The following is a 40,625-nucleotide window of genomic DNA, read 5'->3' on the forward strand; positions in this document are numbered from 1 at the left end:
GGCCCCGCCCGTCGCCACGGCTCCTGATCGATGGCGGCCCCGCCCGTCGCCACGGCTCCTGATCGATGGCGGCCCCGCCCGTCGCCACGGCTCCTGATCGATGGCGGCCCCGGCCCTTCGTTCCGGCGAGGTGAGACCGGCGCGACAGATTCGGGACCGACGAGACCGCACCCCGGCCGGCTTTGAAATACTTCGGCCCGTGACCCGGGTGCTGCTGCGAACACTGGCCGCCCTGGTGCTGCTGGTGGCCTCCGGCCTGATCGCCTGGCGGGTGCTGGCGCCGGCCGAGGTGCACGCGGTCGCCACCACGCCGTACCCCGCGGTGCCGCTGCGATCCGCCGGCGTCACCGGGCGGATCAACCTGGCCCCGCTCACCGTCGATGGCCGGCTTCGGGTCTATGCCGCAAAACACCAGGTCAAGGCCGACATGCCGGTGGACGGGCGGATGCTTTACACGGCACGCTGGTCGTTCCGGCGCTGGCCCGAACAGCTCAGCGGCGTGACCTCGAGCGGCCCGACGGTGGTCACCCGCTGGTCCGACGGCGAGCTGGTCGCGATCGACGCCCGCACCGGTGACATCGCCTGGCGTGCCGAGGGCCCTTCAGGACCCGGCTATGCCGGACATCGCACCGGCGCGGCCACCGTCTGGACACCGCCGGGCCTGCGGCTCGCCGCCGGCTCCGTCGTTGTCAGTTCCGGACAGAACCTGCTGGGGTACGACCTGAGCACCGGCGCCGTCCGCTGGCGCGTGACCACCCCGCCCACCTGCGCCGAAGGCTTCACCACAACCGGCGGTGCCTATGCCTGCGCCACCGCCGCCTATGACGCGGCCACCGGAGCGGCCCTGTCCGGCTGGCCCGCCGGACCGCTCGTGCCCGTCGGCTGCGACGCCGGCAGCACCTCGGGGTGCGCCGGTTTCCGCGACGGCGCCGGTCAGGGGTGGCTGGCCTCCTCGGCTGTTCCTCGACGGGCACCGGTCCTGGACGATGCCACTGCCACGGTCGCTGCGGGTGTGGTCGTCTCTGCCGCGGCCGGACGGGTGAGCGCCCACTCCGCCGAGGGCGCCCGGCTCTGGCAGTGGACGGGTGAGGCCCGCGTGCTGGGCGGGACCGGCGAGTCGGTGATCCTGCTGACCCCGGACAACACGCTGTTCGGGCTGGACGCCCGGACCGGGGCGGTGCGGACGACGTTCCGGCTCGTGCTGGACGGCAAGGACACCACCGAGTGGAAGCCGGGCGCCTACCGGATCGCCGACGGTTTCCTGGCGATGGAGCGGCTCCGCGAGAACGCGCCGGACGACCCGGAGTCCCCGGTCTATTACCTGACCCTCGACGCCGTGGTCATCGCCGCCCTGAACTAGGCCCTGGTGCCGCGGCGTCAGGCGAGGTGGGGGAGCACCGGACCCGACCACGTCCCCCCTGGTGCCGCGGCGTCAGGCGAGGTGGGGGAGCAGAGCCGACCACGCCTCCTCGGCGGCGCCCGCGATCGGGCCGTCGTCGTCGCTCAGAGTGGCCGGCAGGACCGGGGGCGGGGACTCCCGGTGGATCAGCATGAGGCCGTCGCGGTAGGCGGCCTCGATCGTCTCGGGCACGACGGCGAGCAGGTCGGCGGCGACGCCGCCGAGCGTGACCAGGTCGGCGTCGAGGGCGTTGACCAGGCCGGCGATGCCCCGCCCGAGTTGCGCGCCGACCACCCGGACAGCTTCCAGCGCCGCGTCCCGATCGACAGAGCCGGACCCGGCGGCGCTCGCCACCGTCGAATCCTCGCCCGGCCGTGGGCCGGAGCTGGGAGGGGTGGTGCCTGGGGCAGTGGAATCGACGGGGATGCGGTCAGGGAGGGCCGGGGCGTGCTGCGCGGCGGCCGTGATGATGCGGCGGGCGTAGGTGATCGGGTCGCGCGGGGGCGGGTCGCCGAGGAGCCGGGCCAGGGCGCCGCCGTCGACAGCCGAGCCCCAGCAGCCCCGGGCGCCGCAGGGGCAGCGGACCGCGGGGTCGCCGAACGGCATGTGGCCGAACTCGCCGGCCGCGCCGCGGGCGCCGATCACCGGGCGGCCGTGCTCGACGACCGCGCCGCCGAGGCCGGCTTCGATGCGCAGGTGCAGCGCGACTGCGGCACCGACCGCGGCGCCCCGGCTGGACTCGGCGGCCGCGGCCAGGGTGGCGTCGTTGCCGGCCACGAAGACCTCGGCGTCCGGCCAGAGTTCGGTGAGGTCGACGTCGTGCCAGTGGAGGCCGGACGCGTCGAGGCGCCGGGACCGGGAGACCGTGCCGGGCACGGAGACGCCGATGGCGCGCGGCCTCCGCCCGTACCCCGGGAGCATCTCTTGAACGGTGCCGGCGACCGCCGCTCGGACCTCGGCCCATCCGGTGGCCGCGTGGCGTCCCGACCGGGAGGCCGCGGTCTTCCCGCCCAGCTCGACCACGTCGATCCGCCAACTCTCGTGGGTGATCGCGACGGCCACCACGAGCGGGCCGTCGGGGTGCGGGAGCAGCACAGTGGTCGGGCGGCCGCGGGTGCCGCTGGGCGCGGCCGGCGCCTGGACGAGCAGCTCCGCCCGGCTGAGCTTGGTGACGAGCTCGGTGGCCGCACCGGTGCCCACCCCGAGCAGGCGTGCCGCATCGGCCCGGGTCACGCCGGGGTGGTGGTGCACCACCCGGAGCAGTTCGGTGGAGCGCGTCGTCACAGTCCTTCGTTCTCCCTTTTTAAGCTCTAGCCAGGAGCTTATTCTGCCGGGGTGAGACTCAATCGCCCGGCGATGCTCGTCCTGAGTGCCTCCACCTTCTGTTACGTCACCGCAGAAACCCTTCCCGTCGGCCTTCTCCCGGAGATCTCCGCCGACCTCGGCGTCACCGAGGCACAGGTCGGCTTCCTGCTGACCAGTTATGCCGTCGTCGCCGCGCTCAGCACCATCCCGCTCACGGCGCTCACCATGCGGGTGCCGCGGCACACTCTGATCGCCGTCACCGTAGCGGTCTTCGCGGTCTCACAGGGGGCTGCGGCGCTCGCGCCGAACTTTCTGACACTCACGCTGACGCGGCTCGTCTGCGCGCTGGCGCACGGCGTCTTCTGGTCGGTGATCGGGCCGATCATCGTGCGGCTGGCGCCGCCGGGGCAGGCGGGCCGCGCCACCGCACAGGTCTTCATCGGCAACTCGCTCGCCATCGTGCTCGGCGTTCCGCTGGGTACGGCCCTCGGTCAGGCCCTGGGCTGGCGGGCAGCGGTCGGGGTCTTTGCGGTGGGCGGGGCGATCTGTGTGGTGCTGCTGATGGCGATCATGCCCAAACTGCCGGCGCTGCCACGGGACCTGCAGGCGCGCACCGGGACACAGCTGCGGGACGCGGTGCGGATCCTGCGCCACGGGCCGGTGGCGCGGCTCAGCCTGATCACGATGGTGCTGGTAGTGGGGCATTTCGCGGCATACACGTACATCGCGCCGCTGGTGCGCCGGGACGCCGGCCTGGACGGGGCCGGGCTGAGCGCGTTGCTGCTGGGGTACGGCGCGGTGGGTCTGCTCGCCAACTTCGCGGTCGGGCGGTTCGTGGACCGCCGGCCCGGCCCGCTGGTCATCGGGCTGATGGTGACCGTCGCGGTGTCGGTCGGACTGCTGGCGCCGGTGCTCGGCCTGGTGCCGACCGTGGTGGCGGCGCTGCTGTGGGGCGGGGCGTTCACCGCGATCCCGGTGTTCCTGGCGGCGGCGGTGCTGCGGGTGGCGCCGCGGGCCCGGGACGCGGCGTCGGCGGTCAACGTGGTGGCGTTCCAGATCGGCATCGGCGGCGGGGCGTTCGTCGGGGAGCGGCTGGTCAGCGCCGGTCACCTGGGGGCGCTGCCGCTGCTCGCGGTCGGGATGGCGCTGGTCGCGACGGTCCTCGTGGTGCTGTCGCCGGTGGTCTTCCCGGCCCGCATCAGCAAGGAGGACCACGACCGCACGGAAGCCGCCGCCCAGCACTAGCAGCCGCGCCACGTGCGTAGTGAGAACGTGTGTGGGGACTTCGAGTGCGCTTCGCACCCGAAGTCCCCACACAACGAAAGGTCAGGAGAGGGCGGCCTCGGCGGCTGCGAGGAACAGGTCGTTCTCCTCGGGGGTGCCGATCGTCACGCGCACGCCCTCCGGCTGGAACCCGCGGACGATCACGCCCCGGCTCTCGCAGGCGGCGGCGAACGCGGCCGTCCGCTCGCCGAGCGGCAGCCAGACGAAGTTGGCCTGGCTCTCCGGCACCTCGATCGAGAGCTTGCGCAGCGCCTCGGTGAGCCGGGACCGCTCGGCCACCACCAGGGCGCACCGGCGGCGCACCTCTTCCTCCTGGGACAGGGCGGCGAGCGCGGCGGCCTGGGCCACCGTGCTGGTGGAGAACGGCGTGACCACCTTGCGGATGGTGGCCGCCACCGCAGGCTGCGCGACCAGGTAGCCCATCCGCAGGCCGGCCAGGCCCCACGCCTTGCTCATGGTCCGCAGCACGACGACGTTGGGCCGGTCGCCGTACGTCTCCAGCGCGTCCGGCACGTGCGGGTCGGTGACGAACTCCCGGTACGCCTCGTCGAGCACGACCAGAACGTCGGACGGCACCCGGGCGAGGAACCGGTCCAGCTCGGCCTTGCGCACGCTGGTGCCGGTCGGGTTGTTCGGGTTGCAGACGAAGATCAGCCGGGTCCGGTCCGTGATCGCCTCGGCCATCGCCGTGAGGTCGTGCCCGTGCGCGGCGGTGTTCGGCACCCGGACGCTGGTCGCGCCCCCGCCGGCGGCGATGATCGGGTACGCCTCGAAGGACCGCCACGAGTAGACGATCTCGTCGCCCGGCAGGCAGGTGGCCTTCACCAGGATCTCGGCGAGCGCGACCGAACCGCAGCCGGTGACGACCCGCTCCGGGTTCACGCCGAACCGCTCGCTGATCGCGTCGCGCAGCGCGAGCACGCCCATGTCCGGGTAGCGGTGCACGGTGCGGGCGGCCTCGGTGACCGCCTCGACGACGCCGGGGAGCGGGCCGTACGGCACCTCGTTGCTGGCCAGCTTGACCGCCTCGGCGATGCCCAGCTCGCGGACGAGGTCGGCGACGTTGCGGCCGGGCACGTAGTTGGGCAGGGCGTCCAGGTCGGCGCGGGTCAGCCTGGTCATTGCGGTCCTCCGGGTTTCTCGCCGCTCGGCGCGGCCTCGACGGTGGGGTGGGCGCCGGGCGGCACCGCGACGACCACGGTGGCCGCCGCCTTGTCGTGCCAGGCCTGCCGCAGGCGGGGGTCGAAGAGCGGGGACAGGGACGCGACGAACTGGATCACCAGGCCGACGCCGCACCACCAGAACAGCGTCCACATGCCGAGGCGGGCCCAGCGGGCGAAGGCGCGGCCGAAGCCGAGCGGCGCGTCCTTCTCGATCGGTACGACCTTGATGCCCATCAGCCGCTTGCCGAACGTCTGGCCCCGGCTGCCGATCGACGGCGCCTCGTAGAGCAGCCAGAGCAGGGTGGCGACGAGCGCGATGGCGATCGAGAGGGTCTGCATCCGCGGGGTCGGCTCGACGGTCAGGTTCTGGCTGCCGGCGGCGACCTGGCGCATGTAGTCGTCGAGGATCGGCGAGAAGTCCTGCCAGTACTGATAGAGGAACCAGCCGTTGACCACGATGTTGAGCAGCAGCACGGCGGCGATGTCGATCAGCCGGGCGGTGAGTCGCCGCCCCATGCCGGCGAGCGGCATGCCGTGCGGCATGGCCTTCGGCATCGGATAGAGGTACGGGTGCATCGGCTGTCCGGGCATCGGCTGCTGCCCGGCCTGTCCCCAGCCGGGCGGTGGCTGCTGCCCTGGTTGTCCCCATCCGGGCGGCGGCTGCTGCCCTGGTTGTCCCCATCCGGGCGGCGGCTGCTGTCCCCAGCCGGGTTGCTGACCCCACCCGGGCTGCTGCTGGCCCCAACCGGGCGGTGGTCCGTAGGGCGGCGGCGTGCCCTGCTGACCCGGTGCGCCCGGTGCGCCCGGTGCGCCCGGTGCGCCCGGTGCGCCCGGCGGGGGCGGCGGATAGGCCGGCGTGACCGGCTGCGCCGGCGCCGGTGGCGCGGACTGGACCGGGGGCTCCGCCTCGACCGCGGGCGGCCCGTCCGGCGGCACCGCGTCAGCCGGGATGGCCTCGCCCAGCCAGCCTTCACCGTCCCAGTAGCGCTGGGTGGTGGTGTCGGCCGGGTCCTTGTACCAACCCGCGGGAAGGGAACTCATGCGCACACCTTTATCACGGCAGGCTGACGGTTTTCTGCGCGCCGATAGTCGTCACAGGTAGCAGTGTCACAGATCGCCCGCCGGCCTCATGGTGGGACCGTGGCGCATGCCGCCCGGATGAGCAACTGCTTCCATCGAGGCTGGCCATCGTGCGCAATTCGTCCGGTAGTTTCGGCTCGTGGATGAGCAGACTGTCCAACTGGACGGCCTCGACGCGCGACTGATCGCGTTGCTGGCCGCCGAACCGCGGATCGGCGTGCTGGAGTTGTCGCGGCGACTCGCGGTTGCCCGCGGGACCGTGCAGGCCCGGCTGGACAAGCTGATCGCGCGGGGCGCGATCAAGGGCTTCGGACCGGAGGTGGTCCCGGCCGCGATCGGCTTCGGCGTGATGAGCTTCGTGACCTTGGAGATCAGCCAGCGGTACGGCCATGACGCGGTCACCGAGCACCTGGCGGAGATCCCGGAGGTGCTGGAGGCGCACACGATCACCGGCAGCGGCGACATCCTGTGCCGGATCGTGGCCCGGTCGAACGCCGACCTGCAACGCGTGATCGATCTCATCGTCGGTTACGAGGGCATCCTCCGCGCACACACGATCATCGCGTTGGCCGAGCTGATCCCGTACCGGACGGTGCCGCTGGTGCAATCGACAAATAGGTAGCAAGCCGACGACACGGACTATCCGTGCTCGCCGGTTATTCGGATCTAGGTCATTACCCTGCCGGAATGGCCTCCGGAGGCGGTTCCTGGAAGGGATACACGCTGGTCGCCGCCACGGTCGTCGTCACCGTGCTGGCCACGACCGGCGTGTGGAACCCGTTTCCCCAGGTCTGGTCGTGGATCACCACGAGCGGGCCGGTGGCGCCCGGGTCCCGCTGGCAGCAGGAGCTCGGCGGCACCCCGCAGAGCGTGGCCATCGTCGGTGACGCGGTGGTCGTCGAGTACCGCACGTCGGTCGAGGCGTACGGGCTGAGCGCCGCGGTGCCGCTCTGGTCGTCGGACGCGGACTGGGCCTCGATCGCCGGCCGGGGCGCGGACGCGGTGGTGGTCACCGGGCGTCTGCTCACCAAGGGATATCAGGTGCTCGACCCGCGCACCGGGGTGGTGCGGCGGGCGGACACCACGGCCGGGGCGGTCTGGACGTACCAGGACGCGATCGTGGATCTGACCTGCGCCGGCGGCAACGACTGCAAGCTCACCGCCTGGGACCCGAAGACCAGCGCCCAGCTGTGGAGCGTCGGCACCGGCAGCATCGGTTTCGTCCTGGACGCCGCCAACCCGGACCTGCCGGACACCCGGCGGCTGGTCACCGGCGACGTGGACGACGACGTGGCCGGCCCGCAGCCGATGCCGGGCCTGCTCGGCTTCCCCGACGACGGCCGGGTCCGCGTGATCGACACCGCCTCCGGCAAGCTGGTGCAGACCCTGCGCCCGGCCCGCGACCAGCGGGTCGCGGTGGTCGGTGGCCGGGTGCTCACGGTGACCGGCACGGCCCGCGACGGCACCTGCTACTACGCGGTCGCCGCCACCAGCCCGCCCCGCAACGACGTGGTGTGGCGCCGGGACGGGCTCAACCTGCGCACCGCGGACGACGGCTCGGGCTGCCAGCAGGGACGGGACCCGGCCGGCGGGTACAACGTCGTTCTCGGCGTCGACCCGTACGGGCGGGAGGTTCTGATCAACGGGTACGACGGGCGCAACCTCTGGTACGGCGACAAGGAGTCGGACGTGGTGGCAGTGAACGACTCCTACGCGGTGATCCGTAAGGGCGACGACCTGCGCGGGTACTCCTTCGCCAAGGGCCGGGCGGTGTGGCGGCACGCCGGTCGGGACGGCGCCACGGCCGCGCTCAGCCCGTACGCGGTGATCGTGGTCTCGAAGAACCGGGTCACGGCTCTGCGGCCGGCGAGTGGTGCGGTGCGCGCCGATGTGCGTACCGATGCCAAGATTTTCGCCGTCGGCCCGGCCGGCATGATCGCTGTCGCCGGCCGGGACATGGCCTACCTGCCGTTCTCCTGATCGACCCGGCGGGGGGAAGCACGGGGGACGGGTTCGCGTCCGTCCGACCGGCTGGCTTAGGCTTGCCGTTCATGAGCAGAGGCGCCGCTTTCACCTATTCGCCGCTCCTCCCGGCCGGGCCGGACATGACCGAGTACCGGCTGGTCACCGACGAGGGCGTGGACGTCGTCGAGGGCCCCGGCGGGCGGCGGTTCCTGACCGTGGAGCCGGCGGCGCTGACCCAGCTCACCGCCGAGGCGATGCACGACATCGCGCACTTCCTGCGCCCCGCGCACCTGGCTCAGCTGCGCTCGATCATCGACGACCCGAAGGCGTCGCCGAACGATCGCTTCGTCGCGCTGGACCTGCTGCGCAACGCCAACATCGCGGCGGGCGGTGTGCTGCCGATGTGTCAGGACACCGGCACCGCGATCGTGATGGGCAAGCGCGGCCGGCACGTGCTGACCGACGGGACCGACGAGTCGGCCATCGCGCTCGGCGTCTACCAGGCGTACACCCAGCTGAACCTGCGGTACTCGCAGCTGGCCCCGCTGACCATGTGGGACGAGCGGAACACCGGCACCAACCTGCCTGCGCAGATCGAGCTGTACGCCGAGGACCCGGGTGGCCAGCCGGACGCGTACAAGTTCCTGTTCATGGCCAAGGGTGGCGGCTCGGCCAACAAGTCGTACCTGTACCAGGAGACGAAGGCGCTGCTGAACCCGCAGCGGATGATGCAGTTCCTGGACGAGAAGCTGCGCCTGATCGGCACGTCGGCGTGCCCGCCGTACCACCTGGCGGTGGTGGTCGGCGGCACCAGCGCCGAGCACGCGCTGAAGACCGCGAAACTGGCCAGCGCGAAGTACCTGGACAACCTCCCCACCGCGGGCACGATGCTGGCGCACGGCTTCCGCGACGTGGAGCTGGAGGCCGCGGTGCTCGAGCTGACCCGGGACTTCGGGATCGGGGCGCAGTTCGGCGGCCGGTACTTCTGCCACGACGTCCGGGTGATCCGGCTGCCCCGGCACGGCGCCTCGTGCCCGGTCGCCATCGCGGTGTCCTGCTCGGCGGACCGCCAGGCGGTCGCCAAGATCACTCCGTCCGGCGTGTGGCTGGAGCGCCTGGAGACGGACCCGGCCCGGTACCTGCCCGACGTGACCGACGACAGCCTGGAGTCCGAGCAGGTCGTCAAGGTCGACCTGAACCGGCCGATGGCGGAGATCCGTGCCGAGCTCTCGAGGTACCCGGTGAAGACCCGGCTGTCGCTCAGCGGCCCGCTGGTGGTGGCGCGCGACATCGCGCACGCGAAGATCGCCGAGCGGCTGGACGCGGGCGAGCCGATGCCGGCGTACATGCGTGACCACGCGGTCTACTACGCCGGTCCGGCGAAGACCCCGGAGGGTTACGCGTCCGGTTCGTTCGGCCCGACCACGGCCGGCCGGATGGACTCGTACGTGGAGAAGTTCCAGGCGGCCGGCGGTTCGATGGTGATGCTGGCCAAGGGCAACCGGTCCAGCCAGGTCACCCGGGCCTGCCGGCAGTACGGCGGCTTCTACCTCGGCTCGATCGGCGGTCCGGCCGCGCGGCTCGCGCAGGACTGCATCCGGCACGTCGAGGTGCTCGAGTTCCCGGAGCTCGGCATGGAGGCGGTCTGGAAGATCGAGGTCGAGGACTTCCCGGCCTTCATCGTCGTGGACGACAAGGGCAACGACTTCTTCGCCGAGGTCACCAAGCCCGTCCTCGGCATCGGCCGCCGCTGACTCCCGCGCCCGCAACCCTGCGTGTGAAGTTCGGGTCGGGATCGCGCCCGAAGTTCACACGCAGGGTGGGGGTCAGCTGTCCGGGCGGCAGAAGCCGGCGACCGGGGTGAGCCACTCCTGGATCTGGTCCTCCAGGGTGCGGTCCAGGTCCTTGCTGGTCCTGACCTTCTCGATGTAGTCGCGGTTCTTGGCGCTCTTCTCCAGCTTCGCCGCGGAGACCGCGCCGGCCGCCTTGAACTCGGGGTTCTCCGCCTCGGCGGTCTCCTTGCGGATCTGGGAGCCGACCGACTTGAGCTCGGCGGCGGCGGCCTTCTCGGCCTTCTTCGCCTCGTCGGCCTGCTTCGCCTCCTTCTGGGCGATCATCTTGCCCATCGCGGCGCCGAAATCCTTGGCCAGCGAGCCGCTGAAGATCGTCTCCAGGCGGCCGCACACCTGCTCGGTGTTCGCCGAGTAGTCGGGCGCGGGTGAAGTGGTGGTTGGGGCCGGAGCGGCCGTGGTGACTTCCGGCGCTGCGATCTCGCTGGTGTCCGCATCGCTGTCGCAGGCGGCGCCGGACAGCAGCACGCCGCCGGCGAGCGCGGCCAGGAGGGCGCGTCGCATCAGGGGGATCCTCTTCGTCGGGGGCTCGAACTCCGCCGACGGTACGTTCCGTTGTCGAATCCGTCCAACCGTGCGTGATCACCTGACATACGAACAGCCCGCCCGCGCTTTCGGCGCGAGCGGGCTGTTCATCCCCCGTGAGGCCTGGCCGTCCCACCACACCCTGGGGGCACTTCTGAGGCATCGGTGGCGGAACGGCACTGGGAGAAGTCTGCGACAGGGCGCTCTCGATCGGCTGTCGATCCACTGTCGACGATTTCCGCTAGGGTCTGATTCGCGAGTCGGACCCACGGGGGCGGGTGACTACCTTGCGTTATCGGATTCTAGGGCCACTCTCCGTCACTGTAGGTGAGCGGAGCGTGGCTGTGACGGCCGGGCGCGACCGCATCGTGCTGGCCATGCTGCTGCTGAACCCCGGCCGGATCGTCGGGCTCGGAGAGCTGACCGAGGCGGTCTGGGGTACCGAGCCGCCCGCCACCGCCCGCGGACAGCTCCAGACGTGCGTCTCCCGGCTGCGCCGGGCCCTGCCGGACGAGATCCGCACCGATCGCGCCGGGTACGGCATCACGGTGGCGCCCACCGACCTGGACTCGCTCGCCTTCGCCGCCCTGGTGGAGCAGGCACGGTCCGCCGGAGATCCGGAGAGCGCGCGGTACGCGTACCGCCAAGCGCTGGATCTTTGGCGTGGTCCCGCCTGTGCCGAGATCAGTGCCCCGGCCGTGCGGCAGACGGCTGCCGCCCTCGACGAACGCCGCGCCGCCGTCATCGAGGACTGGGCCGACCTGGAGCTCGACGCCGGCCAGGCCCGGGACCTGCTCGGTGAGCTGGCCGTCCTGGTGGAACGGTTCCCGCTGCGCGAACGGCTCCGCGGGCAGCTGATGATCGCGCTCTGCCGGTCCGGGCGGCAGGCGGACGCGCTGGCCGAGTTCCGCCGCCTGCGGCACACCCTGGCCGAGGAGCTCGGCATCGAGCCCGGCCCCGAGCTCCAGGGGCTGCACCGCGAGATCCTGGCCGGCAAGATCACGCCGGCGGCCCGCCCCGCGTCGGCGAACAATCCCGCGCAGGTCCGTTGCCTGCCCCGGACGGTCCGCGACTTCACCGGCCGCCGGAGCCTGATCGACCGGCTGCTCAAGGAGGTCACCCCGGAGCATCGGCCGGACGCGGCGGTCCTGGTGGTCGACGGGATGGCCGGCAGCGGCAAGACCACTCTCGCGCTGCACCTGGCCGCGCGGATCGCGGACGACTACCCGGACGCGCACCTCTTCGTGGATCTGCACGGGCACAGCGAGCAGGAGCCGGTCCGGCCCACTGACGCGCTGCTGGTGCTGTTGCGCCAGCTCGGCGTGAGCGCGGAATCGATCCCGGCCGACCTGGTGGGCCGGGTCGGGCTGTGGCGCACCGAGCTGGCCCGCCGCCGGGCGCTGGTGGTCTTCGACAACGCGGGGTCCAGCGCCCAGGTCACCGAACTGCTTCCGACCGCGGCGGGCAGTCTGGCGCTGGTCACCAGCCGCCGCCGGTTGGCCGGGCTGGACGGGGCGCACGCCGAGTCGCTCCCACTGCTGGAGGTGGACGAGGCGATCACCCTGCTGGCCCGGATCGCGGGCGAGCGGGTGCACGCGGAGCCGGCGGCCGCCGCGGAGCTGGTCCGGCGCTGCGGGCTGCTGCCGCTGGCGATCCGGCTGGCCGGCGCCCGTCTCGCGCACCGGCCCAGCTGGCAGGTGGCCGACCTCGTCCGTCGTCTCGGCGGCGCCGCACTACCCGAACTGGAGATCGAGAACCGCAGCGTGGGCAGCGCCTTCGCCCTCTCGTACGAGCAGCTCGGCGAGCGGGCGCAGCGGGTCTTCCGGTTGCTCGGCCTCTATCCGGGCGATCTCCTCGACGCGGTGGCGGTCGCGGCGCTCGCCGGTCTGTCCCTGGTGGACGCGCAGGACGTCCTGGAGGAGCTGCTCGACGCGCACCTGACCGAGGAGCCGGAACCGGAGGTGTTCCGGCTGCACGACCTGCTGCGCGAGTTCGCGGTCACGCTGGCCGGTGGGCTGCCGGCCGGCGAGCGGCACCGTGCCGTGCACGACGTCCTCGACCTGGAGCTGCACGCCGCGGCGGCCAGCAACACCGAGACCTACCGGCGGAGCCTCGACCGGGCGCTGCGGGGCCGTCCGCCACGCCGCACCGACCTGCTGCCGGCGATCACCGATCCGGCCGCCCGGCTGGAGCGGCAGCGCCCGGCTCTGGTCGCGTTCCAGCAGTCGGCGGTGGACGCCGGCCTGCCGGACTACGGGTGGTTCCTGCCGCGGGCCGCCTGGTACCTGCTCTTCTACCGCGGGTACACCGGCGACGTCGCCACATTGAACGAACGTGCCCTCGCGATCGCCGAGCAGGCCGGCGACCCGGCCGGGGTGGCGATGGCCGCCAACTACGTGGCCTCGGTGTACTTCCGGGCCGCCGACCACGGCCGCGCCCTGGAATACATGCAGATCGCGATCCGCAACTGGACCGAGCTCAACGAACTGGACGCCCTCGCCGTCGCGCTGGGCAACGTGGCGGCGCTGCACGAGGGCAGCGGACGGTTCAGCGAGGCGGTGCGGGCCGCCCGCGAGGCGCTGCGGATGTCGATCTTGTCCCGGAAGGAGACCACGTCGGCGGTCGCGTTCATCTGCCTCGCGCTGAGCCTGGGCCGGATGGGCCGGTACGCCGAGGCGCTGGCCGTGCACCGGCGGCGGCTGATGTCCGCGGTCCAGCACCGCGACAACCATCAGCTCGCGAGCTGCTTCTTCCTGATCGGACAGCTGCGGCGCCGGAACGGGGCGATCACACCGGAGACGGCGTGGCGCTATGCGGCGACCGCGCTGCGGCTGGCCGTCGCGGGCGGGTTCGCCATCCTGGAGGCCGACATCCGCAACGAGCTGGCCAATCTGCACGCCGAGGCCGGGCGCACCGCCGAGGCGGTGGCGGAGCACGAGCGGGCCCTGGAGATCGCCGCGAGGTTCGGCGACCGGCGTTACGAGGCGGAGTTCCTGGGTGACTTCGCGAGGACCCGGCGCCGGGCCGGTGACGTGGCCGGGGCACGGGCGCTCTACGTGCGGTCCCTCGACGTGGCCCGGCGGCACGGGGTGCGGTACAGCACGGCCCGGGCGCTGGCCGGGCTGGCCGACTGCGCCGCGGACACCGACCCGGAGCAGGCCCAGCGACTGCGGGCCGAAGCCGTCGAGCTGTTCGAGCGGATGGGTGTGCCGGTCATCGGGATCGACGCGATCGACTGCGGCTGACCGAAGGTCGAGAGAGGATGGTTCGGTGACGACTGACGAGAGCGGATTCCGGATCGAACGCGACACGATGGGCGAGGTGCGGGTGCCCGCCGACGCCCTGTGGCGGGCCCAGACGCAGCGCGCGGTGGAGAACTTCCCGATCTCCGGCCGCGGGCTGGAGCCGGCCCACATCCGGGCGCTGGCCCGGATCAAGGGGGCGGCGGCCCAGGTCAACGGCAAGCTCGGCGTGCTGGACGGCGAGATCGCCACGGCCGTCGCGACCGCCGCGGCGCACGTCGCCGCCGGCGGCTACGACGACCAGTTCCCGATCGACGTCTTCCAGACCGGCTCAGGCACCTCGTCGAACATGAACGCCAACGAGGTCATCGCCACGCTGGCGTCGCGCGGGCTGGGCCGGCCGGTGCACCCTAACGACCACGTCAACGCCTCCCAGTCCAGCAACGACGTGTTCCCGTCGTCCATCCACCTGGCGGCCACCGAGGCGATCAGCCAGGACCTGCTCCCGGCACTGGCGCACCTGGCCGCCGCGCTGAACGCCAAGGCGACCTCCTGGGCGGAGGTCGTCAAGAGCGGCCGGACGCACCTCATGGACGCGACGCCGGTCACCCTGGGTCAGGAGTTCTCGGGGTACGCGCGACAGGTCACGAACGGTGTCGAGCGCCTCAACGACTCCCTGCCCCGGCTCGGCGAGCTGCCCCTGGGCGGCACCGCGGTCGGCACCGGGGTGAACACGCCGCCCGGTTTCGCCCCCGCGGTGATCGACCTGCTCCGGGAACAGACCGGCCTGCCGCTGACCGAGGCCCGCGACCACTTCGAGGCGCAGGGCGCCCGGGACGCCCTGGTCGAGACGTCCGGCCAGCTCCGGGTCGTCGCGGCCGGCCTCTACAAGATCGCCAATGACATCCGCTGGATGGGCTCCGGGCCCCGGGCCGGCCTCCGTGAGCTGCGCCTGCCGGACCTCCAGCCGGGTTCGTCGATCATGCCGGGAAAGGTGAACCCGGTGGTGCCCGAGATGGTGCGCCAGGTCTGCGCCCAGGTGATCGGCAACGACGCAACGGTCGCCTTCGCCGGCACCCAGGGTGACTTCGAGCTCAACGTGATGCTCCCGGTGATGGCCCGCAACCTGCTCGAGTCGATCCGGCTGCTGGCCGCGGCGTCCCGGCAGCTTGCCGACCGGTGCGTCGACGGGCTGGAGGCCAACGTGGAGGTGGCCCGGGCGTACGCGGAGGGCTCGCCGTCGATCGTCACCCCGCTCAACCGGTACCTCGGCTACGACGAGGCCGCGGCGATCGCCAAGCAGGCTCTCGCCACCGACCGGACCATCCGCGAAGTAGTGATCGAGCGAGGTCATGTCACCAACGGGACACTTTCCGAGGACCAATTGGACGAAGCACTCGATGTACTTCGAATGACGCGGCCGTGACTGTAAAGAATCGGGAACTAATCTTGCGGTGAGCGAACTTTCTCGATGTGATGCCTCCTAGCCAGTTCCCAGGAAAGGCGCATTCCATGAGAAGACGCGTTGCCACCGGGGCCGTCATCACCGCGACGGGTCTCGCGTTCCTGGCAGTGATCCCAGGCTCCGCCACGGCGGAGCCGGGTAACACTGTCGATTACACGGTCGTGGCCGCCGACGGCGCCTCCGCCGCGGAGGCCGCCGCTGCCATCAAGGCCGCCGGTGGCACGATCGTGACCAGCAATGACGCTGTCGGCGTCTATCGGGTCACCTCCACCGACACCAAGTTCGAGACCAAGGCCGTCGCGTCCGAGGCCCTGATCGGGGCGAGCGAGCGCAAGGCCGTCGGCCGCGCTCCCAACGGGCTCGAGAAGCTCGACCTGGCCGCGAAGCGGGGCAAGGGCGGCAAGGGCGGCCCGGCGAAGCTCGACCCTCTCGACGCCAAGCTCTGGGGTCTCGCGATGGTCCGCGCGGACAAGGCTCGCAAGATCGAGTCGGGTGACCGCGGCGTGACCGTCGGCATCCTGGACACCGGTCTGGACGCCTCGAACCCGGACCTGGCCCCGCACTTCAGCAGGGCGCTGTCCCGCAACTTCGCGCCGGACCTCACCGACGTCGACGGCCCGTGCGAGGTGGCCGGCTGCCTCGACCCGATCGGCACCGACGACAACGGCCACGGCACGCACGTCGCCGGCACGATCGGCGCGGCGGCCAACGGCGTCGGCGTCTCCGGCATCGCGCCGGACGTCACGCTGGTCGAGCTCAAGGGCGGCCAGGACTCCGGTTACTTCTTCCTCGACCCGGTCGTCAACGCGCTGACCCACGCCGCCGACGCCGGCCTCGACGTGGTCAACATGTCGTTCTACGTCGACCCGTGGCTCTACAACTGCACGGCCAACCCGGCCGACAGCGCGGAGGACCAGGCCGAGCAGCGGGCGATCATCGCCGCCATGAAGCGGGCCCTGAACTACGCGCACCGCAAGGGCGTCACCCTGGTCGGCGCGCTCGGCAACAACCACGAGGACCTCGGCAAGCCGCGGACCGACATCTCCAGCCCGGACTACGGCGCCGACCCGTACCCGCGGCCGATCGACAACGACTCCTGCTGGGATCTGCCCGCCGAGGGCCCGCACGTCATCGGCGTCTCCTCGGTCGGCCCGTCGAAGCGCAAGTCGGACTTCTCCAACTACGGCCTCGAGCAGATCTCGGTAGCCGCGCCGGGCGGGTGGTACCGCGACGGCTTCGGCACGGACACGTTCCAGACCGCGGGCAACCAGATCCTCTCCACGTACCCGCTCAAGGTGCTGCAGGAGGAGGAGCTGGTCGACGCGGCCGGCAACATCACCCCGGCCGGTGAGGGCCTGGTCTTCAAGGAGTGCACCGCCGGCGGCGAGTGCGGCTACTACACGTACCTGCAGGGCACCTCGATGGCCGCCCCGCACGCCGCGGGTGTCGCCGCGCTGATCGTCAGCAAGTACGGCCACCGCGACTGGCGCCGTGGGGGCAAGACCCTCTCCCCGGACTTCGTCGAGAAGCAGCTCTACCGCACCGCGGCCGAGCAGGCCTGCCCGACGCCGCGCCTGGTGAGCTACGCGCAGGAGGGCCGGTCGGCCGAGTTCGACGCTCTCTGTGAGGGTGGCAAGCAGTTCAACGGGTTCTACGGTTACGGCATCGTCGACGCCTACGCGGCGGTCGGCGGGCGCTGACCCGATAGTTTTCCAGCGGCCGGTCGCCCTTCACGGGCGGCCGGCCGTTTTCATCGGATCTGGGGACGCTTGCCGCGAACCAGGACCAATGACCCCACCCCGGCCCTAGCATCCGGGAAGTGAAGCTCCTACGCGCAGCCGTATCCGGTCTGACCCTGCTGGCGCTGGTGCCGTTCGGCGCCCGCCCGGCACCCGCCGACTACACCGTGGTCGCGGCCGACGGGGTGGCCGGCCGCGAGGCGGTGGCCGCCATCCGGTCCGCCGGCGGCACGATCGTCAGCGTCAACGACGCGGTCGGCGTCTATCGGGTGACGTCGGCCGACGGCCGGTTCGCGGCCCGGGCGGCCGCCTCGCCGGCGCTGATCGGAGCGAGCGCGCGCCGGGCGATCGGCCGGGTCGCGGTCACCCGCCCGTCCGCTCCCGCGGCGCCGGGCGCGCCGGCCGGCCCGACCGGCCTCGACCCCCTCGACAACCGGCTGTGGGGTCTCCGGATGATCCGCGCCGACCAGGCCCGCAAGGTGCGCCGCGGCGACCCCGGCGTGACCGTCGGCGTGCTGGACACCGGCCTGGACGCCGGCCACCCCGACCTGGCGCCGCACTTCAACCGCAAGCTCTCCCGCAACTTCGCCCCGGACATGCCGGCCATCGACGGGCCCTGCGAGGTGAAGAGCTGCCTCGATCCGGTCGGCACCGATGACGGCGGACACGGTACGCACGTGGCCGGCACGATCGGGGCGGCCGCCGACGGGTTCGGCGTCTCCGGGGTGGCGCCCGGCGTCAGCCTGGTCGAGCTGAAAGGCGGGCAGGACTCCGGCTTCTTCTTCCTGGAGCCGGTGGTGAACGCGCTCACGTACGCCGGGGACGCCGGGATCGACGTGCTGAACATGTCGTTCTTCGTCGACCCGTGGCGCTACCTCTGCCGCGCCAACCCGGCGGACAGCGCGGCGGACCAGGCGGAGCAGCGTGCCATCGTCACCGGGGTCAACCGGGCGCTGGCGTACGCCCACCGCCGTGGCGTGACGTTGATCAGCTCGCTCGGCAACTCCCACGAGGACCTCGGGAAACCGCGGGCCGACACGAGCAGCCCCAACTACGGCGGCGACCCGTACCGGCGCGAGATCGACAACCGGACCTGCGTGCACCTGCCGCAGGAGGGCCCGCACGTGCTCAACGTGTCCGCGCTGGGCCCGACCGGTCGCAAGGCCGACTACTCCAACTACGGCGTCGAGCAGATCTCGGTCGCCGCGCCCGGTGGCGACCTCAGCGACTGGTACGGCACCGCCAAATACCGGTCCGCGGCCAACCAGATCCTGTCCAGCTTCCCCGAGCACGTGCTGCGTGAGCAGGGCCTGGTCGGCAAGGACGGCGAGGTGACCGAGGCCGGCCGGGCCGACGTGATCCGGCACTGCGACGCGGACGGTGACTGTGCGTACTACATGTATGCGCAGGGCACCTCGATGGCCGCCCCACACGCGAGTGGGGTGGCGGCTCTGATCGTCAGCCGGCACGGCACCACCGACCCGGCGCGGCCGGGCCGGACCATGCGTCCCGACGCGGTGGAGCAGAAGTTGTTCTCGACCGCCGCCCGGCGGCCCTGCCCGAAGGGGCGGGTGCAGAGTTACCAGCGGGAGGGACAGCCCGCCGAGTTCGACGCCCGATGTGCCGGCGGCGAGCGGTTCAACGGGTTCTACGGCCACGGGATCGTGGACGCGTACGCGGCTGTCCACGGATAGGGGGGAGCTGTGCGGTCGCGGCTGTCGGTACCCTTGTGCGGTGACGCTACGCCTGTACGACACCGCGGCCCGATCGGTCCGGGACTTCGTCCCGTCGACTCCCGGTCAGGTGGGGATCTACCTGTGTGGTCTCACCGTGCAGTCCCCGCCGCACATCGGGCATCTCCGGTCCGCGGTCAACTACGACGTGTTGCGCCGCTGGCTGCTGCACGTCGGCATGGAGGTCACGTTCGTCCGCAACATCACCGACGTGGACGACAAGATCCTGGAGAAGTCGGTCGAGCAGAACCGGCCGTTCTGGGCCATCGCCTATGCGAACCGGCTCCTGCTCGACCGTGACTACCGGTCGCTCAACGTGCTGCCGCCCACCTACGAGCCGCTGGCCACCGGTCACGTCACCGAGATGCACGACCTGATCGCCTCGCTGATCGAGCGCGGCCACGCGTACCCGGCCGACTGCGGCAACGGCGACGTCTACTTCGACGTGCTGTCCTACCCGGAGTACGGGTCGCTCTCCGGCCAGAAGCCGGAGGACATGCGTGGCGCCGGTGACGCGCCGGCCCGGGACAAGCGCGACCACCGCGACTTCGCCCTGTGGAAAGGCGTGAAGGACACCGAGCCGCAGGACTCGTACTGGTCGTCGCCGTGGGGCAAGGGCCGCCCGGGCTGGCACATCGAGTGCTCCGCGATGGCCCGCCGGTACCTCGGGGACGAGTTCGACATCCACGGCGGCGGCCTGGACCTGACGTTCCCGCACCACGAGAACGAGATCGCCCAGTCCCGGGCGGCCGGCCTCGGCTTCGCCCGTTACTGGGTGCACCACGCGCTGCTCAACCTGGGCGAATCCAAGATGAGCAAGTCGCTGGGCAACGTGATCGACCTGGAGTCGGTGAGCGAGTCCGGGATCCGCCCGGTGGAGCTGCGCTACTACCTGGGCAGCCCGCACTACCGTTCGCGGATCGACTACACCGACGAGGCGCTGCGCGAGGCCGCCGTGGCGTACCGGCGGATCGAGGGCTTCGTCCACCGCGCGGCCGAGGTGGTCGGCCCCGGCCGGCCGAAAGCCGTGCCGCCTGCCTTCGCCGAGGCGATGAACGACGATCTGAACACCTCGGCGGCGCTCGCGATCGTGCACGACACGATCCGGGAGGGCAACACCGCCCTGACCGCCGGTGACGAGCCGGCCATCCGGGGCGCGCTGACCGCGGTCCGGGCCATGCTGGGCGTGCTCGGGCTGGACCCGCTCGACGAGGCGTGGGGTGGCGGCGAGGGCGGCAACGACCTGAAGCCGGTCGTCGACTCGCTGGTCGCGCTGGCACTGGAACAACGGGCGCAGGCCCGTGCACGGAAGGACTGGGCTGCCGCCGATTCGGTGCGCGACCAGCTCAAGAACGCGGGTATTCAGGTGGAGGACACTCCGGCCGGTCCGCGCTGGACGGTAGGAGAGCAGCACTGATGCCGGGTAATTCTCAGAACGCGAGCAAGCGGGCGACCTCGAAGAAGGGCGCCCCGATCGGCTCCGGTGGCAAGAACCGCAGCGGCCTGAAGGGCCGTGGCAAGACCCTGCCCGCCGACGAGCGGCCGTGGCACAAGGCGTACTCGGGCACCGAGAAACTGCCCGAGAAGACCGCGCGCAAGCAGGACAAGGAGCGCCGGGCCGCGGCGGCCGAGGGCCGGGCGCCCAAGGTCGGCGTCCCCGGCACCAAGGACACCACCTGGGGCCGGGGCGGTGGCCGCGCCGCCGCCTTCGGCCGGGGCGGTGCCACCGCCGGCCGTGGCCGCGCGGCCGGTCCGCGGGGCCCGCGGGTCGCGCCCGGACGCCGGTCCAACCCCACCAAGGAAGGCCCCGAGCTGCTGCTCGGCCGCAACCCGGTGGTGGAGGCGCTGCGGGCGCTGGTGCCGTCGACCGCGCTCTACGTGGCGCAGGGCATCGACATCGACGAGCGCGTCGCCGAGATCGTCCGCACCGCCGGCGACCGGGGCATCCCGATCCTGGAGATCAGCCGCAACGAGCTGGACCGGATGACCGGTGGGGTGCTGCACCAGGGCATCGGCCTGCAGGTCCCGCCGTTCGCGTACGAGGACTTCGACGACCTGGTCAACGCCTCGCTGGAGCAGACCGCGCCGCTGCTGGTCGCCCTCGACGGGATCACCGACCCGCGCAACGTGGGCGCGGTGATCCGGTCCGTGGCCGCCTTCGGCGGGCACGGCGTCTTCATGACCGAGCGGCGGGCCGCCGGGATCACCGCGACCGCCTGGCGCACCAGCGCCGGCGCGGCCGCCCGCGTCCCGGTCTCCCAGGTCGTCAACCTGACCCGGGCGATCAAGGCGGCGCAGAAGGCCGGCTTCACCGCGATCGGCCTGGACGCCGACGGCGAGACCAGCCTCTACGAGCTGGAGGCCGCGATCGGCCCGCTGCTGGTGGTGGTCGGCTCCGAGGGCCGGGGCCTGTCCCGGCTGGTCGGCGAGACCTGCGACCTGCGGGTCAGCATCCCGATGGCCACCGACGTGGAGTCGCTGAACGCCAGCGTGGCGGCAGCGGTGACCCTCGCCGAGGTCAGCCGCCGCCGCACCCAGGGCTGAGCTCGAGAAAGCTGAACCCTTAGAAATACGCGCGCAGACGGCCGCCGTCCGTGAGGAACAGGCGGCCGTACGCGATCGCCGGCGGATAACTCTGGTCGCTCGCCATGCCGCCACCCACCGTCCGGCCGGTGGCGGCGTCGGCGATCGACAGCGGCGAGCCCATCCCGGACGGGCTGTACAACAGCCCCCCGGCACGGACCGGCTGGCCGGCGGCGTCGGGCAGGTGCACCGACCACAGTTTGCGGCCGGTCCGCGCGTCCAGGGCCAGCGTGCTGCGGTACCGCGGCAGATAGACGCGCTGGTCGTCGGCGGTGACCGACGGCGACGGCCAGGTGGACCGCCAGAGCACCGCACCGGTAGCGGCGTTCACCGCGGTGAGCCCCCCGCCCTGCCCACCGACGTAGAACCTGCTGCCGGCCGGGTCGCTGCCCACGGCGTACCAGTCCTCCCGGGTCTGCCAGAGCGTCGCGCCGGTGCCGATGGCCACCGCTCGCGAGCCCTGCCCTTCGGTGCGTAACAGCAGCCGCCCGCCCGCCGACAGCAGCCCTTCACCGCGCGTCCCGGTCAACTGCCACGCCCGCGACCCGTCAACCAGCCGGTACGCGGTAGTGGTGAGCGAGAAGTCCGGCCGGATGTCGACCACCGCGACGCCCCGGTCCACCACCATGTCCTGCGCGAGCACCCCGAGCGGCACATCCCACAGCTGCGCCCCGGTGCCCCCGTGGAAGGCAGTCAGGAAGCTGCGCTGCCCGTCGCAGGCATAGGTCAGGGTGATCAGCTTGCCGTCCGCGACCGCCATTCGCGTCACGCCGCGACGGTTCAGGACGGCGTGCCACCGCCGCGCCCCCGTAGCCGGGTCGTACGCCCCCACACCCCCCGGATCGCTGGTGTAGACGCTGCCCGCCGCCACCAGCGGCTCCCGCCCCACTTCACAGTCCGGCGAACCATGAGTAGGAATCTCCCACCGAAGCCGCAGCGAGCCGACCACCGCAGCCCCGATCCGACTCTCATGCGGGTTGTAATACGTAGCCCCCGGGCCATACCCCGGTTGGGCCCACTCCGAAGCCGGCGCGGCCGGAGACACTATTAAGGCCGCTGCAAGCACGGCCACCGATACAAGGCTCATGCAAGATCAACGACCAACCCCCCACCCCGGCATCGACCACAACCAAGCCCGGTCCCCGCCGCGCCACAACTACAGGCCCACAACCACCGCCCGACGCGACCACCGCAACATAGGGGTTCGGGACGCTGGGCCCCGGCAGACGCCGCCCCGAGCCTCTTCCGGCCCGACATGCCGCTTTCTCAGCTGCTCTTGCGGGTCGGGCGACGTAGCAGCTGACCTGGCGAACGCGCACGCGCAACCACCGCACCGAGCGCAACCGCCGCACCGAGCGCAAGCGCCGTATCGAGCGCAAGCGCCGTATCGAGCGCAACCACCGCACCGAGCGCAACCACCGCACCGAGCGCAAGCGCCGTATCGAGCGCAACCACCGCACCGTGGGGGGTTCGGGGGGCTCGGCCCCCCGGCAAGCAACGCGAGACGCACCGGCCCGCGCTTTCCGCGGGCAGGAGGCGCCGCAACGAGCCCCCGGTCGGGATCGAACCGACGACCTCCCGTTTACAAGACGGGTGCTCTGGCCATCTGAGCTACAGGGGCGGGCGGACCTCAGCATAACGTCCTGTGATGCGGTCGCCATCTTGGCAGGTCACCTAAAAACAAATACGGTTGCGGGGCTGTTCCTTCTACTCGGATCGTCCGGCACGTTCCTGCCGGTGGAAAGGAAGTCGATTCACCATGGCTACCGTCACGTACGACAAGGCCTCCCGGATCTACCCGGGTTCTGAGCGTCCCGCGGTCAACGAGTTGAACCTCGAGATCGGCGACGGGGAGTTCCTCGTTCTGGTCGGCCCTTCCGGTTGTGGTAAGTCCACCAGCCTGCGCATGCTCGCCGGCCTGGAGGATGTGGACCGCGGCCGCATCCTGATCAACGAGAAGGACGTCACCCACCTTCCGCCGAAGTCCCGTGACATCGCGATGGTGTTCCAGAACTACGCGCTGTACCCGCACATGACGGTGTACGAGAACATGGCGTTCGCGCTGAAGCTGCGTAAGACCCCGAAGGCGGAGATCGACAAGGCGGTCAAGCAGGCCGCCGCGCTGCTCCAGCTGGAGGAGTACCTGTCGCGGAAGCCGAAGGCGCTGTCCGGTGGTCAGCGTCAGCGTGTCGCGATGGGCCGCGCGATCGTGCGTCAGCCGCAGGTGTTCCTCATGGACGAGCCGCTGTCGAACCTTGACGCGAAGCTCCGTGTTCAGACCCGTTCGCAGATCGCCAGCCTGCAGGCGAAGCTCGGCGTCACCACGGTGTACGTGACGCACGACCAGGTCGAGGCCATGACGATGGGCCACCGGGTGGCGGTCATGCTGGACGGCGTGCTGCAGCAGGTGGACACGCCGCGGGCGCTGTACGACACTCCCGGCAACGTCTTCGTCGCCGGTTTCATGGGTTCGCCGGCCATGAACCTGAAGACTGTTCCGCTGAACGAGTCGGGCGCCCACTTCGGGTCGTTGAACGTTCCGCTCACCCGTGAGCAGGTCGCCGCGGCGCAGCAGGGTGGCGACGGCAAGGTTGTGATCGGTTTCCGTCCGGAGGCGGCGGAGGTTGTCACGGAGTCGGTGGACGCGCTGCCGATCGTGGTGGACCTGGTCGAGGATCTCGGTTCGGACGCCAATGTGTACGGCCACTCCGAGGTCGGCGGTGGCTCCGAGCGGTTCGTGGTCCGGACCGAGCGTCGTTACATGCCGCACATGGGCGAGACGATCTACATCCGGCCGCAGACCAGCGCGCTGCACGTGTTCAACGCCGGCTCCGGTTCCCGGATCTGAGCAACGCCGTAAGTGATTGAGGGCGGCCTCCCGGTCGGGGGGCCGCCTTCGTCATGAGAAGCGGTACAGCAGGTGCTGTTTCTCGCCGACGCAGGCCAGCACCTTGGTGTTCCACGAGCAGGACCCGGTGTAGACGTCGCGCACTTCGCCCATCGGCACTGATTCGTCGCCGAGGTGGACGCCGGTGAGGGTCCGGTTGCCTTTGGAGGCGGTGAGCGGGTCGGCGAAGCGCAGCAGGTTGCCGCCGTCCAGCCGGGCGGCCCGGCCGGGTTCGGTCCAGACTGCGGCGCCTTCCGCGTCGATCAGGGTGACGTCGTCGGTGCCGGCGCTGGTGCTGGCCAGCACCGAGTCGCCGACCGGGGTGAGCGCTTCGACCTCGGCGAGCGGCAGGTTCCACAGTTTGCCGCCGTTTTCCGCGTCCACGGCAATGACCTGGTCTTTCGTCCGGTCATATCCGTCGGTCTGGACGAAGCAGAGCCGCTTCTCGCCGCAGGGCGTGAACGTGCTGAGGGTGGCGTCGGCCGGTGCGGTGTACAGCGTGGCGGGCTCACCGGAGTCGTCCAGCGAGTAGCCGAAGACCCGGTCGGCGTTGCCTGTGGTGTCCTCGGCGAACAGCCGCCCGTCGTGCGCCAGGACGTCGTTGCTGGTGGACATGACCGCGGGCCAGGACCGCAGTTCTTTCCCGGAGTCGAGGTCGAGCAGGCGTACCACGTTGTCGCCGTTGATCTGAATGATTCGTGGGTCGCTGACCCGCGCGTTCAGCAGGCGTCCGAGGGTGGCCGACGGCCCGTGCAGGTCTTCGGGCGTGGTGGCCGCGACGATGGCGGAGGAGCCCGGGTCGTCTTCCTCGTGGGTGACGTTGCCGGTCTTGCGGTCCAGCCAGAGCAGCCGGTCTTCGCCGCGGTCCGCGACCAGCACGGTCCCGGCGCCGAGGTGCACGACGTCGGAGCTGCCGAGCGGCCGGTCCCACAGTTTCTTCCCGCCGTCCCCGGCGTCCAGGACCAGCATCGTGATTTTGCCGGAGGCGTTCAGCGTGGAGCGCAGCACCAGTTCCGCCGGCGTCGCCAGCAGCGTGTCCCAGCCGGTCACGCCGGGCTCTGTCAGCCGGGTGCGCCACAGCTCCTTGCGGGACTCGGTGTCGACGGCGACCACGCCGAGCGCTCCGGTCGAGTCGGTGTTCGCGAAATAGGCGCGGTCGCCGACCACCTCGGCGTCGGACCAGAACGAGCTGATCTCGACGGCCGGCTGATAGCCGCTCGGCTCGTCGAGCTGATGGAAGTCGAGGGCCGGGAATTCCGGCCGGAGCAGCACCGCGGTGGTCACCCCGAGCGCGACGACGCCGGCCACGATCGCTGCCAGAACCCGTTTGCGGTACGACCGGAGCACACTCCCGCCTCGGGGAAGCGCGGTGGTCTCCGGTTCGGCGCCCGGCATCGTCCAGGTGGAGTGCGGGTGGGCCGGTGACTGCGGATCGGACAGGTGGAAGGGCACGTGCCCGTCCTTGGCGATGGCGTCCGCCTCGGCGGTGGCCCACGGGTCGACCGGCTCCGCGTACTCCGCCTTGCCGGGCCGCTCCGCGTCGGCGCCCTCCGGCTTGCCGGGAACCGACATCTCGCCGCCCTTCTCCACCTCGCTGTCGGTCCGCCATGCTACCGACCAGGTCCGCGACGGCCAGTTCTTCGTGCGGTGGCGGCCCGGTGCGGCCGAACTGGGTGCTGATTCGAGATATTTCGGCTGGCTATCGTGGGCGCCATGCGTATCGAGCGAGTCACCGCCGCCGCCGACGTGCACCGCGCTGCCGACCTCTTCGACGCGCCGCCGCTCGAGGCCGCGACCGATCGCTTCCTGGCCGACTCCACCCATCACCTGCTGCTCGCCTACGACGAGGCGGACCGCCCGATCGGGATGATCAGCGGTGTGGAGACCACGCATCCGGACAAGGGCACCGAGATGTTCGTGTACGAGCTGGGTGTGGCGCCGGTGGCCCGGCTGCAGGGCGTCGGCGCCGCCCTGGTCGACGCGCTCGCCGCGGTGGCCCGGGAGAACGGCTGTTACGGCATGTGGGTGGCGACGGAGAACGACAACGAGGCCGCGCTCGCCACCTATCGCCGGGCCGGCGCGTGCGAGGAGATGACCTTCACCCTGCTCAGCTGGGATCTGAACGGGAAGTGACAAGCAGCCGGGCCGGGCGGTCCGAGGGCGGCCAGACGTACGGCAGGTCGTCGGGGATGTCGGCGCCGAACTTCGGCCGGTAGAAGTCCGGGTCCTTGCGCAGCAGCGCCGACCGGTGGCTGCGGTGCAGGTCCTCGTCGCCGAGCCAGGGCGGGAGCTCACCGGCCTCGGCGAGTTCCGTCGCGGTGCGGATCACCTCGATGCCGGTGGCGGCCCGCAGATCGGTCAGCAGGGTCGCCGCGCAGGTGTCGGCCCGTCCCGTCGCGGTCCAGACGTCACACATGTCCAGGCCGTACCGGACCAGGCCCTCCTCGTACCCCTGCCACATCTTGACCGCGGGGTGGTGCCGCCATCCGTAGCCGGGCTGGATCAGCCCGCGCAGCACCTGGATGGTCTCCACCCGCTGCTTGCCGAGCCGTTTGGTGTCGAGCGCCTCGGCGCTGGCGGTGAAGCCCGGATAGGGCAGGAACGTCTGCACGTTTCCGATTGTCCGTCGCCGGCCAGGCGCGGGCGTCATTCCCCCGCCATCCGCGAGCCGACGTAGATCACGTCCCCCAGGTCGTCACGGCCGAAGGCTTGTTCGTTGGTGAGGTGGCTGTCGTACGGGCTGACCCGGCTGATCTCCCGGCCCTCGCGGAAGACGAGTTGCAGACCGTGCTCCTCCTCCCAGGAGCACTCGCACTCCACGGAGAGGTAGACCGGCCCGTCCCGTTCGATCGACACCGCAGAGCCGAACGTGACGTGGTCCCAGACCTGCTCCGGCCCAGCGATCCGGACGTGTTCCCAACCTTCCTGGTCGAAGGCGTCGGCGACGTCCTGGTAGTAGTCCCAGACCGCTGACGTCGCGGCCGTCAGCACCGAGTCGTCGAGTCGCAGGAAGGCGGCGACCGCGCGGTGGAACGGCTCGGGGTCCTCGTCGTACGCCTCGGCGTCGGCCAGCACGAAACGGCACTCCCGGCCGCCGAAGACGGGCACCGGGACGGGGCTGCTCCGGTGGTGTTCCTCGGTCTCGTCGTAGGTGAGCGGGCCGAGGCCGGGGATTTCCATGCCGTGCACCTTAAGGGGCCGTGCACCCGGAAGAACGCGAGAGCGCGCGCCGCTGGACGTTGGCGGCGCGCGCTCTCGCTCGGGTAATGACTACTTGGCGACGAAGCCGTCGACCGGCTCCTCATAGAGGCGGGGGTCCTCGGCCTCGGTCGCGGGCAGGCCGGTCGCGGCGCGCTTGGCGGGGCTCGGGGTGGCCGAGGCGGCGGGCGCGACCGGGTCCACCGGGGCGACCGGATCGGCGTCGCCGGTGGTGGCCGGGGACTCGCCGGTTGCCGGGGCCTGCGTGGCGGGCGTGGTGACGGCCGGTGCGGACGGGGCCGGCTTGGCGGCCCTGCCGGTGGCGGGCCGGCCGGTCGCGCCGGTGCCGGTGATGTCGGACGCGGACGCGGCGGTGCCGGGGCCGGTGATGTCGGTGCCGGTCGAGCGCCGGACCGGGGAGCCGCCGATCGGGAGGCCGGCGAAGTCCGGCCGCACGTCGACGAACCGGCGCTGCAGCTCGTCCATCGCGGTGGTGGTGCCGTCCAGGCCGCCGAGCAGCGGGAAGTCCACGCTCTGCCGCTCCGCGCGGCCGGCCACCGGGCGCCCGCCCGCGGTGGGCGTGCCGGGCAGCGCGGACATGCCGGCCGGGGTGAGGCCACTGACCACCGGGAGCGTGCTGACGAGCCCGTCGACCGGCGCGTCCGCGACGGTGAAGTCCTGGCCGGCGAGCGGCATCGGGACGCCGGTGACCGGCACGCCGCCGAGGGCGCCGGCGGGCTCCGTCGAGTTCGGACGGGTGCCGCTGATCACGTCGGCGGCGGGCGCCAGCGGGCGGCGCCGGTCGGCCGGCTTCTCGATCCGGCGGGCCGGGCGCTGCGCGGGCAGCGCACCGGTCACGTCGGAGTCGGCGCCCGGCTCCAGCTGCAGGAGCTTGCGGTCGCCGCCGGGCTGCAGGGTGACCAGCGGCTGGCCGCTGAGCGGATCGGAGGCGAGCGGGCTGCCCACCCGCCAGTCGTTGGTCGGCTCCAGCGCATATCCGAGAGCGTCGAGGGGCGCTCCCGCACCGCCGGGGTTCGGCAGCGGCTCTGCCTGGGCGGGCGCTGCTCCGAGGAGGAGGAATCCGCAGGCGATCGCTCCGGCACACCACAACTTGCGCACTGATCTTCTCCTGGCCACATCGGACGATGATTCGGCGGGATGTCCGCCAAGTCGGACGAATGGTTCGGATGGGGCAACGAGCGGCCACGCGAGCGGGTTCCGGCTGACTACGATCTCGAACGTGAGTGTCGTTCCTGCTGAAGATCGATCCGGCCCGACGCAGTCCGATCCGGACAGACGCCCTCACCTGGTGCTCTGCGGCGCGGACGCACTCGTCTACACGCTCGCCGAGGAGCTGGCGAACTCGCGCCGGCGGATCCGGATCACCGTGATCACTCCGCATCGTCTCCGGCCGGACGTGCCCGACCTGGCGGGCCTCGCGGACCGCGGGGTGGAGTGGCACAAGGCCGACCGGCTGGACGAGCGCACCTTCCGGGAGGCGGGCCTGGCCGGCGCCACCGCGCTCGCCCTGGTGATGCCGGACGACATGGTCAACCTGCACGCCGCGCTCTGCGCCCGGGAGGTCGAGGCCCGGCTGCGGGTGGTGGTGCGGATGTTCAACACCGGGCTGGGCCAGAGCGTGGTGCGGCTCTTCCCGGACTGCGCCGTGCTCTCCGACGCGGAGATGGCGGCGCCGGCTTTCGTCGCGGCGGCGCTGGGCGAGGTCGCACCGACCCATTTCCAGCGCGCCGACCGTACTCTCTATGTCGCCCGCCGGCAGGATGTCGCCAGCCGGCGCGTGGTGCTCACCCTGGCCACCTCCGACGACCGCGGCGAGGTGCGTTACCTGCCCGCGGAACCGGGGTCAGCGGCGGCGCGGCCGACCGACCTGGTGCTGGCCGAGGCAGTCGGCCGACCGGCCGGTGAGGACGTCACCCGCCGCCTGCTCACCCGGGCCGGGCGCCGCAGACGGCCGTTGCTCGTCGTCGGCCGGGCGATCCGCGCGGCGCTGAGCCGCAAGCTCGGCATCGCCGTTCTGATCACCCTGGCCACCACCGTGGTGGCCGGGCTGGTGCTGAACAAGTTCGACAGCAGCGCCGACGGGCGCGGGCTCTGGACGTCGATCTACATGACGCTGCTTACCGCTGTCGGATCCTCCGATGTAGAGGTCGACCGGAACCCGGTCGCGCAGGCCGCGCAACTCGTGCTCACCATCGCCGGTCTCGCGCTGATCCCACTGATCACCGCCGCGGTGGTGGACGGCGTGGTCAACGCGCGGCTGGCGCTGAACCAGGGCCGGATCGCCGGGGAGATGAGCGACCACATCGTGCTGGTCGGCCTCGGCAACGTCGGCACCCAGGTCCTGCGGCAGCTCACCGACCTGGGGATGCGGGTGGTGGCGATCGACCGGGTGCCGGAGGCGCGAGGCGTGAAGAGCGCCCAGCGCCGCCGCGTCCCGGTGATCGTCGGCGACGCCTCGGCGGAGGCGACACTGCAGGCCGCCTCGATCGACACCTGCCGGGCGCTGGTCGTGCTCTCCACCGACGACTCGGTGAACCTGCAGGCGGCGCTGCAGTCCCGGGTGACCCGACCGGACCTGCGCGTGGTCCTGCGGCTCTTCGACGACGACTTCGCGCAGCGCGTCGAGTCGGCGTTCCAGATCACCGTCTCGCGCAGCGTGTCCCGGCTCTGCGCGCCGGTCTTCGCGGCCGCCCTGCTGGAACGCGACGTGCACGCCAACCTGCCGGTCGACCGGCAGGCGGTGATGGTCGCCACGGTGACGGTGTACGCCGGGTCCACCCTGGACGGGGCGCCGCTCGAGCACGCCGACCACCCGGGTGAGGCCCGGGTGATCGGCATGTCCGCCGCCGGTCAGGAGTGGGTCGACTGGGGGCCGGACCGCCGCCGGGTGCTCGCGGAGGGCGACCGCATCCTGGTGGCCGCCCGCCGGGACGGCCTGCGCGGCCTGGTCGAGCTGGCCGGTCCGAGCCTAGAGCAGGCCGGCCTCGACGCCGCTGAGTGACTCCGCCTCCACGCCGCTGAGCGACTCCGCCTCGATGCCGAGGACGGCCTGCTCGTCCGGCTTGTTGACCAGCACCTCGGACAGGTACGACTGAACCGTCGGGCCCATGCCGACGTCCCGGCCGGCCCGCTCGGAGAGCAGCCACTTGTGCTGGATGATCTGGGAGAAGATCTCCTGGGGCTCCAGCTTGCGGCGCAGATTGGCCGGCACCGCCCGGACCACCGGCTCGAAGACCTCGGTCAGCCAGCGGTGCGCGGCCTGCTGCTCGTCGGTGAGGTGGCTCTCCGCGCGGTATGTGTCCAGGTCGTTGAGCAGCTGCCGGGCCTGGTTCTCCTCGGCGTCCAGGCCGGTCAGCCGCATCAGGCGGCGGGTGTGGTAACCCGCGTCCACGACCTTCGGGCGGACCTTGTAACCGTTGTCCACCGTGGACATCGACACCTCGGCGACGTCGAAGCCCATCTCGTTGAGGCGGCGGATCCGGCGCTCGATGTGGTGCCGGGCGTCCTTGGCGACCTCCTGCTCGTACGTGACCTCGTGCCACAGCCGCTCGTACCGGGCCACGATGTCGTCGACCACCTTCTCCGGGTCGATCGACTCGTGCAGCAGCTCGGCGGCCTGCAGGTCGAGACACTCGCCGAAGATGTTCAGCCGCAGGATCTCGATGTCCTCGCTGCGCTGCCCCTCGGACAGCTTCGGATAGAGGTTGCCGGTCTCCGCGTCCACCAGGTACGCCGCGAAGGCGCCCGCGTCCCGCCGGAACAACGTGTTCGACAGCGAGCAGTCACCCCACGAAAAACCGGTGAGATGCATGCGTACGACCAGCGCGGCCAGCGCGTCGAGCAGCCGGTTCATCGTCTCCGGCCGCAGCACGCGGGAGAACAGGGCACGGTATGGCAGGGAGAACTGCAGATGCCGGGTGACCAGCACGGTCTCCAGCGGCTCGCCGTCCGGGGTCTGCCGGTCGGTGGCGATGGCGACCGCCTGCACCGCCGGGAAGTCGATCCGCTCCAGCGCGCGGAGCAGGTCGTACTCCTTCTCGGCGATCCGCTCCCGGGTCTCCTTCATCGCGTAGACGACGTTGTTCAGCTTGACGAACCGGACGATGTGCCGGGAGATGCCCTGCGGCAGCGCGACCAGGTGATCGGCCGGCCAGTTCTCCAGCGGAATGTGCCACGGCAGGTCCAGCAACGCCGGGTCGATGAGGGCGGACGTGATGCGCACTGCCCAAGTGTGCCGTGTCCGGCGGCGCGTCGCGTCCGTACGTGGCTCGTTACACAGGTGCGAAACGGCCGACCAATGCAGCGGGAGTGGCATGCGACGCAGGACAGCCATCGTCATCGGAACGTGCGCCGCGATGGCGCTGGTCACCACGGCCGGCGCGGTGGCATTCACGCAGCCCGGCGAACGTTCGCGGGTGGTCTGGCACGAACCGCCGGCTGTCGCGCGTACCCCGGTGGCGGTGCACGGCCAAGCGCCCGGCGTCACTTCTGCGCCGTCGCGGGCTGCGAGCGCGGAACGCCCCGGTTCGTCGGATCCTTCGCCCAGCGGCAGCGGCGACAGCAGCGCGCCGGCCACCACGGAGCCCCGCACCGAGTCGGCCACCGGGTCGGCCGCCACCCTGCGCGAGCGCGGCGATCGGCGGCACGAGTCGTCGCCGGCGACCGGGCGGCAGCGGGTCGGCGAGCTGGTGCGGGTGTCCCGGCTTCTCGGCTACCTGGCCGGGCCGAAGCGGGAGAGGTTCAGCTACCCCGGCGCGTCGTACGTGAAGCTGCACTTCGGCCGGATGGCGCTGCTGCCCGGCGACTACGTGACCGTGTCGAACCCGCAGAAGACCGAGTCCTACCGGTACGAGGCCGCGGAGGCCACCAGCCGCTGGGCCATGTCGATCACCGGGGACACCGCGGACGTGGAAGTGCACCGGGCGGTGAACCCGCTCGGCCTCGGATCGGTGCTGGGCAACCTGGGCGTGCGGGTCGACCGGGTGGCCAAGGGCTTCGGGCGGGGCGAGAAGGCGCCGGCGAGCCCGGGCCGGGAGGAGTCGATCTGCGGGACGGACACGTCCAGCGACGCGGTCTGCTACGAGTCGAAGGACCCGGTCGCCTACACCAAGTCCAAGGCGATCGCCCGGTTGCTGATCAACGGCACCGAGCTGTGCACCGGGTGGCGGGCCGGTCCCAAGAACCGCATGATCACCAACAACCACTGCCTGACCACCTCCGGCGAGGCCTACGACACCGAGGTCTGGTTCAACTACCAGTGCGCCAAGTGCGGCGGGTACGACGTCTTCAAGCCGACCAAGGTGTGGGGCGACAAGGTGCTCGCCACCGACCGGGTGCTCGACTACACGCTCTTCACGGTGGACGGGTTCGCCGCGATCTCGAAGTTCGGCTACCTCACCCTGGACACCGCCCGGCCGGCCAGGGGGCAGGCGCTCTACGTGCCGCAGCACCCGGCCGGTGAGCCGACCCGGATCGCCGGTGGCGCCGGTGACAAGGCGGGCAACTGCGCGGTGGAGAACCCGGACTACACGGGATATGCCGAACACTCCGACGTCTCGTACTACTGCGACACCGCGGGCGGGTCGTCCGGGTCGCCGGTGCTGTCCCGGGCGACCAACAAGGTGGTGGCGCTGCACCACTTCGGCGGCTGCCCGAACAGCGGCGTCCGGGGGGACCTGCTGTTCAACCGGTTGCGTGCACAGCTTTAGCTTGGAGGCGTGACTTCGACTCTTCCGGCGACCCGGGTCCGCAGCTGGTGGCCGGACGTGCTGGCGCTGGCCGGGTTCGCCGCGATCAGCGTGGCGCTGGCCCGGGGGGTGTTTCTCCGGCTCGACCTGCGGGTGGCCGAGTGGGTGCTCGCCAACCAGCCGGCCCCCGTCCACTGGACCGCCCGGGTGCTCAACTATCTGGGCCAGGGCGGGCAGGTGCTGATGCCGGTCGCGCTGGTCCTGACCGGCCTGCTGGTGCACCGGACCCGGTCGGTGCGTGCGGTGCTGCCCTTCGCGGCGGCGTTCGTGCTGACGTTCCTGACGATCGGCCCGGCGAAGGTCTTCTTCGACCGGGCCGCGCCGCGGTTCGCCGGCCCGGAGAAGGAGATCCTGTTCAACCCGTACGCATCGGGTGAGCTGGCGATGAGCTATCCGTCCGGGCACATGGGCAACGTGCTGGTCTGGTACGTGGTGCTCGCCATTCTGATCGTCGCGCTGATCCACCGGCCGCTGACCCGCGGGGAGTGGCTGGCGCTCCGGGTCGTGCCCGTGGTGATCGTCTTCGGGACCACGGTCTATCTGGGATACCACTGGGTGACGGACTCGGTGGCCGGCGTGCTGCTCGGGTTCTTCCTGGCCCGCCTGCTGGCCCGCATCTCCTGGGACCGGCTCCCGCTGCCGCCGCTGCGGGGCTGGGAACGGCCGGCCGGCCTCTGACCCGGACCCGTGGCCGCGTCAGACCCAGGTCCCGGCTCGCATGACCCGGCGCAGCTCCAGGCCCGCGGAGAGGACCACCACGTCAGCGCGGTGGCCCGGCAGCAGCGAACCGATCTGGCCGGCCAGGCCGAGCAGCCGCGCCGGCGTCGTCGAGGCCATCGCGACGGCCTCCACCAGCGTGAGGCCTGCCTGGACCGCGTTGCGCAGGGCCACGTCCATCGTCAGCGTGCTGCCGGCGATCGAGCCGCCCTCCGCCAGCCGGGCCACCCGCTCAGCGACCACGACCTCCTGACCGCCCAGCTCGTAACGGCCGTCCGGCATGCCGGTGGCGTCCATCGCGTCGGTGACCAGCAGGGACCGGTCGGAGCCGGCGCTGCGGGCCGCGAAGGCCAGCATGCCGGGATGCAGGTGGATGTTGTCGGCGATCAGCTCGACCGCGGCGGTCGAGGAGAGCATGCCGACCACCGGGCCGGGCTCGCGGTGGTGCGGCGGGCGCATGCCGTTGAAGAGGTGGGTGGCCAGGCTCGCGCCGGCTGCCACACCGGCGAGGGTCTGGTCGTACGACGCGTCGGTGTGCCCGATCGCCGCCAGCACGCCGTGGTCGCGCAGCAGGGTGATGGCCTCCAGCGCGCCCGGCAGCTCCGGGGCGATCGTCATCATCCGGACCGCGCCCTCGCCGACCTTGACGAGCTCGTTGATCTCGGTGGGCGCCGGGTCCCGCAGGAAGGCCGGGTTCTGCGCGCCGCAGCGGATCCCGGAGAGGTACGGGCCCTCGAAGTGGATGCCGGCAAGCACCCCCTCGGTCACCAGCGGCCGGTAGGCCTCGGTGGCCGCCCGCATCAGCTCGAACGGCGAGCTGACCAGGCTGGCCAGCAGCGTCGTGGTGCCGTGGCTCAGGTGGAACTCGGCCGCGCCCCGGGCCGCCGCGGGATCGCCCGTGGTGAACGTGTGCCCGCCGCCGCCGTGGCAGTGCAGGTCGACGAAACCGGGCACGATCACGTCGTCGCCCGCGGCGGGGTCCGGCACGATCGCGGCGATCTCCCCGCCGTCGAGGTCCAGGTGCCCGGGGATGACCGCGGTGGGGGTCACGATCCGGCCGGAGATCCGGGTCATGCGTTTCCTAAGGTGTCGAGAGCGAGCAGGGCGGAACCCAGGCAGCCGGCAGTGTCGCCCAGCTCGGCCCGGACGATCTCGGGGGTGCGGTGGAACGTGACGCCCCGCAGGACCGCGGCGCGTACCGGCTGGAGCAGACCGTCGCCGGCCTCGGCCAGCCCGCCGCCGAGCACCACCACGCCGACGTCGTAGAGCGCCTGGGCGGTCAGCAGGCCCTGGGCCAGCGCCTCCGCGGCGTCCTGCCACACCCGGGTGGCCAGTTCCTCGCCTTCGGCGGCCCGGATGGCGACGTCGTAGGCGGTGGCCTCGGCGATCCCCGACAGTTCGGCGTACCGCTGCCCCACCGCCCGGGCCGAAGCCTCCGCCTCCAAACAGCCGCGCAGGCCGCAGCCGCACTCCCGGCCGCCGGGCCGGATCACGATGTGCCCGATCTCGCCGGCCGCGCCGTGCGCACCGGGATAGCCGGCGCCGTCGACCACCAGCCCGCCCGCGATGCCGGTGCCGATCGCCACGAACAGCACGTGCCGGCGGCCCCGCCCGGCGCCCAGACGAGCCTCGGCGAGGGCGCCGACCCGGACGTCGTGGCCCAGCGCGGCGGGCATGCCCAGGCGTCGCGCGGCGAGATCACGCAGCGGTACGTCCCGGAAGCCCACGTTGGCCGACCAGACCGCCACGCCGTTGATCTCGTCGACCACCCCGGGCACGGCGATGCCCGCGGCGACCGGGGTGAGCCCGTCGGCGCGCGCCTTGGCGGCCAGCCCCTCGGCGACGGACAGGATGTTCTCGGTGACCGCCTCGGGACCCCGGGCGGCCAGGGTGGGATGACGTTCCTCGTGGTGGACGGTGCCGTCCGGGCGGACCAGCGCGCATTTCATCCCGGTGCCGCCCACGTCCAGGGCGACGACGACCCGGCTCATTGCAGGACGACAGATCTGGTCAGGTTGCGTGGGTTGTCCGGGTCGAGGCCCTGCGTGGTGGCGAGCAGCACGGCCACCCGCTGGGCCAGGACCAGGTCGGCCATCGGGTCGAGCGGGGAGCGCCCGCCGGTCCACCGGCCGAGGGAGGCGTAGCCGCCGTGGTGGCGGCTGTGCACGTACGCCGCGCCGGTCGCCTCCACCTCGTCGGCCAGCCCGGCCGGGACGTCACCGAACGCCCACACCACGCGGCGCGGCCCGGCGATCGAGATGGGGCCGTGCCGGTAGTCCATGGCCGGGTACGACTCGGTCCAGAAACCGGCCGTCTCCCGGCACTTCAGCGCGGCCTCCTCGGCGAGCCCGACGGTCCAGCCCCGGCCCAGGAAGGTGATCTGGTCGAACAGGGCCGGGTGCACCGGCAGCGGCAGCCGCACGGCGACCTCGCCATCCATCGCCACGGTCTCGATGTCGTGGCCGAGGTGCGCCCGGAGCAGGGCCAGCACGCTGGTCGCGAACCGGGTCTGCACCACCGACTGCTCGTCGGCGAAGTCCAGCACCACGGGGTGGGCGGCGATCGCGGCGGCGGGCTGCGACGGGTCGGCCGTGAGCACGGTGACCGGCGTGTTGTCGCCGACGGTGCGGATCAGGTCGACCACCTCGGTGGTGGTCCCCGACCGGGTGATCGCGACCAGGCGGTCGTAGCGCCGCCCGTACGGGAAGTCGGAGGCCTGGAACGCGTCGGTCTCGCCGTGGCCGGCCTGCTCGCGGAGCACCGCGTAGGACTTCGCCATGAACCAGGATGTCCCGCAGCCGACGACGGCGACCCGCTCGCCCCGCTCCGGGAGACCCGGTGACCCGGCTAGCTTCGCGGCCTGCCGCCAGCACTCGGGCTGGGTGGCGATCTCCGCCTTCACATGGCTCATGGCTGTTCCTCACCGGTAGTTAGCTGCGCATTCGCGCTCGGTTCCCGGGTCTTTCGCGCGTTATTGTGCTCATGACGTTGCCGTCGGGGCAAGTTCCCGAGGTCGTTCGCGCATGTGGCGGCTTTGCTTCCGGGCCTTTCGCGCACTAATGTGCACACACTTATCATGAAACGTGCATCGGAGAGTGTCGGGTGGACCGGTACGCGCGGTGGAATGCCCTGCTCGAGCTACTCGCGGAGAGCGGCCGGGTAACGGTCGAAGAGGCGTCCGAACGTCTCGACGTGTCCCAGGCCACCATCCGCCGTGACTTCGACCAGCTCGCCCAGCAGCAGATGATCACACGTACCCGTGGTGGTGCGGTTGCCAACGGAGTGTCGTACGACCTGCCGCTGCGATACAAGAGCGCCAAACACTCCGCCGAGAAGCAGCGCATCGGCGAGGCGGCCGCCCGGCTGGTCACCCCCGGCACCGTCGTCGGGCTGAACGGCGGCACCACGATCACCGAGGTGGCGCGGGCACTGGCGGTCCGGCCCGACCTGAACGTCAGCGGCGACGGCGCCCAGCTGACCGTGGTCACCAACGCGCTGAACATCGCGAACGAACTGCTGGTCCGCTCCCGGATGAAGATCGTGGTGGCGGGCGGCGTGGTCCGGCCGCAGTCCTTCGAGGTGGTCGGCCCGCTGGGCGGGGCGCTGCTCAAAGAAGTGACCCTCGACATCGTCCTGCTCGGCGTGGACGCCCTCGACGTGGAACTCGGCGCGGCCTCCCACCACGAGGGCGAGGCGTCGATGAACAGCCTGATGGTGGCCCGCGCCAAGCGCGTCGTGGTGATCGCCGACTCGTCGAAGCTGGGCGGGCACGCCTTCGCCCGGATCTGCCCGATCACCAAGGTCGAAACTCTGGTGACGGACTCCGGCGCGCCGCCGTCGGTGGTGGCGGCCTTCCGTGAGGCCGGCGTCGAGGTCATCACCGCCTGACGGCATCGCGGGGTATCGATGTTGGTCGAAGCGCCGATATCACGCCTCCCTGGGCGGGCCGCTGTTCCGTGCGCCGTGCCGGCGGACATCGACCTGGACGCCGTCGACGATCTCGACGACGAGACGAGGGTGGAATCGACGAATTTCGGCACGGCGAGCGGGCAAGAGTGTCCCGGAGACGGCCTTCGTGACCTAGGGTGCGGCGAGTGACCGCCGTACTCGAGATATCAGGGCTGCGGAAGACCTATCGCGGCCGTAAAGGTGTCCGGAACGCGCTGGACGGCTTCGACATGGTCGTGGAGGCCGGGCAGGTGCACGGGTTCCTCGGGCCCAACGGCTCCGGCAAGACCACGACGCTGCGTACGCTGCTCGGCCTGATCAAGCCGAACGACGGCCGGATGGCGATTCTGGGGCGTGAGGTGCCGAAGCATCTGCCGCAGGTGGCCCGCCAGGTCGGCGCGATCGTGGAGAGCCCGCAGTTCTTCGGCAATTTCAGTGCCGAGGCGACGCTGTTCCTGCTCGCCGACGCCGGTGGCGTCAACCGCAACCGGGTCTATTCGGTGCTCGATCTGGTGGGCCTGCGGGATCGGGCCAAGGAGCGGGTGAAGACGTACTCGCTCGGCATGAAGCAGCGCCTCGCGGTGGCCTCGGCGTTGCTGAAGGAGCCGAAGCTGCTGATCCTGGACGAGCCGGCGAACGGTCTGGATCCGGGCGGCATCCGGGAGATGCGCACGCTGATGCGGGACCTCTCGTCGGCCGGGATGACTGTGCTGCTCTCCAGTCACATCCTCGGCGAGATCCAGCTGATCTGCGACTCGGTCACGATCATCTCGGCGGGGCGGCGGGTCACCTCGGGCTCGGTCTCCGACGTGCTTGCCCGGCACCGGTCCGGCGCGGTGAAGGTGCGCCTGGAACCGGGCGTCGATCTGTTGAACGCGGCGCAGATCCTGCGGACGGCCGGCGCCCAGGTGAGTCTGGAGAACGACCATTTCACGGTCGGCAACGCCAGCAATCCGGCGCAGATCACGAAGTTGCTGGCCGAGCGGCAGATCTATGTGAGTGAGCTGACCCCGGTCGCGGCGGATCTGGAGGACGTCTTCCTGGAATTGACCGGCACGGCGCCGGTCGAGGGGCAGAACCGGCAGGTCGATCAGGTGTCGGCCGCGGGCAAGGGCGGGTGGGGTCAGTGAGCCTGGCACGTGCCGAGACCCGGCGGCTGTTCAAGCGCCGCTTCACCCGATTCCTGCTCACCGGGGTGCTGCTGATCCTGACGGCGGTGGCGGTCGGCGTCTATTTCTCCAACCAGAAGGTCACCGAGACGCAGATCGCGCAGGCGAAGGCCGACGCCGACCGGGATTACCAGCAGAGTGTGCGGACCGCCGCGCAGGACAAGGAGAAGTGCCTCGCGGCGGCGGGCACCCCGGATGCGGCGAACTGGCCGCCGAACTGCGACGAGCTCTACACGCCGTCGCCGGAAGACTTCAACTACGTCTGGTACATGCAGGAGACCTTCGAGTTCCGAGGCGAGTTCCCGAACATGATCTCGGTCTTCGCGGTGGTGCTGGCCGCCGCGGCGTTCCTGATCGGAGCGTCCTTCGTGGGCGCCGAGTGGAACAGCGGCGGCATGATGAACCTGCTGCTCTGGCGGCCGCAGCGGATCCGGGTGCTGGGCACCAAGCTAGCCGTGTTCCTGGGCTGGCTGGCCGCGTTGTCGGTGCTGCTGGGCGCGGTGTGGACCGGGGTGTTCCACGTGATCGCGGAGTTCCGCGGCACCACCGAGGGGCTCACCCCGGGCGCGTGGCAGTCGATCGGGCTGTTCGGTCTGCGCGGTCTGGCGCTGATCGTGGTGGCCGGCGCGCTCGGATTCGCGCTGGCCTCGCTGGGCCGGCACACCGGCATGGCGCTCGGCGCGCTGATCGCTCTCGGCGCGGTGCAGATCGGCGTCTTCGTGATGGCGCAGCTGGCCGGCCTGAAGTTCCCGGACGCCTATGTGCTGCCGTTGTGGGGCGTCGCGTGGCTGTACAAGGAGTTCGTGGTGGAGGACTACAACTCCTGCGACTTCTCCTCCACCTCCGGCTGCGAGGCGGCGACGTTCACGATGACGTGGCAGGCAGCCGGGATCGGCATGGCGGTGGCCGTGGTCCTCGTGGTGGGTGCTTCGATGTGGACAATGCGTAAGCGGGACATCACGTGAGGTAACGTACGCGAGGATCGCCGGCGACGTTTATGCTGGTGATCCCCTCGTACATCTGTGCTGGACGATGCCCCTTGGGAGTGCCATGCAGCCCGCCGCCGAACCGACCGGAGAGAAACCGGCCGACGAGCAGCAGCACATCCCCGCCCCGCGCGAGGCGTCCGAGCCGGCACCGGAGCCCACAGTCTCCGGCCTGGCCGAGCGGGAGCAGCAGATCCTCGCCTTCGAGGCGAAATGGTGGAAGCACGCGGGCGCCAAGGAGCAGGCCATCCGGGACACCTTCGGCCTCTCCTCGACGCGTTACTACCAGCTCCTCAACGCCCTGCTGGACAACCCGGCCGCCCTCGAGCACGACCCGGTTCTGGTCGGCCGCCTGCGACGGCTCCGCTCGACCCGGGCCCGGACCCGCCGGCGCTGATCAACCCCACGATCCCTTCTTTGGTACGAGCAATGGGCTCCCCGACCGCGACTACGCGTGCCGGGCCTACCCCGCGACCCGGCTGCGGCCCCCGGGCCGCAGCGCGGCCGCCGGGCTGAAGCGGCCCGGGGGGGGGGGGGGGGGAGAGGGGGGGGGGGGGGGGGGGGGGGAGGGGGGGGGGGGGGGGGGGGGGGGGGGGGGGGGGGGGGGGGGGGGGGGGGG

34 protein-coding genes and 1 tRNA gene are annotated in these 40,625 nt (G+C 71.6%); 20 read left to right on the top strand and 15 right to left on the bottom strand.

What is annotated here, in order from left to right:
• Positions 1-199 precede the first annotated feature (199 nt).
• Positions 200-1,360 (top strand): outer membrane protein assembly factor BamB family protein, encoded by a 1,161-nt coding sequence (locus AC0NH5_RS41155; RefSeq protein WP_474413549.1) that lies wholly within the window; start codon positions 200-202, stop codon positions 1,358-1,360.
• A 72-nt stretch (positions 1,361-1,432) separates the two neighbouring features.
• Here AC0NH5_RS41155 and AC0NH5_RS41160 read toward each other — a convergent pair whose 3' ends face one another.
• Positions 1,433-2,683 carry an ROK family transcriptional regulator gene (locus tag AC0NH5_RS41160; protein ID WP_474413551.1) on the bottom strand — a complete coding sequence of 417 codons (1,251 nt, stop codon included), beginning with the start codon at positions 2,681-2,683 and terminating at the stop codon, positions 1,433-1,435.
• Between the two features lie 51 nt (positions 2,684-2,734).
• Here AC0NH5_RS41160 and AC0NH5_RS41165 point away from each other — a divergent pair, with 51 nt between their 5' ends.
• The gene (locus AC0NH5_RS41165) at positions 2,735-3,949 is read left to right on the top strand and encodes an MFS transporter (protein ID WP_474413553.1); all 1,215 of its coding nucleotides are present in this window, start codon (positions 2,735-2,737) and stop codon (positions 3,947-3,949) included.
• A gap of 81 nt (positions 3,950-4,030) precedes the next feature.
• Here AC0NH5_RS41165 and hisC read toward each other — a convergent pair whose 3' ends face one another.
• Positions 4,031-5,110 carry a histidinol-phosphate transaminase gene (gene hisC / locus AC0NH5_RS41170; protein WP_474413555.1) on the bottom strand — a complete coding sequence of 360 codons (1,080 nt, stop codon included), beginning with the start codon at positions 5,108-5,110 and terminating at the stop codon, positions 4,031-4,033.
• Positions 5,107-6,192, bottom strand: a complete 1,086-nt coding sequence (locus AC0NH5_RS41175) for an RDD family protein (RefSeq protein WP_474413557.1) — start codon at positions 6,190-6,192, stop codon at positions 5,107-5,109. The genes hisC and AC0NH5_RS41175 overlap by 4 nt, the downstream gene beginning before the upstream one ends.
• Positions 6,193-6,370: 178 nt before the next feature.
• On the opposite strand from AC0NH5_RS41175, the gene AC0NH5_RS41180 reads away from it, so the two are divergent.
• The 3 genes from AC0NH5_RS41180 to AC0NH5_RS41190 all read left to right on the top strand — a co-directional run bounded on the left by AC0NH5_RS41180 (position 6,371) and on the right by AC0NH5_RS41190 (position 9,950).
• Positions 6,371-6,853, top strand: coding sequence for an Lrp/AsnC family transcriptional regulator (locus AC0NH5_RS41180; protein ID WP_474413558.1), 483 nt, complete (start codon positions 6,371-6,373; stop codon positions 6,851-6,853).
• Between the two features lie 65 nt (positions 6,854-6,918).
• A complete protein-coding gene (locus tag AC0NH5_RS41185; protein ID WP_474413560.1) occupies positions 6,919-8,211 on the top strand; it encodes a PQQ-binding-like beta-propeller repeat protein in 1,293 nt (430 codons plus the stop codon).
• A 71-nt stretch (positions 8,212-8,282) separates the two neighbouring features.
• Positions 8,283-9,950 (top strand): fumarate hydratase, encoded by a 1,668-nt coding sequence (locus AC0NH5_RS41190; protein ID WP_474413562.1) that lies wholly within the window; start codon positions 8,283-8,285, stop codon positions 9,948-9,950.
• A gap of 72 nt (positions 9,951-10,022) precedes the next feature.
• Here the strand turns inward: AC0NH5_RS41190 and AC0NH5_RS41195 are convergent, their stop codons facing one another.
• Positions 10,023-10,550 carry a hypothetical protein gene (locus tag AC0NH5_RS41195; protein WP_474413564.1) on the bottom strand — a complete coding sequence of 176 codons (528 nt, stop codon included), beginning with the start codon at positions 10,548-10,550 and terminating at the stop codon, positions 10,023-10,025.
• Positions 10,551-10,909: 359 nt separating this feature from the next.
• Between AC0NH5_RS41195 and AC0NH5_RS41200 the strand changes: the two genes are divergently transcribed.
• From AC0NH5_RS41200 to rlmB, 6 genes are all read left to right on the top strand, one after another.
• Positions 10,910-13,816: an AfsR/SARP family transcriptional regulator gene (locus tag AC0NH5_RS41200; protein WP_474413566.1), complete on the top strand. Its 2,907-nt coding sequence runs from the start codon at positions 10,910-10,912 to the stop codon at positions 13,814-13,816.
• A 67-nt stretch (positions 13,817-13,883) separates the two neighbouring features.
• Entirely contained in the window at positions 13,884-15,239 is a 1,356-nt protein-coding gene (locus AC0NH5_RS41205) for a class II fumarate hydratase (RefSeq protein ID WP_474413613.1), read from the top strand.
• An 86-nt stretch (positions 15,240-15,325) separates the two neighbouring features.
• Positions 15,326-16,978 (top strand): S8 family serine peptidase, encoded by a 1,653-nt coding sequence (locus AC0NH5_RS41210; RefSeq protein ID WP_474413567.1) that lies wholly within the window; start codon positions 15,326-15,328, stop codon positions 16,976-16,978.
• A gap of 119 nt (positions 16,979-17,097) precedes the next feature.
• Entirely contained in the window at positions 17,098-18,711 is a 1,614-nt protein-coding gene (locus AC0NH5_RS41215) for a S8 family serine peptidase (protein WP_474413569.1), read from the top strand.
• Between the two features lie 40 nt (positions 18,712-18,751).
• Positions 18,752-20,167, top strand: coding sequence for a cysteine--tRNA ligase (cysS, locus tag AC0NH5_RS41220; RefSeq protein ID WP_474413571.1), 1,416 nt, complete (start codon positions 18,752-18,754; stop codon positions 20,165-20,167).
• Entirely contained in the window at positions 20,167-21,294 is a 1,128-nt protein-coding gene (gene rlmB, locus AC0NH5_RS41225; protein WP_474413573.1) for a 23S rRNA (guanosine(2251)-2'-O)-methyltransferase RlmB, read from the top strand. Before cysS ends, rlmB begins: the two co-directional genes overlap by 1 nt.
• Positions 21,295-21,313: 19 nt before the next feature.
• On the opposite strand, the gene AC0NH5_RS41230 is transcribed toward rlmB, so the two are convergent.
• From AC0NH5_RS41230 to AC0NH5_RS41240, 3 genes are all read right to left on the bottom strand, one after another.
• Positions 21,314-22,420 (bottom strand): outer membrane protein assembly factor BamB family protein, encoded by a 1,107-nt coding sequence (locus AC0NH5_RS41230; RefSeq protein ID WP_474413575.1) that lies wholly within the window; start codon positions 22,418-22,420, stop codon positions 21,314-21,316.
• 179 nt (positions 22,421-22,599) lie between these two features.
• Entirely contained in the window at positions 22,600-22,788 is a 189-nt protein-coding gene (locus tag AC0NH5_RS41235) for a hypothetical protein (protein ID WP_474413577.1), read from the bottom strand.
• A 92-nt stretch (positions 22,789-22,880) separates the two neighbouring features.
• Positions 22,881-22,954, bottom strand: a tRNA-Thr gene (locus AC0NH5_RS41240).
• Positions 22,955-23,092: 138 nt separating this feature from the next.
• Between AC0NH5_RS41240 and AC0NH5_RS41245 the strand changes: the two genes are divergently transcribed.
• The gene (locus AC0NH5_RS41245; RefSeq protein WP_474413579.1) at positions 23,093-24,181 is read left to right on the top strand and encodes an ABC transporter ATP-binding protein; all 1,089 of its coding nucleotides are present in this window, start codon (positions 23,093-23,095) and stop codon (positions 24,179-24,181) included.
• 51 nt (positions 24,182-24,232) lie between these two features.
• On the opposite strand, the gene AC0NH5_RS41250 is transcribed toward AC0NH5_RS41245, so the two are convergent.
• Positions 24,233-25,810 carry an outer membrane protein assembly factor BamB family protein gene (locus AC0NH5_RS41250; protein WP_474413581.1) on the bottom strand — a complete coding sequence of 526 codons (1,578 nt, stop codon included), beginning with the start codon at positions 25,808-25,810 and terminating at the stop codon, positions 24,233-24,235.
• A 123-nt stretch (positions 25,811-25,933) separates the two neighbouring features.
• Here AC0NH5_RS41250 and AC0NH5_RS41255 point away from each other — a divergent pair, with 123 nt between their 5' ends.
• Positions 25,934-26,353 (top strand): GNAT family N-acetyltransferase, encoded by a 420-nt coding sequence (locus tag AC0NH5_RS41255; protein ID WP_474413583.1) that lies wholly within the window; start codon positions 25,934-25,936, stop codon positions 26,351-26,353.
• On the opposite strand, the gene AC0NH5_RS41260 is transcribed toward AC0NH5_RS41255, so the two are convergent.
• The 3 genes from AC0NH5_RS41260 to AC0NH5_RS41270 form a co-directional block, all read right to left on the bottom strand.
• Positions 26,328-26,831, bottom strand: a complete 504-nt coding sequence (locus AC0NH5_RS41260) for an MSMEG_6728 family protein (protein ID WP_474413585.1) — start codon at positions 26,829-26,831, stop codon at positions 26,328-26,330. The genes AC0NH5_RS41255 and AC0NH5_RS41260 overlap by 26 nt on opposite strands.
• A gap of 35 nt (positions 26,832-26,866) precedes the next feature.
• Complete coding sequence (locus AC0NH5_RS41265; RefSeq protein ID WP_474413587.1) at positions 26,867-27,400, bottom strand: DUF6985 domain-containing protein; 534 nt, start codon at positions 27,398-27,400, stop codon at positions 26,867-26,869.
• A 90-nt stretch (positions 27,401-27,490) separates the two neighbouring features.
• Positions 27,491-28,537, bottom strand: a complete 1,047-nt coding sequence (locus tag AC0NH5_RS41270) for a hypothetical protein (RefSeq protein ID WP_474413589.1) — start codon at positions 28,535-28,537, stop codon at positions 27,491-27,493.
• Positions 28,538-28,658: 121 nt separating this feature from the next.
• Here AC0NH5_RS41270 and AC0NH5_RS41275 point away from each other — a divergent pair, with 121 nt between their 5' ends.
• Positions 28,659-30,440 carry a potassium channel family protein gene (locus AC0NH5_RS41275; RefSeq protein WP_474413591.1) on the top strand — a complete coding sequence of 594 codons (1,782 nt, stop codon included), beginning with the start codon at positions 28,659-28,661 and terminating at the stop codon, positions 30,438-30,440.
• On the opposite strand, the gene AC0NH5_RS41280 is transcribed toward AC0NH5_RS41275, so the two are convergent.
• A complete protein-coding gene (locus AC0NH5_RS41280) occupies positions 30,408-31,661 on the bottom strand; it encodes a DUF4032 domain-containing protein (RefSeq protein WP_474413593.1) in 1,254 nt (417 codons plus the stop codon). The two genes, AC0NH5_RS41275 and AC0NH5_RS41280, sit on opposite strands and share 33 nt — an antisense overlap.
• Before the next feature lie 91 nt (positions 31,662-31,752).
• On the opposite strand from AC0NH5_RS41280, the gene AC0NH5_RS41285 reads away from it, so the two are divergent.
• Together AC0NH5_RS41285 and AC0NH5_RS41290 are read left to right on the top strand one after the other, a co-directional pair.
• Positions 31,753-33,147, top strand: coding sequence for a trypsin-like serine peptidase (locus tag AC0NH5_RS41285; RefSeq protein WP_474413595.1), 1,395 nt, complete (start codon positions 31,753-31,755; stop codon positions 33,145-33,147).
• A 9-nt stretch (positions 33,148-33,156) separates the two neighbouring features.
• The gene (locus AC0NH5_RS41290; protein ID WP_474413597.1) at positions 33,157-33,864 is read left to right on the top strand and encodes a phosphatase PAP2 family protein; all 708 of its coding nucleotides are present in this window, start codon (positions 33,157-33,159) and stop codon (positions 33,862-33,864) included.
• Between the two features lie 18 nt (positions 33,865-33,882).
• On the opposite strand, the gene nagA is transcribed toward AC0NH5_RS41290, so the two are convergent.
• From nagA to AC0NH5_RS41305, 3 genes are read right to left on the bottom strand one after another with little or no spacing between them, the layout of a single operon-like run.
• Entirely contained in the window at positions 33,883-34,977 is a 1,095-nt protein-coding gene (gene nagA, locus AC0NH5_RS41295) for an N-acetylglucosamine-6-phosphate deacetylase (RefSeq protein WP_474413599.1), read from the bottom strand.
• Positions 34,974-35,894: an ROK family protein gene (locus AC0NH5_RS41300; RefSeq protein WP_474413601.1), complete on the bottom strand. Its 921-nt coding sequence runs from the start codon at positions 35,892-35,894 to the stop codon at positions 34,974-34,976. The genes nagA and AC0NH5_RS41300 overlap by 4 nt, the downstream gene beginning before the upstream one ends.
• Positions 35,891-36,814: an SIS domain-containing protein gene (locus tag AC0NH5_RS41305; RefSeq protein ID WP_474413603.1), complete on the bottom strand. Its 924-nt coding sequence runs from the start codon at positions 36,812-36,814 to the stop codon at positions 35,891-35,893. The genes AC0NH5_RS41300 and AC0NH5_RS41305 overlap by 4 nt, the downstream gene beginning before the upstream one ends.
• Positions 36,815-37,005: 191 nt before the next feature.
• Here AC0NH5_RS41305 and AC0NH5_RS41310 point away from each other — a divergent pair, with 191 nt between their 5' ends.
• From AC0NH5_RS41310 to AC0NH5_RS41325, 4 genes are all read left to right on the top strand, one after another.
• Entirely contained in the window at positions 37,006-37,791 is a 786-nt protein-coding gene (locus AC0NH5_RS41310) for a DeoR/GlpR family DNA-binding transcription regulator (RefSeq protein ID WP_474413605.1), read from the top strand.
• A 206-nt stretch (positions 37,792-37,997) separates the two neighbouring features.
• The gene (locus tag AC0NH5_RS41315; RefSeq protein ID WP_474413607.1) at positions 37,998-38,981 is read left to right on the top strand and encodes an ABC transporter ATP-binding protein; all 984 of its coding nucleotides are present in this window, start codon (positions 37,998-38,000) and stop codon (positions 38,979-38,981) included.
• Complete coding sequence (locus AC0NH5_RS41320; protein WP_474413609.1) at positions 38,978-39,985, top strand: ABC transporter permease; 1,008 nt, start codon at positions 38,978-38,980, stop codon at positions 39,983-39,985. Before AC0NH5_RS41315 ends, AC0NH5_RS41320 begins: the two co-directional genes overlap by 4 nt.
• A 67-nt stretch (positions 39,986-40,052) precedes the next feature.
• Entirely contained in the window at positions 40,053-40,403 is a 351-nt protein-coding gene (locus AC0NH5_RS41325; RefSeq protein ID WP_474413611.1) for a DUF3263 domain-containing protein, read from the top strand.
• Positions 40,404-40,625 lie beyond the last annotated feature (222 nt).

It is taken from the genome of Actinoplanes sp. 13 (assembly GCF_056134165.1).

Coding starts and splice junctions, on each gene's coding strand:
- hisC (WP_474413555.1), bottom strand. CDS start 5,110: ATGACCAGGCTGACCCGCGCCGACCTGGACGCCCTGCCCAACTACGTG.
- AC0NH5_RS41175 (WP_474413557.1), bottom strand. CDS start 6,192: ATGAGTTCCCTTCCCGCGGGTTGGTACAAGGACCCGGCCGACACCACC.
- AC0NH5_RS41185 (WP_474413560.1), top strand. CDS start 6,919: ATGGCCTCCGGAGGCGGTTCCTGGAAGGGATACACGCTGGTCGCCGCC.
- AC0NH5_RS41190 (WP_474413562.1), top strand. CDS start 8,283: ATGAGCAGAGGCGCCGCTTTCACCTATTCGCCGCTCCTCCCGGCCGGG.
- AC0NH5_RS41195 (WP_474413564.1), bottom strand. CDS start 10,550: ATGCGACGCGCCCTCCTGGCCGCGCTCGCCGGCGGCGTGCTGCTGTCC.
- AC0NH5_RS41205 (WP_474413613.1), top strand. CDS start 13,884: ATGGGCGAGGTGCGGGTGCCCGCCGACGCCCTGTGGCGGGCCCAGACG.
- AC0NH5_RS41210 (WP_474413567.1), top strand. CDS start 15,326: ATGAGAAGACGCGTTGCCACCGGGGCCGTCATCACCGCGACGGGTCTC.
- rlmB (WP_474413573.1), top strand. CDS start 20,167: ATGCCGGGTAATTCTCAGAACGCGAGCAAGCGGGCGACCTCGAAGAAG.
- AC0NH5_RS41230 (WP_474413575.1), bottom strand. CDS start 22,420: ATGAGCCTTGTATCGGTGGCCGTGCTTGCAGCGGCCTTAATAGTGTCT.
- AC0NH5_RS41245 (WP_474413579.1), top strand. CDS start 23,093: ATGGCTACCGTCACGTACGACAAGGCCTCCCGGATCTACCCGGGTTCT.
- AC0NH5_RS41255 (WP_474413583.1), top strand. CDS start 25,934: ATGCGTATCGAGCGAGTCACCGCCGCCGCCGACGTGCACCGCGCTGCC.
- AC0NH5_RS41265 (WP_474413587.1), bottom strand. CDS start 27,400: ATGGAAATCCCCGGCCTCGGCCCGCTCACCTACGACGAGACCGAGGAA.
- AC0NH5_RS41285 (WP_474413595.1), top strand. CDS start 31,753: ATGCGACGCAGGACAGCCATCGTCATCGGAACGTGCGCCGCGATGGCG.
- nagA (WP_474413599.1), bottom strand. CDS start 34,977: ATGACCCGGATCTCCGGCCGGATCGTGACCCCCACCGCGGTCATCCCC.
- AC0NH5_RS41300 (WP_474413601.1), bottom strand. CDS start 35,894: ATGAGCCGGGTCGTCGTCGCCCTGGACGTGGGCGGCACCGGGATGAAA.
- AC0NH5_RS41305 (WP_474413603.1), bottom strand. CDS start 36,814: ATGAGCCATGTGAAGGCGGAGATCGCCACCCAGCCCGAGTGCTGGCGG.
- AC0NH5_RS41325 (WP_474413611.1), top strand. CDS start 40,053: ATGCCCCTTGGGAGTGCCATGCAGCCCGCCGCCGAACCGACCGGAGAG.